We start from the raw sequence: 56,582 nt of genomic DNA, 5'->3' as shown, positions 1-56,582 counted from the left end.
ATGCTTATTTTTAGAATACCACACAATAAAAAGATATTTAAATGAAAAATGTTGACAAACTATTAGCTGGTTTATATCTGCTTTTTAAGCCACCCAATATACATTAGCCGGAAATTCTCCGCCTATAAATTCTTTTACATACACGAAAATCAACAATTAATAAAAACTGAGCCTAAATTAAAAACCTGGTACATTAACACATTTTCTAATCGCGTCCATGATTTTATCTACCGCATCCTTAATCTTGATCTGAACTTCTTCATTATATAGACCAAGTGATGAATAAGCCGCAGCGTAGAAATCAGCGAACATACTCGCAGCTTTCTTTGGAATATAGTCTGATTCGGACCATTCCTCCGAAAGGTAATGAAGAACCTCAATAATTTGAACAACTTTTTCTGACTGTAAACCATATCCCAATCGAAGAGAAATGAGCAGCCCATCGTCTCCCAAAAGCAATTCTTCCAATCTATCTACATTCATTTTTATTACCTCTTTTTAAAAGATTTCGGTTTCAGGTTTACATTCCCCTTTTTCTGCTGCCTAGCTTACACTTAGCAATAACCAGATTCACCTATCTCTGATTTTGTATCTTACTGACAAAGATTACAATCCAATGGAAAAGACACTTTCAGTTGAAAGTGCCTTAAGAACTTAATTTTCAGGGCAAGTTCCTTTAAATACGCTCACTTGTCCTCCCTGCTTGAATGCAAATGTACCTGGTGTACCAAGATGTACATGTTCGTGAAATTGGTGGTATCCGCCGTGATTTGGATCATCAATTGATGTTTGCCCGCTACCAATGTCACATACAGTTTGACCCGGAGTAACTAAGTAATGTTGGTGTGCAGCAAACGCAGGAGTTGCAGATAATGCACTTACAAAAAAAGATAAGAACAAAACTCGTTTTACTTTTTTCATTTTATCACCTCTTTATAATGTAAATACCTTTTGATTGTACTTTATTAAGAGGTGAATGTGCTAAATAAAAGTTCGACATTTTAAAACAAACCTTCTCCATTTAGCTCTTTCTTTTCAAAGTGGCCATCTGAACTAATTTTACTGAAAGTGTTTGCCATAATAATAATGTAATTGGAAAGGATTGAAGAAAACCAAAATAAAAAATGGGGAAGTATGCCTTTTGTGTTTGTATAATGGCCAAAGCATTTGCAGGAGAATCTAGTTCTTCTTTTTTAACCATCTAACGACCCCATAAATAATAAGCAGGAACACCCCCATCTCAATCGCATGGTCGGCCAAGTTAAGAATTCCGCCAGAGCGAATGATAAAATCTGTCACCTGCCCAAACAAAAGTCTATCAATGCCATTTCCGATTGCTCCTCCGACAAGGAATCCAAAGCTACAATCGATGAGAGTCCCATTCATTTCTCCGGTTCTGCGAAAATATAAAACACCTATTACGAACAACACAGCCACAATTCCGAAGAGCCGTGCATTGCCTTGAAATAAGCCTCCTGCCATCCCGCTATTTTCGATATGTGTGAGGTGTATTCCCCACAATGTAAATGCTTCATTAATATCAATGTGGGCCCGAATTAGATATTTAGAAAGCTGGTCCAGCACAATAACCAGGATTGCAATGACATAAAATAGCATCTAATAGTCCTTCTCTCTTGCAGAATAACCTGCATCCTAACCATCATTATAATGGGAAGCTTTTTTCTACACTATTTTGGAGCTCACCTTTTACGCGTAAAACTTCCGATTGTCCTACAATCAGATAATAAAAATTTAAATTAGCAGTTCTTCAGCAGTTGGAAATAATTTATTACCGTTTTGCTCTTCGGGTTTTACAAAACGATTATCCCAAGATTTCGATACAAATAGTTAAGATTTTAAAACTTTTAAAAGGGCCTTCCTTAATGGTAAAGACGTCCTGAAATATTTTTATTAATGTCCTAGATTTAGTGCTTAATATCTAAAAACCATAATATCCTTTTACGTAGATATCGTAAAAGGAGAGATATGATGGATCAATTTGATGTCATTATTATCGGCAGCGGCCATAATGCGTTGATAACGGCTGCCTATTTAACACAGGCTGGAAGAAGTGTATTAGTTTTAGAAAAAAATGACCGTCCAGGAGGATTTTTGCGCACAGAAGAGCTGACACTGCCAGGTTTCAAACATGATGTCTATGCTGCTGCTCATCCACTCTTTACAACCGGACCAGCGTACGCAGAGTTAAGAGAGGACTTAGAAGCACGCGGGCTTCGCTATTTAAATACAGACCTGCCGACTGGCGTTTCGATCGAAGACGGACGAACAGCGGTTCTTCCTTCTTCCTTTGAGGAGCTCATCGCTGAAGCAGAACGGTTGGCTCCTGGTGACGGCACAGCGCTGGCAGGCATGTTTGAACAGTTGAATCCTTATGTAAACGATGTTTTTGGGTTATTTAACATGGATCTTTCCAGTCCAGAAGCTGCACCTATCATCCAGCGTTTACTTCATCAAGAGGGCGGCGTGGGTTATTCACCATTTGCAGCATCGATCGTTTCAACGGCTCGTAATACGGTTAGTTCGCTTCAGTCACCTGTCACGAGGGCGATGCTTGCTTCCTGGGTTACTCACCTTGGCCGTACACCGGATGAGGTGGGAAGTGGAATTTGGGTGCCGCTCACCGTGATGGCATTGATGGGCGGTGGAATGCCAATACCGGAGGGCGGCAGTGAGAAGTTAGCGCAGGCATTAGCTCAGCTGATCACGGATCAAGGCGGAGAAATTCTTACAGAGATTCAGGTCGAGCGGATTTTAGTGGAAAATGGTAGAGCAGTTGGTGTAAGGACCTCAAAGGGGAAAAAATACCGTGCCAAACAGGCGGTCGTGGCCTCAACTACACCTGACCAGCTGTATCTCTCGCTATTAGCCGATACCGAAATATCACCACCACTGCGCGCACAAGCAAAACAGTTTCGATACGGCAGAGGATGTGTACAAATTCATTTAGCTTTGAGTGAGCCGCCAAACTGGCCGGATAAGCGGTTTAACCGTGTCGGTCAGCCACATCTAACAGATGGGCTAGACGGATTTACCTTAGCTATTGCCCAAGGCGCAGCTAATCTGCTTCCGTCAAATCCGACCTTTACCGTAGACTGTTCGACCAATCTTGATCCAACAAGGGCACCGTCAGGAAAGGCCATCATGCGTATTCAAGTGCTGGAAGTACCTATAAGGCCAAACGGGGATGCTGCAAATCTCATCGATGTGGGGAATGGGACATGGTCGCATGATTTGACAGAGCGTTTTACAGAACGCGTGCTAAACGTGGTCAGCAAGCATATACCCAACATCCCAAGCGCAGTCATTGGAAAATACGTAGTCACACCAGACACAATTGCTAAGTATAACCCAAATGCTGGCCCGGGGGATCCGTATGGTGGTGCACATGATTTAGGGCAGAGTTATCTTTTGAGACCACTACCAGGGCAGCCGGGTCATCAGACAGCAATTCCAAATGTGTATATGCTCGGGGCCGCAACTTGGCCTGGACATGGAGTAAATGGTGGATCGGGGTATATAGTGGCTCAGAAACTATTGACCTAATAAGACTTATTAACTTATGGAATACAATTCCTGAGTGAATGGCTCGTTTGATGGATTAAAACGTTTCATCAAATCTGATAAAGGGTCCCGATTTGGGATCTATCTTAAACGTGGGCGATCCTTCAAGAAGGTCGCCTTTTTTTTTACACAAGAAAGATTGTGAAATGTTGTACTTGAACTATCGTGGCAGGTTAGTGCAATAAGAAGGAATACTGTAAACTGTAATTAAAGGAGAATTTATGCAGGTTTAAATAGGAGACAGTCACTTTTTCATTCAGTAGTACAAAATATGAAGATACAGAGGCGACAGAAACATTTACTTTTAAAGAATTAGGTATTGATGAGGATTTGGATGAGGAAGGACTAAAGATAGAAATAGATAAAATTTTCCAGGCTTGAGTTTGGGATAAACTCAATATTTCTTATAGTATCGTTATAAACGAGGACAAACGCAGATAGTACAGATTATATTCTGTAACAAAAGAGAAACTTCTTATTGTGCAAAATGGGCAGAATAGTGTAAGTAAGAAAAGTCACCGTTTACTGAACATCTCCTTAGACTACCTCAATAAAACAACCACTATAGATACTCATATTTGCTAGGTTTAAAACTATTTTTAATGCTATTTCATAATCTGCCGTTACAAAACTTGTCCAAATTGCATTTCTTATTAATGACTAAATAAGAAAGGAGTGCAAATTTAATGCCTTGTATTCGTTCTGATTTACAGCAACCAGTGTGCTTAACAATTATCTACAATGTAAGCACTGGGGCACTGGTAGATTCTTCAGTTGAGTGTGGAGTTTGTAATCTTGAAACGGAGTTTGATTTTACTACTAAAAATCTAGTAATTAGAGTACCATTAACAGTCCACGGAATCCTCACAATTAACGACCACTTCCAAGCAAGTTGCGTTACGGCTAATATTACACAACCTTAATAAAGGTCTAGTTAATATTTTGGGAATGTAGGAGAGTAGAATCTACATTCCTATTTTTTACTATGAGGACCTTTCTTTAATAAGGAATTAAAAAAGTGGCTAATTATTAGCCACTCTAGCCTTGCGTTAATAAATTGATTATATCGGATGCGGTGGAAGAAATGGAATGGGGCGGATAGAGGCTACGGTATCGCTATTCGGTTTCAGATGAATCTGCACTTTTGCGTCATTAGCTGCTAAGTCGGCTGTAATCGAGGCGAATGTGTCTAGGACGTCAGATGTCGTTGAACCAAATGTAATTGGTCCTTTTACAGTCGAAATTAGTGTGTTCCAGCGTGTAACGATTGGGCGGATTGGGTCAGTGGGGGCGAACCGTTCTAGTGCTGCACGGTGCGGGACAGTCGCCGACACGACTCTCGAAGTCTGTGTGACGCCATTAACGCTATAGGTTAGTGTGCCAGTGCTCGGAGTGAATGAGATAAGCGTGGCAAATACGTTCATACTTGTCCTCCTTTATTATAAGATTCTATTTATCTTATGCTTGTACAACAAATCAGTATGGATTTATATCCAAGTAGATGGGGTTTTCCATAAACTAGAAATAATTATTGGGTCGACCATATTTGTATCAGGATACTAATCAACACCAAAGAGTATAAAGGCAAAAATTTGTGAAGGATTGTGTACTTAAACTAACGGGTAGCTTTAATTTAAGAAGGAGACTGCCAAAGTAAGCACTTTAGGACAGGATTTGGAAGTGCAAATTGAAAGGTTGCAAGCTGAAGGCTGCGACAAGATTAGCCGCCAAGTAAAATCTATGTACGGATAATAGACCAGCACAGGTCCCGGTTTCGAAAAAGTTGCCGTAATGGCAGCTTTTTCTTCTTTTACTACCAGGAAATTAACTTCTGTGAAATTCGAAAAATGGCAATACTTAAATTCATCTTTTTAAAAGGGGAGAGCGTCTGATCCTTGGTGTTTATATACTTGTTTAATGGATTAAGAAGCTTCTGTTATTGTAACCGTATAGCCTAAGTTTTCTAGTCTTCGAACCGAATGGCGTACAATAGATACCTGTCTTTTTTTTATCAAAGTAATCTTCGCCTAAGTCTACATACATTTCTTTTCTTGTTAAAAGGTAATATGCGATCCGCAAAATCGACATGTGCAACTACAATAGCTGCTCTTTTGTTTCCTTTTCCAGCACTTTCATTATGTCTAGATACGAGAGCTGCCCAGGAACAAAGATGTGCCGCAGTTCCATTATAATCATTATTATTTCCTCCGGTTGCCTCTTCATTTAATAAATATTTTTCCATACTTGAAATCGACTCTCCCATAATGACTTTCATTAATTTAGCCAGCTGGCAACCCCATAAATAGTGTCGGGATGGAAATAATAATACTTATACCTTCCCGCTTTTCTGAAGGAAACTAACCCTGCATTTTCTAAGACCTTCAAATGCTTGGTAAAAACTAGTAAAGATATATCAAAAGGTTTCTGCTAATTTTTATATGGTTTTCTCACCCATTGAAAGTTCTTGGATGATAGCAACTTTTATTTTAAAAACACCACAGGAACGGTTCGCCTCGTTCAAATCGGGCCAGTCTTGTCCATGGTCTTGAAAGGTAGGAGAAAGAAACATGACAGAAAATGATTGGTCTCGGACTGAGCGGAGAAAAAACATACAAGAACAACAACAAAGTTCTTCAAAACAGGATGAGAACAAGAGGCCAAGAAGAGGATTTTGGAAAAAATTCTTATACATTTGTCTTACACTAGGAATTGTACTGTTCTTGTTTGGAGTGGGCGCTTTTTACTGGATCATTAAAGACGCTCCTAAGTTTGACGAAACGCTATTAAAGGATCCTTTATCTTCCAAATTTTTTGCTAGTGATGGGAAAACCGTCATTGCCGAAATCGGTAAGGAGAAACGGAATGAAATTAATATTAAGCAAATACCTGATGTCTTAAAAAATGCTGTTTTGGCCACAGAGGATGCCCGTTTTTATCAGCATCATGGAATTGATGTTAAACGTACTCTTGTTGCTGTTTGGACGAATATTACAACTGGTTCTTCTCAAGGCGGCAGTACGATTACACAGCAAGTTGTGAAAAATTCTTTTTTATCAATTGAAAAAACCCCTACAAGAAAAGTGCAGGAATGGTATTTAGCCATTCAATTAGAAAAAAAGTTCTCTAAGGATCAAATTCTAGAAATGTATTTTAACAAGAATTTATATGGCAATGATGTATATGGCGTTGCAAAAGCGGCCGAAAGGTTCTTCGGTCTTGGTCCCGATGAGTTAAATAAATTAACACTGGAACAAGCTGCACTCCTTGCCGGAATTCCACAAAGTCCCAATAACTATACACCTACTGTTGAAAGTAATCTTGATGCAGCAGAAAAACGCAGAAATATGGTTCTTTATTATATGAATAGACATGGATATATTTCCAAATCAGAAATGGAGAAAGCACAAAGTACACCAATTGAAGATACATTAAATATTCAACAAGCGGCATCAAATAAATATCAAGCCTTTGTTGATACGGCCATTTCAGAAGTACAAGAAAAAACCGGTGGGAATATTTTTGAAGATGGCTTAGAAATTTATACAACCATTGACCCAAAAATCCAGCAAGTAACGGAAGATGTTCTTTCAACAAATGATTATATCAATTTTCCAGGTAATGATAAGCTGCAAACAGCTGTTATCATTGCCGAGACCCAGACGGGAGCCATTAAAGCCATTGGCGGAGGAAGAAATTATCAAACCGGCAAATTTAACTATGCAACAAGGATTAAACGTCATCCTGGTTCTACGATTAAACCAATTCTTGACTACGGCCCAGCCATTGAAAAATTCAAATGGTCAACTGGACACATAATAAAAGATGAGAAGTATCAATACTCAAATGGAACCCCTATTCGAAATGCAAGTCATACCTATGCAGGAGATAAAACGATTAGAGATCATCTGGCCTGGTCACGTAATATTCCTGCATTAAAAACATATCAGGAAGTTGGAGCAGACTATGCCACTAATTTTGCCAATAGCCTTGGTTTTCCTATTACAGAATCTCAAAAAGCAAATGAATCGAATGCAATAGGCGCCATTGATGCAGCATCTCCTTTAAATATGGCTGGAGCGTATGCAGCTTTCGGGAATGGAGGTTACTATGCAGAACCATTTACTGTTTCCAAAATAATTTATCCCGATGGAACGGAAAAGAACTTAGCTTCAAGTAAAAAGAAAGTAATGGAAGACTCTACTGCCTTCCTCATCACAGATATGCTACGTACAGTGGTGGATTCAGGTACAGGAACCATGGCAAATGTTAGTAGTCTTGATATAGCTGGAAAAACAGGAACAACCAGCTTCGATCAATCAGCAATAGAAAAATACGGTTTACCTAATAATGCGACAAGAGATGCATGGTTTGTAGGATATACACCGCAGTACACAGGTGCTGTTTGGACAGGCTACACAGAAACTACTTCTTCAGATGACTATTTAGGAGGCAAAACCGAGCACTTCTCTAAATTAGCGTTTAAAGAGATTATGTCACGAGCAGCTACCAGCACGGAAGGATTTATACAACCAAGCAGTGTTGGGAAATTAGGCAAGGAATACTATGTACAAGGCGGAGAAAAGCCACCAGCACCTAAGATTGATAAACCAACCAATGCTCAGGCGAAATATGATGAAGCTTCAGATAGCATTCAATTATCATGGAATTATGCTTCTGAAACCAGTTCAGAAACAACCTTTGATGTTTCTTATACAGTGGATGGAAATACAACAAAACTAACATCCACAAAAGAAAGCCAAGCAGTACTTCAAAGCCCAGAGAAAGGAAAATCATATACACTTACAATCGTTGCCATTTCTGAAGAGATAAAAAGTGATCCAGCATCTGTTTCAATAACAGTTGAACAAAAAACAGAAGTGCCAAACAGTCCAACCAATTTGCAAGCTTACTTTGATAAAAACTCTAATAATATTGTTATTAGCTGGGACAACAATAATGCCATTGCTCAAAATGTCAAATTTACCGTTTGGTTTACTGTGAATGGCCGTACGTATAGATTGAGACCCATCTCAGAAACCCATGCAACGTTAAGTAAGCCTAAACCAGGTCAAACTTATGTTATTTCTGTTACAGCATCAAATGATGCAGGTACCAGTGCTCCTGCCGCTACTTCAGTTACAGTTGAATACTAATACTAAAAGTAGTAACGAGAAAACCACAGGGACGGTTCTTAACGGGGGCAATCGGAAGTTTTGCGCGCAAACAGGCACAACTAGTGGTTCTTCGCTAGTTGTGCCTTTTATATCCGGCTGTGGGATACGTTTCAACATTGTTTTTTTTGAAATACAAATCCAACAAAATTGCCGCTCTTTTGCATTGTGAATGGGAAACCAGCGATAGGTCCTATATGAATACTAAGTTTCAGGATGGAAAATTAAAAATTAGTGATAAACTGGAAAAAAGCGAAGAACATCATTACACGCATCTTGTCATGGATTGAATCTGGTCGTTTAAACGCTGTGGAATTCAAAGAAGATGAAGAACTATATGAACTATACAAACTTTACAACCAACTTTTATAAAAAGTCGAGTTCTTTTTCTTCTGTTATAATATATTTACAATTTTAAATGGTTCAAAAGGGAGATAAAAATGACTAGTTTTTTAGAAGTAAAAGAATTGATCCAAAATCGAAGAAGCATCCGTAAATATAAAGACATCGACGTATCCAACGAGGACATCATAGATGTCCTCGATTGTGCACGATACGCACCGAGTGATACAAACTCCCAGACCTGGGAGTTCATTGTCATAAAAGACAGGGAGAAAATCAAAAAGATAGAAGAAATGACGTGGGAGGCGCTTCGCGAGCGGGCGGGCGAAGTGGAGGAAAGAGGGCTTGAAAAAGAATCAAAGCTTTTGCTTCGTTCATTCGGTCCTTACGCCACCGCCTTTTCAGGCGCACCGGTGCTGATTATTTGTTTGGCTACACCATACAATTCAAAGTTCAAAGAAAAAATATTCGAGCCCATCGGACTCGTGGACGAGTCCGTCTGGCGTGAAGAAGGAATTAAATCGAGTTGTTTAGCATCGCAGAATCTGATGCTCGCAGCATACGCGAAGGGTTTGGGAACATGCCCAATGACAGGTCCAGTATTATTAGCCCAAGATAAAATACGGTCATATTTGGGGATAGAGGGTGAGAAAGAAATAAACATGGTAATTGCACTAGGATATCCGGAGGAAACGCCGAAGAGAATAGCACGGAAAGAAGTAAGTGAGATTTCTATCATTATCGAATAAGGTTCGCAGTTGCGAGCCTTATTTTTTTGTTGTTACAAAAATTTTTCATGTTATATTTGGCGCGTGAAGGGGCAGTTTAGTTCAATACGAATTAACACAAAAATTACAAATTTTTATGTTAATTATAGTAAAAGTAGTCTTATAAGGAAAAAAAAACATACAATTTAATTGTGTAATTGTCTACTTCAACAGAATAGAAACCAACTTCTATTTAAATTTTACAAACAGATGGCATTCTATGACGCTTATTATTTATTGATGAAGTTATTAATAAGGAGGAGTAGAAATGGATAAACATATGAAATTTCTTATAGCTGCATTAGCTGGTTGGTTACTTTTTTCAATATCTTCATCAACTTCTGAATTTATAGCAAGTTTTTCAAATATCCCGATTTTTAGACTAATCCCTTTTCCTATAATTGATTTTTTCAGAGAAATTATTAACATAGTAATATTTTTTATAAAGATTATTGGCTTAGCAACTGTGTTTATATTCGGCATACCAGTTGTTATATCATCTTGGAAAGAATTTATTAAGAATAAATAATTGGGAAATGTTATTAGGAAACAAACTGTTAAGAATTCCAAGACTATAATAAAAAGAGAATATCTGCTTTGGACTATTAAGATTGTGAAGTTTTATACTTAAACCATAGGGTGCTTTACTTCAATAAGAAGTAAGGCTTTTTTCTTGTTCAATTAAAGGGTAGTTTAATATAGTTACAAATAAAGGAAATAAGATAGGATATAAAGAAATACTAATGGGTTATATACAATTGGGTTATATTCAATATTTGGGAGGGCGATTACAAATACAAAAAACTACCTAAGGTTTAGAGGACATTTGAAATATATAAGCTGTAATATGGGATTGGTATTCGGGGAGGGTTTTCATTGAAATACTTTTATGGAATATTAGTGGTTTTAGGAGTTGTGTTGCCGTATTCCTAATTTATTCCTTGGATCATACAGAATGGCCTTGATTTATATCAACTAGTAGGAGAAATAACACAAACACGTATTGGATCATTTGCATGGATGGATGTTTTAGTATCAGCAATTGTACTTATCGGGTTCATTCTCTTTGAAAGAATAAGAAATGGTATGAGGTTTTTATAGTTGCCGATTGTCGGTACGCTTGTAGTAGGTGTTTCATTAGGCCTTCCTTTATTTTTATTAATTCGTGAAATACACATGGAGAAGCAATCACAAGGCTGAACTCTGCAAAATTTGTTAAACTAACTGGTGCGATTGCTAAACAACAGTAATCGCCTTTTGTTATTGAAGTAATGTGGCAGGTTAGTTTAACAATAATTTATTTAGTATAATAGATTCATTTAATAAAAATAGGCTGTTCATACCTATACCAGGGAGAAGAAATGACTTCAAAATTTGTTCACCATATATGCATTCAGACAAGTAATTATGAAGAATCCTTAAAATTTTATAAGGAAGTTCTTGGGTTTAAATTAATTAAAGAATCTCCCAATTTCCATAGTCGGCACTATAACTCTTGGTTAAGATTAGGGTCTTTCTATATAGAACTTCAAACTGGAAAAAAAGGAGAGATCCTTAATAGCAAAATTCCTCAAACCCAAGGAATTGTGCACCTTTGCCTATGGGTTGACGACCTACCTAAGGAGGTCGAGAATATAAAGCAATTAGGTATTGACTTTTTATTAAAGAATGATGAAGCAATTTATAAAGTTGAAAATGGGAGCTTATGTAAATTAATAGCTCCTGAAGGTACAATTATCGAGCTTCGAGATAATAGAGGAATATAGATTTAGTAAACTTTAATCACTTCAAATTACATATTAGGAGAAATTAGAAATTATAAATGTTAGTGGTGGAGGGTAACTAAAAAGGGCTATAGCCCAAGACCTCCTTCTTTCACTAATGGGTGCGTTCCTTGAAGATCAGACTACCATTGAGGTGGTCTTTTTTTTATTGAACTAAAGGGGCAGTTTAGTTGAAAAAAATATAGGTGTAAAGGACTTAAAGGAAAAGATGGAGAATTACATATTTTTAGACCTTTAATTTAGTTAGCCAAAAAATTACAAGTGATTTTATGGGAGGAATAGTAGATGGATATGAAATATCCAATTGGAAAATTTCAATTTAATGGTGAGATTACCAACATCATTACAAAGGATTGGATAAATGAGATTGAAGATTTACCAAGATTATTACAAGATGCTGTAAAAGACTTAGATAATGAACAGCTTGATACACCTTATCGTTCAGGAGGGTGGACTGTTCGACAAGTAATACATCACCTTGCGGATAGTCATATGAATGCATACGTTCGCTTTAAATTGGCTCTAACAGAAGAAAAACCTGTAATAAAGCCATATGATGAAACTGAATGGGCGGAACTTTCTGATTATAAATTACCAATTGATATTTCACTATCTCTCCTCGAATCATTGCACAAACGCTGGACAAACCTTTTACGTAGTCTAAGTAGGGCTGATTTGGAAAAGACATTTATCCACCCAGATTCAGGTGAAGTTTCAGTGGGTAAAAATATAGGAATTTACGCTTGGCACGGGCGACATCATCTTGCACATATTACTTCTTTGTGTAAGCGTAAGGGCTGGTAACGTACTTTGTGAAAGATTACACTTAAAGGTGTTGCTACATTAACTTACCTTGACGAAAATAAATAATGAAAGCTAAGCACCGTCCTTTCTCTACATTTTGTAATAAGGGAAGGGTGGTGTTTTATTATGGGAATTACAGCAAACGGACCTTGATGAAAAAAATTGTAACCTTTTATCTTCTTTTGTAGAAAACAACCAACTAATACCTTAATCATGCTAAAGTGAACAAAACATATCTGAGGAGGAAGGGTAGTGCAGTATATTGATAGTTTCGGTTGGGTCCTAAATATAATTCTATTGATTTGTTTTGTTATAGCATTATTGGCGCTAATGAGAAAACCGAAAGAAAATAGAAAGAACACAAAGAAGAAAATGTGAAGGGACGATATTTTATGAGTAATAGTGTTTTGTTAGTTGTTGATGTTCAAACAGCATTGATTAAAGAACATCCATATAATGAGAAAAAAGTAATTGGGAATATCAAAAAACTTATCTCTATTGCAAGAGATTCTAATAAAGAAGTGTTATATGTTCGGCACGATGATGGTATAGGTGAAGAATTAGAATATGGTACTGATGGATGGCAGATTTATAATGAAATAGCACCTAATAAGGATGAAAGGGTTTTTGAAAAAAAATGTAATAGTGCATTTTTCAAAACTGGCTTAAAGGAATATTTGGAGAGTAAAAAAATAGATACTATTATTTTGACAGGACTTCAAACAGAATATTGTATTGATGCAACTTTGAAAAGTGCATTTGATCATGGATATAGTGTAATTATTCCAGAACAAACAAATACAACTTTTGATAATGAGTATCTATCTGGTGAAAAACTTTATGAGTTCTATAATTATAAAATATGGAATAATCGTTTTGCCAAAGTTCTATCTGTTGATGAAGTAAGCAAAATTTTGTTTAGGTAAATTATTTTTAGGGTTAAATAGATTTAATAAAGTCACAATGTCCTTATTTCACTAACGGGGGCAAGAGTTCAAGAAAAGGGATGCTGCGGCAATCACTCTTTTTATTGCATTAACGGGGCAGATTAGTATAAGAATATTACCTTAAATGGCAGTATAACAGAAATGAAGAAGTGCATTATAGTAATGATAATATCATTACTTTAATAAGGGATAAATTTATGTACAGCCAAACAGACAAAATGGGTAGCAAATATCATTCACTTCAAACAGATATATGGCTTCATCACGATTTGTTTAGTCTTGGGTGGTGTAGTATCGTCATTATAAATGTATTATTTTTTATTCTGTTCATTCTCTTAATTGACCGTTATAGGACGTTGTTAATATCTTTTGCTTTTGTGGTTAGTTTTGTAATTGTTGGTTTCGGAAATGAAGTAGGCTCTTATTTTGATTTTTGGAGTTATCCACATCAGTTCCTTATTTTTACACATCGTTTTAATGCAGTAGATTTTGCTGTGGTTCCAGTCATTATGGCTTTGACGTATCAATACTTTTCAAAGTGGAAACCTTATTTTGTTGCTACTGTTATTATGTCAGCAATAATGTGTTTCATTGGGATACCGATTTTTGTTTTCTTTGGATTATATAAATTAGAGAATTGGAACTACTTCTATTCTTTTTTAGTTACAATTTTAATGTTTCTGATATTGAAAATTATTGCTGATTTCGTAAGAGACAAATCTAAAAAACATTCGTAGTAAAAAAAGGGAGTATGTTAAGAAATGTCTGAATAGGGGCAAGAGTTGATTTCAGGGCTGTCAGTGCGACAGCTTTTTTTAAAGTAACGGGTGCTAGAGTTTAAGAAGGATCGTATATGCTGCGGTCCTTTTTCTTATTGAAGTAACGGGGCAGGTTAGTTGAAGAAGGATTTCTTAATTCTTTTATAGAATAACAGTTAATGGTATTAAGTAACGTGTAAATGCTAGGAGAAGAATTATGGAAATATCATTGATTAGACATGGAAAATCACTACTAACTGAAAATGATAAAATAAGTGGTTTCGAATTTAAGAAGTGGGTTGAAAAGTATGATTACAACGGAGTGTTTGAAGAGTCAACATATCCCTCGACAACCCTTGAAAAAATTGCAACTGCAAATGTTGTTATTACAAGTGATTTAAAAAGGGCTGTTGAATCTGCAAGATTATTAAATCCAGTAACGGAAATCATTATTGACCCTTTATTCAGAGAAACGGAGTTACCTTCTAATGCATCTCAATTATTTAATATGAAATTAAAGCCAAGTATCTGGGCAATTGTATTAAGAATACTATGGTTCAGTGGTTATTCAAACGAGTGCGAGTCTTTGAATCAAGCAAAATTTAGGGCAAATAAGGCATCGCAACAGCTAATTGATTATGCTAATGAATATAAATCGGCGGCTTTAGTTGGACACGGTTTTTTTAATATGTTAATTGCTAAAGAGTTACGGAAAAAGGGCTGGAAAGGTACAAGAAAAAGGGATGCAAAGCATTGGAATTGTATGTCATTTTACTTGTTCAACTAAAGGGTGCAAGAGTTTAAGTGGTGATTGCTGCGGCAATCTTTTTTTATCTTATTAAACTATTGGGGCAGTATAGTTAAAGAGTGTTGTTTAACTTGTGTTCAACAATCAGGCCTGACTTGTGAAGTAACAAAAAGCCCAATTTCTCATATTCAATAAATTGGGCTTTTAAATAATGGCATTTTCTGGCGCGAACCCTAATAGGTCATCTTCTATCGTAACTTCAATGCTTTCCTACCCTCGCTTCCTACTGTGTGTTCTTCATCCCTGAAATAGGTGACGATAAAATCTCGAAATGCAATCGCTGCCTGTGATAAATAACGATCTTTCTGCCAGGCTATCCGAAAAATCCTTTCACCTGCAGGATCTTCGATTGGCAGTTTCACTAAGTTCAGCTCCTCTCCACTTTTACAGCCACCGACAATGGAAACACCAAATCCAGAACGAACAAGTTCTACGATACTAGCTGGATCTTCTGTTTCACACACCATCTTCGGACGAAAACCTGCTTTATCACAAAGGTCATCATTCATAATCCGTAAAGGAGAATTTTCTTTGTATCCAACAAAAGGTTCAGCTGATACTTCACTAAGGTTAATTGCTTTGCGGTTTGCATATTTATGTCCGTGCGGCACAGCGAGATAGAGTTTTTCCTTTACCAATGGAATTTCACTGAATCCTTCTTGTTGAATCGGAAACGAAGTTAAATAGAAGTCTACTTCATGGTTTGTTTCTATGTTCTGAAAATCCTCCATAGACGATTGAAACATCCGGAAATTAACCTCTGGATGTTCAGCCAAAAAGTTCTGCAAAGGTTCTCTAACCTGTTCCATATTCATAACTGCCAGGTAAATACGACCTTGTTTTAAGCCTGATAGATCTTCTACTTCTCGACACCCCTCTTCGAGCAAATGGATTGCGGCCTTCACTTTTGCTTCAAATGCCTTTCCAAAAGGATTCAAACGAATTTGCCGTGCTTTACGATCAAACAATGGTACCCCCAAGTCCTCTTCCAAGCGCTGAATCGTTCTACTTAAGGCAGGTTGGGCGATATGAAGTTCTTGTGCGGCTCTAGTCATATGTTCTAATTTAGCCACGGTTAAAAAATACTTAAGTTGTAGAAGTTCCATCCAGTTTTCCCTCCTATTCATTACATTCAGTATATGCACATATAGCAAAACATGTATTTTTGATTATCTATTTGCAATTATATAATGAAGGTAGCTAGCCAACAACAGAACTGCTATACATGGGAGGAGGTAAACAGATACGTGAAGTGATACATGGGGAACAGTACCTACAAACGTGATAAAATCAACAATCGAACTAATTTATAGCAATCTTTATTTGATTCTCTCGCTTTCATATGTAGGCTTGATCTTGATTTTCATCATTAGATTTGGATATAGAACACCATTGAGTTATCAACAAAAATAACATAAAAAAATTTAAGGAGCTGATGAAAATGAAGGCAGTAGCTTTTCATTCACCAGGAACACCGAACGTATTGCAAATAATGGAATTTGATCCTCCTGTTCCGGGGATTGGGCAAGTTCGAGTAAAAGTAAAAGCAGCCGGCGTACAGCCCGCTGACTGTGCGATTCGAGGTCAAGGTTTTAGTCCACCAGGAGTGGAAATCCGGTACCCTCAAATACTAGGAAATGAATTTGCTGGTATCATCGACGTGGTTGGTGATGGGGTTGAGAGCTTTTCTGTTGGCAATGAAGTTATTGGTTGGTCTCTTCTATTTAGCTATGCTGAATATGTGGTCGTCCCAACATCTCAACTCGTTAGAAAGCCTAAAAATATGCCATGGGAAGAAGCTGGTGTACTCACCGCTTCAGGGCAGACTGCTCATACGGCACTGCAGGAACTCGGAATCAGTAAAGGAGACACCGTACTTATAAACGCAGCTGCAGGAGGAGTTGGAACGTTCGCCGTTCAATTAGCACGAGCATGGGGTGCAACTGTGATAGGTACTGCAAGCCCACGTAACCATGACTACCTGCGCTCCTTAGGAGCTATTCCAGTCTCATATGGAGAGGGACTTGTTGAACGAGTACGCGAACTTGCACCTAAAGGGGTCGATGTTGCCCTTGATGCAGCAGGCGAGGAAGCCCTACGAGCCTCTGTAGAACTTGTACACGACAAAAAACGGATCGGTACAATCGTTGCTTTCGATCTTTCAGAAGAGCTTGGAACCATTCCGATCCGTAGTAAGCGAAGCGTATCAAGGTTATCCGAACTCACCAAGATGTACGAACAAGGGCTGCTTCGCATTGTTATTTCACAAATATTTCCATTACACCAAGCTGCAAATGCTCACAGAGCTGTAGAGACCGGTCACGTTCGAGGGAAAATTGTCCTCACTGTGGATTAGAAAGTTAATACGATACGAGGAGGAGTAATATGAAAAAACTAAATATTGGCATTATTTTAGGAAGCACACGTCAAGGTCGTGTAAGCCCACAAGTCGGAAAATGGGTAAAAGAAATAGCTCAGCAACATGAGGACGTTAATTATGAAATTCTCGATATAGTCGACTATAATTTGCCATTTTTAGGAACGGGAACAGGGAAAGAACGAGGGATCATTGCCTGGAAAACAAAGCTTTCCAGCATGGATGGATTCGTCTTTATCGTTCAAGAGTACAATCACAGTATAACCGGAGCATTGAAAAATGCACTCGATTCAGCATATGAAGAATGGAACAATAAAGCAGCAGGAATAGTAAGTTATGGTTCTACAGGCGGGGCTCGTGCCGCTGAGCATTTACGCGGAATCCTAGGGGAATTATCAGTCGCGACAGTTAGCGCCCATCCAACCTTATCCATTTTTACCGATTTCACAAAATCTAAAGTGTTTAAACCTGCTGACTTTCATACTAATTACGTCGCCAAGATGTTAGATCAAATCTTATTATGGAGCCGGGCTCTAAAAACAGTAAGGAAATCGTAGCTACACTGAACATAGAAGAGCATGTTAAAAATATGTCTTTCTTTGTTTCTTTGTAGGCAATTGGGCGCAAGTTTTGAATAACTTAATGCTCCTGCTAGTATAGAATTGGGTCCTTAATAGAATCACAGAAGTATAAAATGATCAAACTTTTTCATAAAAATTTTCTGGCATAAAAAATATATTAAGAGCCTGTTTTGATCAATCTTTTTTTCAAAAGCAGGCTCTGATTTTTGCTAAATTGGGGTTTGAGGGTATATTTTAATCAAACTTCATTTTAAACCTGCATAAACAACAGGATAGTTTGTTTATTATCAAATAATTAAACATGGAGCTTATTATTCAAATAACGGATGCTTGTCTTTAATAACGAGACTTTCAGCAATAGGGCGCGAGAACTTGGATGGGAACCAGTGACCGCGAATTTAATCTTCAGAGGTCTATACGAATAAAAGCAATGTGTCGCTAAAAGGGGCGTTAATCGAAGAAAGATTAACGCTTTTTTTGGTGTGCCAGGCATGGCAACTATCTAGGTGGTGAAAGTCCACTGTGGGGGTACACATCGTCCAACCACTAAGGAAGCGCAAGGTACTTACCGTGAGGTAAGGGCTGGAGGAAGCGTGGAATAAAATCTTGGCTCGACGAACAGAAATCTGATACTAAGGCTCTACAAAGGGATAAGGCTCCCAAACAAGTCAAAGTCCAAAAAGATGTGCGTAACTTTGTAGGGTAAATCAGGCGAGTAAAAGAGGAAAGATAGTTGTCTTACCCTGGGAGGTCTTGCGGATGTACACAGGTACAGTCGAAAAAGGTTTGCCGCAAGAAGTCAGCAGAAGCCATAGTAATGAAGTAATTCATGAAGGGCTGAACAATTTATAGTGTTTCAACGCCACGAATGCATAAGTGACCTACTCCGAATGTGTTAATGGGGAAAGTATGAGCGTATCTCAAAGGATAACCAAAAAGGAGCTATCACTTATTACGTGAGAGGAAAGGAGAAACGAGTGTGAAACTTTTAGAACAGATTCTAAGTAATCAAAATATGAATGAAGCCTACTTGCGTGTCTATAAAAATAAAGGTGCTAGTGGGGTCGATGGAATAACAGTTGATGAACTGAAGCAATATCTGAAAGAGAACAAGGATGAGCTACGTCAGCGCATCAGAACAAGAAAATACCAACCACAAGCTGCCTTAAGAGTGGAAATCCCAAAAGAAAATGGCAAGATGCGCAAGTTGGGAATACCAACAGTAGTGGATAGGGTAGTTCAACAAGCCACTCATCAAGTTCTCAGTCCGATATTTGAAAAGCAATTCAGTGAATTCAGTTACGGCTTTAGACCAAAAAGAAGCTGTGAGATGGCTATTATAAAAAGCTTGGAATTTCTGAATGATGGACATGATTGGGTAGTAGACATTGACCTTGAAAGGTTCTTCGATACAGTGCATCACGATAAACTCATGCGAATTATATCCAACACAATAGATGATGGTGATGTCATCTCGCTAATCAGAAAATACCTAGTCAGCGGAGTCATGGTGAAAGGGAAATATGAAGAAACCCCTGTCGGGACTCCGCAAGGAGGAAACCTTAGCCCGTTATTGAGCAATATAATGTTAAACGAACTCGATAAGGAACTAGAGAAAAGAGGACTACGGTTCGTGAGATACGCAGATGACGCTCTCATCTTTGTAAAGAGTGAAAAAGCAGCAAACAGAGTGATGGAATCAATCGTGAAATTTATAGAAGATAAATTAGGATTAATTGTCAATGTAGAGAAGAGTAAAATCTCTCGTCCAAAAGACTTGAAATTCTTAGGATTTGGTTATTATTACAATTCTAAAAATGGGAAATACCAAGTTAAACCTCATGCCGTATCAATACAAAAATTTCAAAGGAAACTTCGAAAATTAACAAAGCGAAATTGGAGTGTACCACTAGACTTCAGAATTTTAAAACTAAAACAAGTCATACTTGGGTGGGTTAATTACTTTAGAGTCTCGAATATGAAAAAAGCAATGACTGAGATAGATAAGAAGCTTCGCTCCAGAATTAGGGTTATCATCTGGAAGCAATGGAAGGTACCGAAGAAACAAATCAAATCGCTTGTTCAACTGGGGATTCCAGAGGAAGAGGCGAAAGGATTAACTTTCTGTCGGAGAGGTTACCGGTTCATCGGATTATCGAAAGTTGTTCAGAGAGCAATTTCGAACAAAAGACTAAAGCAGAGGGGAATACCCTCTGCTTTAGAACATTATCTAAAAGTTCACACTGTAATATAAATTGAAACGCCGTATACGCGAACCGTACGTACGGTGTTGTGAGAGGGGCGAAAATAAATTACTTTATTTTCCCTCTACTCGATTTAAAGTTATTAAGCTAACGGGCAGGTGAGTCTAACAAGGATTTTCTAAAAAGATACCGAACTATACAATTACGAAACCCAATCCTTATCAAAGGAAGTATAAATGAAAATTGAGGTTGTAATGGAAATCAATTGGCTGGCAGAAGTGAAAAAAGAAAAGATGATCTTTTAAAGGACTTGGAAGGCTTATTGCGTATTGCGAGTGTTAAGGATTTAACAACGAGTACTCCCGAATATCCAATGGGGGAAAAGATTGGCGAAGCATTGGATTATGTTTTGGCATTAGCCAAAAATGAGGGTTTTAAAATGTCTGCCCTATAGGGTACTTTATTTGTCATGATGAAGGAATAAAAGCTGGATGAGCCGAATAAGTCATAGTGATCATGGTTTTTTTGTATTCTCAAAATTAAAGAATGGAGTATTTCATTGAGAATATTTTTTCGTTATATGGCCGACAGTCGAAAATGAAGGTTATTTTATGCGTATGAATGGCTTTTTTCGAAATTGATTGAGGATTATTGTTATCGTCACCCGGAAATTTCGGATTACCCTGCCATGTTGGAGAGAATTAGAAGCTGGAGAGAAAGGTATGTCCAATATGGAAGGGACACACTTGGTTGAAGGATTACACTATACAGTGAAGGGATTGGTTTTATGCAAGTTGTAACCAAAATGTTTTTAGAACAACTCGACATGCATTGCTATGAGAATGAGTGGTTTGCATCCATAAATCAGGCGCTTGATGGAGTCATCGCAGCTGAGGCAGCATGGACAAGTCCGGGCAGCAATTCAATTTGGCAGATTGTCAACCACTTGATATTTTGGAATGAAGACGTGATCCATCGAATTAAGGGCACAGAGAATCCGCATAAACCCGAAGACAATGAAGAAACCTTTGGAAAACCGGGGGATCCAGAAGACGAAATTGGTTGGGCCCAGACAGTGCAGCGCCTTAATGAAGTCATGAATAAATTAAAAACGGTCATTGCGGATCTTGACGATGAAAAGTTAAAAGCTCCGTATGCAGCTAACAGGTACTCTATTGAGCGTTTACTCAGCAATATCATGATGCACGATACGTATCATCTCGGCCAAATTGTTCTGTTGCGAAAGTTGCAATCCTCTTGGAGTGGCGTATGATCCTAACGCAATATAGTACAACGACCTTCCTCGCCTAGCAGATTTATAAGTATTGACGGTGTGAAGCCATTTTCATTCTCTATGGTGAAGCGGTGATTTTACTGCTTCATGGTTGGCTATACAGGTGTGTTAGTTAAATAAATAAGGACACATATTTGCGGCTCTTTCGCATATTTCATTGATCAACAGTCAGGCGCTTTTCTTAAATAAGAAGGCGTCTTTTTGCATGTACAACACATTTAGGGATTGAGTTTAATGAGGTGTAAAAAAAGATTGTAAAGTCCTGTACTTAAAGTAAAGGGGGATGATTCTGACGATGGTACAATCGGAAAGAGAAACATTTTCTCCTGCATAGGGGACTTGGCACCCGGTTTCGTCGAATAACAAAATAAGAGCTGAATTTAAAGTATTACCTGTAATTTATAGAGCCTATCTGATGATAGGTTTTTTTAATAAATCCTTATAGCCATGTCACAAATCCCCCTCCTATTTCGTCCTATGTGTGAAAGATAAAACAGGTTGAAAATGAAAAGGAGGCATATTTGATGGCAAATATTCATTCATCTTCCAAGGTTGGCTTTGGTAGAAAGGTAGCATTCAAGCTTGCTCAATCGAAATTGATGGGTAAATTGGTGGAGAAATACCCCAAATTTATTGATCGAATCAGTATGAAAAGTATGAAATTGGGCAGTGAAAGGAGTGGAGATGTTCCCTGGACTCCATTAAAAAGGCCGATTGAGGAAAGTCGGGTGGCTCTCATTACAACGGGAGGCATCATCCTGAAAAGCCAACCCCCATTTGACTTGAACGATTCCAAGGGGGATTGCTCCTATCGTGTGATTCCCTCAGATACACCCTCAAGTGAAACGGTGATCAGTCATTTATTTTATGATCATAGCGATGTAAAGGTTGATTTGGAAATCATGTTCCCTTTAGCCACTCTACACCGCTTGCAACGGGAAGGTAAAGTAGGGAGTATCGCTCCGCGTCACTTCAGTTTTCAGGGAGGAATTCATGATCCCTCTCCGTTAGTTGAAAAAACAGGACCGGAAGTTGCGCGCAGTCTTGTGAAGGACCAGGTGGATTTGGCCATTCTGACTCCTGCCTGAAGCCACTGTCATCGGTCCGTGGGACTGATTGCACGAGAATTAGAAAAGCAGGGAATAGCGACAATCACAGTAACCCTGTTACCAGAAACGACAAATGCTTTAGGAGTACCCCGATCGATTTATTTCCCCAACAAACTGGGGAGTCCGATCGGTCGTGCCAACAAAAAGGAGGAACAGTACTCTGCTTTGTTACAATGTTTGGATGCATTGGGCAAAGCAAAAAAAGGGGAGATGATCACCGGGACGAGATGAAACAATCTCGTCCCAACGGATAGAATAGCCCTATTGGACCAGAATTTATGGTAAAATATAGAAAATAGTGTAATGCAGGGTGCTCACAAACAAAAGGGTGTGCTTTGAATGCCGGACGGCTCTAAATCTAAACATCTTCCACCTGATGATGAAATGACCAATATGGCTGATATGACCGAAGTTTACTCTTCTTATAAATCGGCTCTTTTTTCGCTTGCTTATCGTATGTTGGGAAGTGTGACGGATGCAGAAGACATCGTGCAAGAAGCTTTTTTGAATTTGAATCAAGTTTCTTTGCATTCGATTCATCATGTGAAAAGTTATTTATGGAAGGTCACAACAAACCTTAGCATTGACTTCCTGCGTTCTGCCCGAAAGAGGAGAGAAGTGTATGTCGGCTCCTGGTTACCGGAACCGATCATTAACGGAAAGGGGGAGGATCCGGCAGACCGGGTGATTGCCAATGAGGAGTTATCCATCGCTTTTTTACATCTACTTGAAAACTTAAATCCGGTGGAAAGAGCGGTGTTCCTTCTGCGGGAAGTTTACTCTTATTCTTACGATGAGATTGCGCAATTAATAGGTAAATCTCCTGATAACAGCCGAAAAATCCAAAGCAGAGCGAAACAAAAAGTCGGCGATTTATCCCCCAAAGAGGGGGGGGATAGGAGTAAAAAAGAAGAAACTGTGCGTGACTTTATGGAGGCAGTTCAAAGCAACAACACCGAAAAACTTTTGTCCATTTTATTAGATGACTTCACTATTTATTCCGACGGAGGAGGTAAAGTGAAAGCAAACTTGCGTCCTATCTTTGGAATTAAACGAGCCGTCGCCGCTTTAAAGGGTGTCAACAGTAGAATCCCATCCAATTTGATTGTCATGGAAGCGGATGTGAACGGACAACCGGGAATGATTATGAAGGCGGACGATCAAATTTTTTATGTATTGGCATTTCAATTCGATGACGATAAACTTTCTGCTTTATACAACATAGTTAATCCAGATAAACTGAAGCATTTGAAAAAAAGCTGAAATGACAGTGGGAGTGAATCTTTATTGGGTTTGCACCTGGGGAGAGGCTTTAATTTTATTCTTCAACTATCGGGCGCTTTCCTTGAATAAGAAGGCGTCTTTTTCTAATCATTAAATTCTTTAGCAACACGTTTAATGGGTTGGAGTTAAATTAAAGGTGTAGATTAGATTGTGAAGGATTCCACTTAAACTAACGGGTGCAAGAGTTCAAGAAAAGGGATGTTGCTGCGATCCCTTTTTTCTTATTGCATTAACGGGCAGTTTAGTTTAATAAGACTAAAATAAAGTGTAGATAATACCTTATATGAAATCTTTGCTAGGAAGTCGTTTAAATGAGGTATTTATATTGGTTAGTAAAGTTAGCGTGGTATTTTGTAATGTCAGTTGTAGCAACAACATACTGGAAAGGTTTCGGTTGGTGGTTTTTAGTTATTTGCGCAATAGTATTGCTTTTAGGTGATGAATTGATAAGGAAAATATTTAAAAAGTAACTATTTTCAACTTTTCACTAACGGGTGCTTTTCCTTGAAGATTTGCTGCCATAAAAATGCAGCCTTTTTGTTATTGTAACGGGGCAGGTTAGTTTAAGTTGCATAGATTGATCATTTGACAAAAAAATTGATATTTAACCCATATATTGAATTCCCCAAATTCTCATAGATGCAATAATAGGAGATAACTTTTCACCTTGTTCAGTAAGAGAATATTCCACCTTCTTTGGTACTGTATTCTCTACGTTGCGCTTCACAATTCCATCTGCTTCGAGTTCCCTTAGTTGTAACGTTAACATCCTTTGTGAAATACCTGGTATTAATCTTTTAAGTTCATTAAACCTGACAGAATTATTAGATAGGACATCGATTATAATTCCTTTCCATTTTCCACCTATAATGTGTAAAGTCATTTCTATAGGACAAGCCTTTTTTACTTCTGTACTACAGGCTCCAAACCCATTTAAACGGTTACCCAATTTAGTCACCTCATTTAAGTTACAAAAATGTGCGTAATTACATTACTAACTAATTTTTAATATAGTAAGTTTATCAAAAAATTCCAAACCAGTCTAAAGGAAGTGCTTTTACATGAACCTGATTCAACTATCTCAACATGTATTTAAATGTGAATTTGAAATCGATGTACCCATCCATATTCCAGTTAACATTTGGTTCATTAAGGATAACGATGATGTTTATCTCATTGATACAGGTATAGAAAAATTAGTAGATGATCAAATTAAGGCAGCCTTAGCAATAGGAAATCCAAAAGCCATTTTACTTACCCATGGTCACAGTGATCATATACAAGGTGCTGCAAAGTGGTTAGAGAACTTTAACATTCCCATTTATGCACATCAGAAGGAACTGATTTATATCAATGGAGAAGCCCCTTATCCGAACAAAAGTATTCTTGAAAAAACAGGGGTAGCAAATATTGTTCAACCATTAACAAAGCAAACACTTCAACACTTGCCTGTACAATACTATTTAACACCCGGGCATTCTCCAGGGCATGTCGTCTACCATCACAAACTTGATAACATCCTATTATCAGGGGACCTTTTTATCACAAGTAAAGATGATTTACATCCACCCATTAGAAAATTTAGCGTTGATATGAATGAGAACATAGATAGTGGAGCAATTATAGATGAAATCAAGCCAACTCTAATCAGCTCTTCTCATGGACAAGATCTTCTCTACCATAAAGATTTATATAAAAAATATGTATTAAGGTATAGAGACTAAAGAAAAGTCACAGATAAACTCAAAAATAAAAACAATCAAACGGTAAGTGTAACCCAAGTAGGGAATTAATCACTACCGAACTAGGAATTTTTTCAAATACCTAATCAATCAATTGTGTTTTTGAAAAACAAGATCTCTTTTTTCTGTTGCATTAAATATTTAAAGGTATATTTTTTAATCAAAGATTTATTAAGTTTGTGATTAAAAAACCCGAATAAATAAAAAGGCAGAACAGTTGGCAAATCTAATATTAGGAAGGGAATGTACTCGATATCGAGATAAGTATAAAGATACCATTTTAAGGAGTGGCAATCGATGAAGGTAGCAAAAAAGGAAAAGATATTAATTCTAACTGGAAATTATGGAGCAGGTCATGTTCAAGTAGCCAATGCTCTACAAGAAGCTATACAAATTCGATTTCCTACTCTAGAATCTGTGATTGTTGATTTTATGGAATGGGTCCACCCCTATTCTAATCAGGTTAGCCGTTTCTTATTTTTGCAAGGAGTGAAAAATTTTCCTGAAATCTATGGCTATATTTATCAAAAAACACGCAAAATGAACACTTTATCAAACATGATGAAGAAGATTTTATCAACTGGAATTGGACGAATGAAAACCTTAATCGATGAAGTTCAGCCAACCGTTGTAGTCAGTACCTTTCCATTAGCGGCCGCTGTAATATCAAAGTTAAAATCCTATGGTTTAATCAATGTGATATCCGTGACAACGATTACTGATCATACCAATCATAGCAGCTGGATTTATCCTAATACAGATCAATATTTCGTCGGCTCTAAAGCAGTTCGTGAAGCACTGATAAAATTAGGTGTGGAAGACGATCAGATTACAGTTACAGGGATTCCGATTCGACAGCAATTTTTTCAAACTTTTAACCGCGAGAAAATTTGCGAGAAGTATGGTTTAGATTGTCATATGCCTACGGTTTTGGTAATGGGAGGCGGTTATGGCCTGATTGGTGATGGGGGTTCCACATTTCAAAGGTTTGAAGAAATACCCAAGCAAGTACAATTATTTATTGTTTGTGGGTATAATGAAAAACTGCAAATGCAATTGAAAGAAATGCTTAAGGATTCCAAACATCTTGTTCATGTGACTGGTTATATACACTATGTTCACGAGATCATGGCCATTTCCGATGTTATGATTACAAAACCGGGAGGAGTCACTACGTTTGAGGCAATTGCCATGAAATTGCCTATGTTGCTTTATAAACCAATTCCTGGTCAAGAGCAGGATAACGCTAAATTTTTAGTTCGTTCCGGTGTAGCAATAGAGGCCAAAAATGAGCATGAATTAACCAATCTTTTAACAAAATTACTGTGCAATGTAAAACTACTTCAAGAGATGAGGGAGAATTCAAAACGATTTCATCCTAAAGAAGCTGCGTTTGCATTGGTTGAAGTCATTGAGGCGATTAATCGTACAAAGGAAAACCAGTATCCTATAAAGGATTTTATGTATTCGCTTAGTTATTAAGTAAATAAAGGAGCGTGCATTAAATGACTAAGATTCTTCTTCTGGTGGTTTTCTTACTGACATTGTACTGGTTAATTCCGTTTATCCTAACGGCCGGTATGGGGATCGGGGTATTAAAGCGGAAAGAATCATCTGAGAAGATTGCTTTTACTTTTGATGACGGACCCCATCCAGTTTATACGCCGCAGCTTTTGGATTTGTTAAAGATAAACAATATCAAAGCAACGTTTTTTGTAGTTGGTTCTAAATCGGAAAAGTACCCGGAGGTGATTGCAAGAATTCATTCAGAGGGACATCTAATTGGAATGCATAATTACGTGCACAAATCCAATTGGGTTATGGCTCCGTGGACGCTTCGAAGGCATTTAAGAATGACGGCTTCCATTATCGAAAAAATTACCGGGGAACGTCCCATTTATTATCGTCCGCCGTGGGGATTAGTAACGATATTTGATTTGCTTCTATTGAAACAATATAAGATCATCCATTGGTCGGTCATGGCGGAAGATTGGCGCAGTCAAGGGGGCAGTGAAAAGGTTAAATCAAGGCTGCTACAGAAAATAAAAAAGGGGGATGTCATCCTTCTGCATGATAGTGGTGAAACTATAGGTGCGGATGAAGATGCTCCACTGAATACCATCCATGCATTAAAAGAAGTCTTTAAAGAACTATCAAGAAAAGGTATGGCCTATTCAAGGATTGACGAATTATAGTCCCAGAACCGTCAATTTGGCTTATACCTAAAAAAGGTATTGTTGCAGGAAATTGTAGGGTGACAGTCCTCCTATGATTCCGGTAAAAAACTTCTCATAACCGGTGCGGTGAACGTTACAACAAACAATGGTAAAGGAGAAGTAGAATTAATATTTATATTTATTGATCATATTCTAAACGTTTTTTGTAATTAGAACTTCGACTTATCTTTTTAAGCATTAGGAGGAAAAATGTTATTATCCTATCCTATATTAGCTTCTCTTTTGGGTATGCTAATTGCTCAATTTGTAAAAATCCCAATTCATTTTTTAACATCAAGGGAATTAAAATGGAAATTGATGTTTAGTACAGGTGGTATGCCCAGTTCTCATACAGCTACAATTATCGCTTTGACTACGGCGGTTGGAATAACTTCGGGTATTTATTCAAATGATTTTGCAATAGCCCTTGTGGTTTCCCTAATCGTGATGCACGATGCTACTGGGGTTCGAAGGCATGCTGGTTATCATGCAGAAGTCTTAAATAAATTACTAGTTGATTTCAATCGTTTAATTGAAGCTCTTAAAGATCCCAATTTAGAGAAAACAGAGTACAGAGCAAAATTAAAAGAATTGTTAGGACATAAACCCGCTGAAGTGTTCTTTGGAGTCATTACAGGAATTTTAGTTGCTGTTTTAACATTTTATTTCTATCCATTTAAATAATTAAGATATAAAAAAATGACCTCATAAGTTCGGTCATTTTTTTATATCTTGCTCTTGTTTATAGAGAATAATGAGATTAAGATTTTTATTTCATAAACAGTAACTAAATCGCGCTAAAAGTTCATCAATTTCAAAAGGTTTTGTTACAAAGTCATTTGCTCCATTGTTTTTTCATTTTAAGGATCTTTTAATGTTTTATTCAGAAAACAGTAAGGTTAAATGGCTATACTTAAGTTGCCCAGTTTTTAATGGGTGTTTCGTTTTTAATTTTGATTTTTTACTTTCATTTCTAGATGAAGGGGGATTGAGGGGTTTAGATGAATTACAAATTATTTCAAGCTATTAATCAAAATGCAGGACATCACCACTTTTTAGATGGTCTGATGGTCTTCGTAACTAAAGATGCCTTGCTTATTTATGCGTTGGTTTTACTTCTCATGTGGTTTATTGGGAAGGAAAAATATAAATATACAGTTGTATTTGCTGCAATTACTGGAGGATTGGGGTTAATTATTAATTTTATCTTAGGTCATATCTATTATGAACCACGTCCATTTGTAACGCATCAAGTTAATTTATTGATTCAGCATGCAAAAGATTCGGGATTCCCTAGCGATCATTCAACAGGTGCATTTTCTCTTGCACTTGCGGTATTATGGCGAAAGCATCGTAAAATTGGATTTGGAATGCTCTTATTTGGTATTTTAACAGGAATTTCTCGTGTATATGTAGGGCATCATTATCCTTTTGATGTACTAGCAAGCGTTATTGTAGCACTAATTACAAGTAGATTTGTATATGCATTTAGTTCTGTATTTAGACCAATTGCACGGATAATTATTAGTACCTACAACCGAATTCCACTAGTCCCTAAAACTGAACAACAAAGTGTTTCAAAATAATACAATTAGAAAAACATCGGTTTTTTCGATGTTTTTTTGATGTAGGCGGATTTTTTCTTTAATCATCCTAAAAAAGACATGTTCAATTTATTCAGTAAATCAATGCTTTTATTCACTTTAGAATTGAAAATTGCTTCTATAGCTTTACCAGCATCTTTCTGTGTTAGTTCGGAAGTTTGAGCCACTAACGGGGGCTATTGTTTAGGATTAAACATTGCAAAAAGTATGATGAAATTGCATAAAGGTGAAATTAATATTATAAGCAAAGAAGGAACCGGGAAGACAGTGGAATTGTTTTTACCGATTAGGGGCGGAAATATTATAGATTAAACTTTAGAGGTGAGTTATGGAATCTGAAAGTCAATCGAAAAAACAATTTTTCGGATTAAATTCGGTGATTTTTGTCCTTGGAATGGTGAGTCTAATGACAGACCTTTCTAGTCAGATGATTGTCCCAATACTCCCACTATATTTAACATCGGTATTACATGTACAAGTCGGGACTGTGGGTATTATCGAAGGGATTGCTGAGAGCACAGCAAGTGTTTTAAAGTTTTTCTCTGGATGGATCTCTGACCGATTTGGTAAAAGAAAATGGTTAATGGTCGTAGGCTATGGTCTCTCCAATCTGATAAAACCTTTTTTCGCACTATCTTCAACATGGGGCCAAGTTCTCTTTATTCGGTTTGCAGACCGTTTCGGTAAAGGAATTCGTACATCCCCACGTGATGCTATTCTTGCCGACACCACTTCAAAAGAAGAACGTGGAAAAGCATTTGGATTTAGAAGGTCAATGGACACATTGGGTGCAGCACTTGGACCTTTTGTCGCATACTTAATTCTTACCCAATGGAATGGGAGTTATCAGGCTGTATTTTGGTTATCTGCAATACCTGGATTAATTGCAACCTTGCTACTTGTATTCTTCTTAAAAGATAGAAGAAATCCTATCAAAACTAAAAGCAAAATGATACCTAAGATTAGCTTTAAGGGGCTAAGTTCACATTTTGTCTGGTTCACACTTATAACTACGCTCTTTACCATAGGGAACTTCTCCGATGCTTTCCTTATCTTACGAGCGAAAGATGTTGGTATGGCAGCCGAGTATATACCGTTGACTTATTTTGCATATAACATAGTTACAAGTATCTTCTCGACACCATTTGGTATGATTTCTGACCGAATCGGTCGCCGACCAGTTTTAATTACAGGTTATATAATGTTTGCGCTCATTTATCTAGGCTTTGGCCTAGTACACACTGTCTTTGGTATTTGGATATTATTCTTTATTTATGGGTTGTACTATGCGACTACTGAAGGTATTCAAAAGGCTTATGTTGCAGATTTGGTTCCACAAGGACAACGAGGAATAGCAATGGGAACATTTAACGCATTAACTGGTATAGCTGCATTGCCTGCAAGCGTTTTGGCAGGGTTTTTATGGCAATCATTTGGAGCTTTTACAGCTTTCGGTGTCAGTAGTTTACTCGCAATTATTTCTGCATTGCTTATGTTAATTCTCCGTATATAACTGATGTAAATAAGGAATAGCCCTCAAATTGAGACTATTCCTTATTCTTGTTTCAATTGGTATTTTCGTTCCTTATATCTTTGATAAAAACCAATAGCTAAGGTAAGCCAAAAGGCACTAATAAAATAACCCGCTATTATATCACTAGGATAATGAACTCCCAGATAAATCCGACTAATTCCTATGACGACAATCATAAATACACTAATAATAATTAATACGGTTCTTCCTAGGTGTGTAGAAATATGTCGCCAGAGTAAAAATGTTAGAACACCATATAACGCAAACGCCATTGTTGCATGGCCGCTAGGAAAGCTGTAATTGCTCGCTTCGGCTAAGCGATGTAAATCTGGACGTGCCCTATGAAACAACTGCTTTAATGTTATAAATAGAATATTAGCACCTAAGATAACAGCAATAAATAAAACAAGTTCCGAACGGTGCTTAAAGACTTTATAGAGGATTATAATGGACAGAAGCGAAATTATCACAGCTGGTATCGTACCACCAATAAACGTGAATACTTTCATGATATTTGTTAACCATGGAGCTTCCAAACCTTGCACATAATAAATGATGATTCTGTCGAAATTAATAATTGTATGTTTACTAACAAGAAGAGCCATGATGGTAAAGCACAAAAGTGAGACAAAACTTATTATAAATGCAGTGAAAAGTTCCTTTTTTAAATTCATAAACAGACCTCAATTCATATTAATCGTTATCTGTGAGCAATAATAGTTTAAGTTGTTATGATAACTCACATACATAAATATACCCTTTTAAGGTGGGATAAAAAAATGGAACAGCATATAGATTACCTTATTGCACATTTTGGTTACTTCGGAATCATCATTGTGCTAATTGGGGGAATTGTTGGCATCCCAGTACCTGACGAGGTTCTTCTAACCTATGTTGGTTATAAAGTGTTTCAAGGTACATTATCATACATACCTTCTTTACTAAGTGCTTTTGTGGGGGCAATGGGGGGAATTTCTCTTAGCTACTATATTGGATATAAATTCGGATTGCCTTTAATAAGAAAGTTTGGTCCAAAAATTCATATAACTGAAAAAAAGATCAATCGAACCCAAAAATTATTCCTCAAAGTTGGACCTGTTCTTATATTGATTGGCTATTTTATTCCTGGAGTTCGCCATCTTACTGCCTATGTTGCCGCATTAAATAGTTTTTCGTTTAAAAAATTTGCTGTTTTTGCTTATACTGGTGCCTTTCTATGGGGTTTTACTTTTGTCACTTTAGGAAGAAAACTAGGGGAAAATTGGGCTATAGTTGATTTCTATGTGTCAAAATACAGTATGTATTTAATTGTGTTTATAATTTTCCTCTCAAGCATTCTTTTTCTATTTTGGAGGAAAAAAATCAATTAAGAAAAGTGTCATAATGATTCCTGTATAACAGTTAACTCCAGCTAAGTTAGGTTAGTGTTTGATGAATCGCAAATCGAAGCCAGTCGATTAGAAGAAGTCATTAAAATTTATTTCAGGGGAACTTTTTTATACACCTTGACATACTATAGGGGGGTATAGTACATTATAAGCATGGAGGTGAGGTTAGATGGCAGAAAAAATGAATGATGCTTGTCATCTGTCTAATGAAAGAAAGAGCCATCATTCCGATAAAGTAAAGCAAAATTTGGCTACTCGTTTAAATCGAATTGAAGGTCAAATTCGTGGAATAAAAGGTTTAATCGAAAAAGATACCTATTGTGATGATGTTATTACGCAAATTTCAGCTACACAATCTGCATTAAACAGTGTGGCAAAAATTCTTCTAGAGGGACATTTAAAAACTTGTGTATTGGAACGAATAAATGAGGGTGATACAGAAGTTTTAGATGAAGTTCTTTTAACTATAGAAAAATTAATGAAAAAATAAATAGGAGTGATTATGAATGGAAAACATTACTTTGAAGGTTAATGGAATGTCTTGTGGTCATTGTGTAAATTCAATTGAAGGTAGTGTTGGAAAACTTGATGGTGTTCATTCTGTTAAGGTTCATTTAGCAGAAGGAACAGTCGATGTTATATTTAACCCTGCTGAAGTTTCCTTAAGCAAGATCAAAGAAACAATTGATGACCAGGGCTACGATGTTGAATAGGATGTAAAGATAACGTGCCAGAAAAGCACGTTATCTTTAACATTAAAATATACCCCCTACCAGTATAAAAGAGGTGAATAGTAATGAGTAATGAAGTAAAAGAAACAACCTTGCAGATAACTGGAATGACCTGTGCAGCATGTGCCATAAGAATTGAAAAGGGACTTAAAAAAATGGAGGGCGTAAAAGACGCTAATGTTAATTTAGCCCTTGAAAAGTCCACCATCAAATATGATCCAGAAGTAGTATCTGACCAGGATTTCCAAAAGAAAATTCAGTCTTTAGGCTATGATGTTGTAATGGAAAAAGTGGAATTTGATATAACAGGAATGACCTGTGCAGCTTGTGCGAATAAAATTGAAAAACGATTAAACAAATTAGAGGGCGTTGAAAAAGCAACTGTCAATTTAGCGTTAGAAACAGCCGTTGTCGAGTATAACCCAGAGCAGGTCTCTGTCTCTGAAATGAAGGAGACTATTAATAAGCTCGGGTATACCCTTGAACAGAAGAAAGAAAATGCAGGAGAACAAGTTGACCATCGTCAAAAAGAAATTGAAAAGCAGCAAGGAAAGTTTATTTTCTCTGCTATTTTATCATTCCCGTTATTATGGGCGATGGTTAGCCACTTTGAATTTACACAGTTTATTTGGCTGCCAGATATGTTAATGAATCCTTGGGTTCAATTAGCTTTGGCAACACCAGTACAATTCATCGTTGGTAAACAGTTTTATGTGGGAGCCTATAAGGCGTTAAGAAATAAGAGTGCAAATATGGATGTGCTTGTTGCACTCGGTACATCAGCTGCCTATTTCTATAGTTTATATTTAAGTATTAGCTCAATTGGATCCGGCGCTCACATGGTAGAACTCTACTATGAAACAAGTGCTGTTTTGATTACCTTAATTCTATTAGGGAAACTGTTTGAGGCAAAAGCTAAAGGGCGTTCGTCTGAGGCGATTAAAAAGTTAATGGGGCTGCAGGCGAAAAATGCAACAGTCGTTCGCGATGGTCAAGAGATGATGATCCCAATCGAGGAAGTTTTAGAAGGGGATATTGTTTATGTGAAACCAGGTGAAAAGGTACCGGTTGATGGCGAGATTGTGGAAGGTCAATCGGCGGTTGACGAATCGATGTTAACGGGTGAAAGTATTCCGATTGATAAAACAATGGGAGATCTCGTTATTGGTTCTACGATTAATAAAAATGGTTTCTTGAAAATTAAAGCAACAAAAGTGGGTAAAGATACAGCTTTAGCTCAAATTATTAAGGTGGTTGAAGAAGCACAAGGTTCTAAAGCACCTATTCAGCGCTTAGCAGACGTGATATCAGGAATATTTGTGCCAATCGTAGTAGGAATCGCCATTATTACGTTCCTTGTATGGTATTTCGCTGTAAATCCTGGCGATTTTGCGGATGCACTTGAGAAATTTATTGCTGTATTAGTGATCGCTTGTCCTTGTGCATTGGGTCTGGCAACACCAACTTCGATTATGGCTGGCTCAGGCCGTGCAGCTGAATTTGGGATTTTATTTAAAGGTGGAGAACACCTTGAAACGACTCATCGCTTAGATACGATTATCCTTGATAAAACAGGTACAGTTACCAACGGAAAACCTTCTTTAACAGATGTTATTTTAGCAGAAGGTATCGATGAAAATGAATTTCTCACTCTTGTTGGTGCAGCTGAAAGAAACTCGGAACATCCACTTGCAGAGGCAATTGTTGAGGGTATAAAGAAAAGAGGAATTAACCTTGGTTCATCTGATACTTTCGAAGCTATTCCTGGTTTCGGGATACAGTCAACGGTGAATGGTAAACAATTATTCATTGGTACGCGTAGACTTATGGCAAAACAAAATATCAAAGTACAAGATGAATTAGCAAAAATGGAGAAGCTGGAGAAGCAAGGAAAAACAGCCATGTTAGTAGCTATCAATGGGCGCTATGCAGGTATTGTTGCCGTTGCGGATACCATAAAGGATACCTCTAAGGAAGCCATTTCCCGTTTGCATAGCATGGGATTAGACGTAGTCATGATTACAGGTGATAATACTCAAACAGCAAAAGCCATTGCGGATCAAGTAGGAATTAAGAATGTCATAGCGGAAGTATTACCTGAAGGCAAGGCAGAAGAAGTGAAAAAGCTTCAACAAGCTGGTAAAAAAGTAGCCATGGTAGGAGATGGAATTAATGATGCTCCTGCACTTGCGACAGCGGATATCGGGATGGCAATCGGTACAGGAACTGACGTTGCTATGGAAGCAGCAGATATTACTCTTATTCGCGGGGATTTAACGAGTATTGCGGACGCGATTTTCATGAGTAAAAAGACAATCACAAATATTAAGCAAAATCTTTTTTGGGCACTTGCTTATAACGTCATAGGAATTCCAATCGCAGCATCAGGTTTCTTGGCACCATGGTTAGCCGGTGCAGCAATGGCATTTAGTTCTGTATCGGTTGTTCTCAACGCACTCAGACTTCAGAGAATTAGGTTAAAAGCTTAATGTAGAAAAGGAGAATGCTTATATGAAAAAAAGTATCATGATTTGGGCGGTTTCAGCTATCGTATACCTTGGAGTCGTCATTGCTGGTTACAGTGTGTATGCAAGTTATAATTCAAAATCAGAGGAACACAATAATCATGCAACTGCTGAACAGGGGGAAAAAAGCGATCATCAACATAGTCATCAAGAGCAAGGGAATCACAGTACAAGCGCTACTAGCGAGGTTACACCAAAAGTATCCTATGCAAATGGAGAAATCACCATTGAATTAAAAGATAAAAATAATCATGCTCCGGAACTGGAAGTTTCTCATGAAAAATATATGCATTTGATTGTCGTAAGCTCAGACTTAAAAGAGTACCATCATTTACATCCAGAACAAAAGGGCGAAGGAACCTATCAAGTGAAGGCGAATTTAGCAGATAATTCTTATAAGGCTTTCGTTGATATCCAGCCAAAAGGACTTCCATATGCGATTATCCCTATTGAGTTGCAGGTTGGTGAAGCGCATCATGCGCACGGCGGTAACGAACTCATTCCGGATACGGATTTCACCAAGACGATCAATGGCCAAACGGTTGAATTAACCACTCGTTCATTCGAGGTGAACAAAGAGGTTACCCTTAACTTTGATGTAAAGGGTGGTGAGAAACCTGAAGAGTATTTAGGTGCATTAGGTCATGTTGTCATCTTAGATGAAGCAGGAGAGAAATTTATCCATGTCCATCCAGTATCAAATGATCAAACTGTATTTGAAACACAATTTGATAAGCCGGGTATTTATAAGCTTTGGGCTGAATTCAAGTTTCACGGACAGGTCAATACCTATCCATTTGTGATCGAAGTAAAATAATAAAATTTAAATGGGTGATCATGATGGCAAAAGTTCAACTAGAGCTTTATACGAGACCTACCTGAACGGATTGTCAGGCAGGGAAAGAGTTTCTTTCCAACAATAACGTATCGTATATTGAATACGATTTAACGAAACTACCATCTAAGGAAGAGGACTTAATCAAAATAACGGGTACAAGAATTGTTCCAACATTTGTATTTAAACATAAAACCTTGTTGGGGTTGATGAGTAAACCGAAAGTCCTGATTGGATTCGAACAAAATATAGATGAAATAGGCAAGATTTTGAACATAAAAACCTGAAATCACCTGTGAGTTTATTTAGAGGCAGGTGTATCATTTCATCATACTAATACCCTACCGACGTACCGTAAATAAATAGATATAAGGGGAGAAAGCAATATGGATAAGGGTGCAAAAAAAATGAAGATCGCCGTAAATGGGGGAATTGGATTTGGGGCTAAACTGAATTCAAAACAGCTTATGACGCTTGCAAAATATATGAATGAAGATGAGGAACTTGAATTAACAACGTTCCAACAACTGTATATAGAAATCCTGGAAGAAAAAAAGGAAGAAATCATAGAAGAATTCCGACGTGTCGGCCTGGCATGTTATCCGGTTGGTAACTTTGTAAAGAGCTTAAAAACCTGTAATTTTTGCAAAGGGGAAATAGAAGAAGGGATGCCGGTGGCAAAAGAGTTAAATCGCCGGATAGCAGGAAAACCTGTACCATTTACCCTAAAGGTTGCTTATACAGGCTGTCCTATCGGTACCGCTGAACCCATGCTAAGTGATATAGGTGTCATGAAAGTCAGAGAACATTACAATTTGTATGTCGGAGGAAATGCAAAAGGGAAAGACGCTGAGGTTGGGGCCTTGCTAGTGGAGAATCTAACTCCGGAAGAATTATACGATGCCGTAGAAAAGATCATTGCTTTATATTCAGAAATGGGTAAAAAGCGGGAGACATTCTATAAATTTTTAAAACGGATAGGTAAAGATCAATTGATAGTTTCGTAACATGCCAAGGAGGAATAATACTCTTTTCGTTGAATTTTCTTATTAAACTTTAATTGGTAAGGTGTGTGGCAACATCATTTTTAAATCAGAAAAATGACGGAAGGGGACGTTTATGAACTTTAAATCTCCACAAATTAATCTATATGTTGATAATTTAGAGAAATCAAAGGATTTTATTAGAACCTAGGCTTTACACAAACCTTTGTGGCGGAAATTGATGGTAAGCCAGTACATTATGAATTACTATTGGATGGTTTCAAGTTAGGAATAGCCTCTAAAGAATCTGCAAAAGAAATTCACGGGTTAAACCCTGGTCAAAATAGGGGATGCGAAATTGTTGTATGGACAGAAGACACCGATTCAGCCATCCAGTATTTAATTGAAAATGGTGCTACTATGTTATCTCATCCCCATAATTTTTTAAATGATTTAAGGTCGGGTTGGGTACAAGACCCTGATGGAAACCCAATACAAATCGTTTGTAAAAGAAAAAATAAGTTTCTACAACTAACAATGTAGAGCCCAAATAAAAAGTGATGGTTCAAGACCATCACTTTTTTTGTTATGTAGTAAGAGTACTTATTTACCAGCTACAGCATCCTTTAATTGCTTTCCAGGCTTAAATGCTGGTACTTTGCCAGCTGGGATTTCAATTTCTTCACCAGTCTGTGGGTTGCGTCCCGTACGAGCAGCACGTTCACGAACTTCAAAGTTACCGAAACCGATTAATTGAACTTTGTCTCCATCCTTTAATGCTTGCATAATAGAATTGAAAATTGCATCTACAGCTTTACCAGCATCTTTCTGTGTTAGTTCGGAAGCTTGAGCTACTTGACTCACAAGATCTGTTTTATTCATTGATAACACTCCTTTAAAATACACTGAACCCTTAATGGGCGTACATCATTTTTACCATATCGTACATAAGTTCGCAAGATATAAATATTTTGTATCTTGTTACTTTTTGCTAGAACTTACTTTAACTAACGGGGCAGGTTAGTGGAAGAAGAAATATGAAAATCAATCTCTTATTTATGTCTCATTAGACACCAATTTAGACGTATAAGGAGGTTGTGAAAATGTCTGAACGTTTGAAGAAAATTAAACAAAAATTAAATCACGAAATTGATTATAAAGATATTGTTTGGCTTATTGAACAGGTTGAAAAACTTCAAAATAACTGGGATACATTATATCAATTTCTCGAAAACACCACAAAGTTAGAAGATGATTGCGTTATGTTAATTGATTTAATGGATGACATCAAAAATGGATTAGTTAAGTAACGTCTAAGTTCGGTTCAATTGTGCAATAACTCGGTTGGTTCTTGTTCAATTAACAGGTGCAAGAGTTAAAGATGGAGCTACCATATTGGTGGCTTTTTCTTATTCGACTAACGGGGCAGGTTACTTTAATAAGAAGTATCAAAACGGGTTTGTCTTTGTGCAATATAGGATTCCGATAAAGAGATCGCAGCGGCGGTCTTTTTTCTTATTGATGTAAAGGGCAGATTAGCTGAATAAGGAATAATTAATAACCGCTAATACAAAGAATTTTGAATTTTTTTTAATGAATTCAGATTAATGTAATAAAATGGAAGTACAAAAGGGGATGGAGATGTTGTTCTTTAATAAAGAAGAAATATATATTGGGTACTCTATGGAAGAATTATCAAAGGTAAGAGGTATTTTAAAAAATAAGGGTATTAAATATACCTACAAAGTAATTGACCGTTCTGGACAATGGTTAGGACGGGGTACGACGAGAGGAAACTTTGGAAGCATCGGAATGAACAGTAACTACGAAAAACAATATGTCGTTTCTGTTAAGAAAAAGGACTCGGAGAATGCAAAATATTGGGTTAATAGTGTTTTGCACAAATAATAGACCATTTCTTATTAAACTAAAGGGGGCTTTACTTCAAGAAGGGGTAAAGCCTTATTACTTCTTGTACTAAAGGGGCAGGTTAGCATAATAAGGAATGGATAAATGTATTCCATAATTGGAAATATATTATAAATCGTTTCTGAAGGTGGATTAGATGAACAATTATACAAATGATAATACTGCCAGACGGTATAAAGCTCATGTTAGTATTTTAGGAACAACCCAATTGCATTTAAGAAATCCTTATATCATTGCATGGTGGTCCGCTGCATTTCCTGGATTCGGACATTTGTTATTATCTAAATATCTTAGAGGATATGCATTATTTATTTGGGAAGTGGTTGTTAATATTAAAGCTCATGTTAATTCTTCCATGATTTATTCCTTTCAAGGGAATATTGACATGGCAAAAGAGGTATTAGATACAAGATGGCTTCTTATGTATATCCCTGTTTACCTTTTCGGTATTTGGGACAGTTACCGGACAACAGTTGATTTGAATAAGGTCTATCTTTTAACCGAGCGAGAAGAACACCGTTTTAATTCATTTTCATTAGGGGCCTTAGAGATTAACTACTTAGATAAGCGAAATCCCATTCTTGCCGTTATGTGGTCGGCTTTTATCCCTGGGCTAGGGCAGCTTTATATACATAGGATTTTAACTGCTTTCTTTGTCATCATATGGTTAGTAATATTTTATTATTTTTCTCATGCTCAAGAAGCTGTTGTACTTTTATTTTTAGGGAAAATAAAGGAAGCAACTGACGTGTTAAATCCAGAGTGGCTTCTTTTTATCCCTTCACACTATGGGTTTGCAGCTTATGATTCTTATATGAATACGGTTGAGAATAACAAACTATTTGAAAAAGATTTAAGGAATCATTTAACCGAGAATTATCAATCGGATAGTTTCAAAATACTAAAAGGACAAAAAGTGAAGTGATACATGTGCAGTTATTTTCAACATTTGAAACCACAGGATTTTTAGAAATAGCAATTTCAACGTTAGAAAAAAAAGGGATTAAAAAAAATAGTATATTTGCTGTCCCTCTGGATAATAGAGCTGAAGAACGTAAAATTTTTGATACCATTCATCGCTCAGACGGAACAAGCCTGATTGACATTGGAATGGGGATGGGCACTGCATTTTCAGTTATTGGAGCAAGTATTGGGTTTAAATTAGCTTGGGGACCAATTTATTGTGGACTGATAGGTGCGTTTGTTGGATTTGTTCTGGGATTTGCTATTCGGCTTTTTATGGAATTGGTAATAAAGAAAAAGAAAAGAGTTTTAAAAGGAAAACATTCTGAAGTAATCTTAATTGTTGATTGTGAAGAATCACAAGCTGAATTAGTAGAAGACATACTTTGGAGCCATTTTGCATTAGGAGTAGCAAAAGTAAAATGATTCATTATTTGATAAACATTTCTTTAAAACCAAAGATTGTGAAGAATTGCACTTAAACTAACGGGGGCGATTGTTCAATTAGAGCAATCGTATTTTTATTAACGAGGCAGAATTATTTCACAAGAAATACTAGAAAATAAAGTGTTATCCTTGATAGAAGTAGAAAACTAAAGGAAAGAAAAATGACTACAAAATTTGTACACCATATTTGTATCCAAACAAATAATTACGAAGAATCCTTAAAATTTTATAGGGATATTCTTGGTTTTGAATTAATCGAAGAATTTCCTAATTTCCATAATCGTTATTATAACTCTTGGTTAAAATTGGGTACATTCTATATAGAGCTTCAAACTGGTAAAGTAGGTGAGAATCTTAATAGATTAAACCCAAACACACAGGGGATCATTCATTTTTGTCTTTGGGTAGATGATTTAGTTAAAGAAGTCCAAACTATTAAACAATTGGGTTATGATTTTATACTGAAAAATGGAGAAGAAATTTATCAAGTGGAAAATGGCTGTTTGTGTAAATTAATTGCACCTGAAGGTACAATAGTTGAACTAAGGGATAACAGAGGAATATAACCAATTATACAAATAGTTTCTATTCAAGAAATTGATTGGAAATTAAAAATTCCCTGGTACCAAATAGTTTGTGAAGAAAGGACATCGCATATAGTCATATGACTATATGCGATGTCCTTTTTAATCTATTAAATCTAAGTTTGGCTGCCAGTGATAATGGTTATTTATATAATTAAATTCTTTTTCCTACAAAAAAACGAGAGTATTAGGCTCTTAGTTCGTTCAATTATTTAATTCTTCATATTACTTAAACAAATGATCAACGATCTGGAAAAACTGACTCCCCCCTTGGTACCTATCGATGAATTGAGGAGCTCTGCCTTGTCTAATTAGGTAAAAATCTTGACTAAGTATGAATGCTTAACCCCAAGCATAAACGCTAATTGCTTTATTGTGATCTTTCTTGTGCGGGTAATAGAGCCATAAGAATTAAACTGTGAAGGGTAGATTCAAAGGCTAACGAATTACTCAAGAAAAAACACATCCTCAAAGATAAATAGATTATAAAAATGCCAACATTGTTCTGATCGTAACAAAGGACAAAATAAGGAACAAAATGATGGAAAAGAAACTAGAAACTTTTTGAGATTTTGGAGAGACGGTAATCCCCCAATGGATAAGAAACGACCACAATCCATTTGAAAAATGAAACACGGCACTAATAACACCAACTAAGTAAAAAATGAACATAGCTGGATTTGTTAAAATTTCATTCATCATATCATAATTCAGTTCTGTACGTCCTAAAGCGTATTGTATTCTCGTTTCCCATACATGCCAAACAATAAAGAAAAATGTAATGATCCCTGTGATTCGTTGCAGAAAAAATAAATAGTTGCGACCATACCTATAGGATACAATGTTGTTTTTTGACTCAAAGGCAATGTAAATTCCTAATATGGCATGATACAGAATTGGAATATAAATCAGAAAAAATTCTAAAGCCAATAAAAATGGCATGCTCTCCACTAGTTGAACGGTTCTGTTAAAGGCCTCTGGTCCTTTCGTCGCTTGAAAATTAATTAAAAAATGAATGAACAAATAGCCGCCTATTGGTACAAACCCTACTAATGAATGTAGCTTTCTATACCCAAAGCTGTTTAACATCCCCATTTCCATCTCTCCATTCGTTTTAAGTAAGATAATTGTTATCTTACTTATATTCATTATTTTGAAATTATGCGACGGGCAGTAGCATGGAGTGTTGACCGTTTTTATTTTTATTAATAACCACGGTACCGAAATTAGGATTTGCGTCCTTTTTTCATGACAGGGACATATTCTTGAATTATAAAAGCCAGCATTATGTCAATTTTTTTACATATAATCCCATATTGGTATTTGAATTTAGGGAGGAAATAGCAGAATGATTGGAAAACAAATACAAAAGGATGTCATTGTTGTTGGGGGAGGACCAGCGGGCATGATGCTGGGCTTATTATTGGCTAAGGTTGGTGTTCAAGTAATAGTCTTGGAGAGCCACGATAATTTTGAACGTGAATACCGTGGTGAGGTGCTTCAGCCCCGTTTTATTCAATTGCTTAATCAATTAAAATTACGTGACTATATCGAACAATTGCCTCATTCTAAGCTAAAGAAAGGTGCTTTTTATCATTATGATAAAAAGAAAGGTGACATTGATTTTACCTCCATGATTGCAGAAGCACCTTATGCTCTCTGGATTCCTCAGCCTATTTTACTTCAAGCACTATACAAAAAAGCAAAGGAATATCCAACGTTTGATATGATGTTTCATGCCCCGGTAAAAAAACTGCTCGAGAAGGATGGAACAGTGACGGGAGTGGTTGTTGAGCAGGAGAATAAAGAGCTGCTTGAAATCCAGGCAAAAATAGTAGTCGGAGCTGATGGGCGGTTTTCCACGATTCGTCGTTTAGGTGGTTTTGAATTGGAATATCAACATTATCCTGGTGATCTAATCTGGTTCAGTGTAAAACGGCCTTCTCATTGGGGAGAAGAATTACGATTTAAAATCACAGAGGGACACAGCTATATAACACTGCCGAAATACCCTGATTTACTTCAAGTAGGCATTGCTTTACCACGGGGTGAATGGAAAGAAACACAGCGTCAAGGCATAGAAAATTTTCGTCAAGAACTTATGCATGCTAACAAAGGATTCCATCAATTTGCTGAATCTCTGGTTGACTTTAAACCATTCGTACCGCTTCAAACTAAAAATCATATGGTTAAAACGTGGGCAAAGAATGGCTGCTTGCTGATCGGTGATGCTGCTCATTGTTCCTCTCCAGTAGGAGCAATAGGAGTTTCTTTAGCAGTAACGACAGCAGTTGTGGCGGCTGATGTTATTTGGGATGCGCTGCAAAAACGTGATGTCTCCGCTAAAGTTCTCTGTAGAGTTCAGGAAATTCGAAGTGAAGAGATTGAGGAAATTCACCAAATTCAAGAGCGAATGGGAAATTTGTTTTTTACTTCGTCAAAATTTGTAAAAGGGATCCGACCATACATTGTATCTGCTACTTTCAAAACTCCCCTTTTTTCGATGATCCAGAAGAAGCTATTTGTCATGAAAAAACCTGTAGCCATTAATCCTGAATTTGTATTCGATAAATAACAAGATAACGCTTATCTTTCTTTATTGTAATAACGGCTTTTTGTTCCGCAATCGGGCGCTTTTCTTGAATAAGAAGGCGTCTTTTTTTTACGCCCCAACACATTTAGGAGATCTTGTTAAGATAAAGAAAAGATTGTGAAGATTTCTACTTAAAGGGTACATTAGTTGGAAATCAGCAGCTGCCAGTAAGGCGGCTATTTTATCGTATAAACGGGGCCCTTAAGTTACACAGAGGGGGGCAAATAAATCACTGCTATTATTATTATAAATAATATAATGCCCTGAGAGACATAATAAAATTGAGAATTCCCGTAAAATAAGGTGGAGTTATTATGTCTTCAAAAAATCAGTGGCTATTGAATATTGCACTGATAATAATCTCTTGGATTACAGTGCCTCTGTTGGGGGTTCATAATATCAAAAGATTTTTACCTGCCTCAATCCTTGCTGTACTATTGTGTGGCTTAGATGCTAAGATCGGAAAACAACGCAGGTGGTGGGCTTTTTATAATAAGCCCCAATCATTAATACGAAATGAATTTCCTTTTCTCATTGGTCCGATGTTAGTAATATCATTATGGATATTAAAATGGTCTTATGGAAATTTTAAAAAGTTTATTATGTTAAATGCTATTGGGGATGTAATTTTTGTATTTCCGATAACAAGGTTATTTACAAAAATAAAATTATATAGACTTGTTAAATTTAACGAATTCCAGTTCTTTTTATATTTCTTTTACAAGGCTTTTCTCTTGTATGGATTTCAAGGCCTATTTGAAAAATACAAAAAACTTTCCAGTGAATGAATGCCCGGTTTTGGGAATGAAAGATGAAGAGGAGGTTTTAAAAAATAACCGCTTCTGAATTAACCATTATTATTATTGGGTGTTGTTCAATACTGATATTTTCATTTATTTTATGTAAGCTTTTTGAAAAGTTTTATACAACAAGATAAGCTCTGGCGGTCGCTCATTAATTGAGCGATTTTTTTAATTTATTTCGGGGGTCGCTTAGTATAGTAAGCTGTCAAAAATGACAGCTTTTCTTTTTGTGCTAACGGGCAGGTTAGTTAAACAAGGATATGCTCAAATATGGTAAAATTTCTATAAAATTACAAGGTTAGAGAAAATAATCACTAAGGAGGAACGTTTATGAATGCCAAACAGTGGAGAGTGCGAATATTTTTGTTTAACGACGTAGAGGTTTTGGATTTTGCAGGTCCTTTTGAAGTTTTTTCTGTCGCAGCATTAGAGAATGGTCAAAAACCATTTGTAGTTGAAACGGTATCAGAAAAAGGAACAATGATATATGCTCGTAATGGATTGAAGGTTCAACCAGATTTCAGTTTTGATACTATGCCAAAATTTGATATATTGGTTATTCCTGGAGGTCCAGGTGCTAGGGAACGAGAAATAAATAATGATAAAGTAATAACCTGGATTGAAAGTCAAATGAAAAATGTACAATTAATGACTTCTGTTTGTACGGGTGCCCTTCTGTTAGCAAAAGCAGGTTTACTTAAAGATAAAATGGCAACAACCCATTGGGCAAGCTATGAAAGATTAGAAAAAGAATTTCCAGAAGTTGAAGTTCAGAGGGATGTTAAATTTGTAGATGAAGGTAATGTTATTACATCAGGTGGAATCTCAGCAGGTATAAATATGACTTTTCATATTGTGAAACGATTGGTGGGTCCTCAAGTTGCACAAGAAACCGCTAAGCGAATGGAATACGATATTATTATTTAAAAAAATGTCCGTTTTGGCGAACCTGTTTATGAGCTAAATGAATACATTTAGCTCAAGCTGAAACAAAGGTATATTTTCTAAAAATTCAGCATTTACCATACTTCTTTGTGGTAAAATATGTAATGTGTGTAGGGATAGGTGTGAGTGAAAACTTAACTTCATGGTTATTTTTCATAATCCTAACGCACGTTCAAATGAAAATATTAAATTATGTTAGGTGGGGGAATATCAATGGATTTGTATTACGAAGTTAATGGTATTGGTCAACCTGTGGTCCTCCTCACTGGTGGGGCTGATGTACGAAATTGGACATTTGTCGCACCTCTTTTAGAGAAACATTATAAGGTCGTTGCTTTTGACGGACGTGGGACCGGGAAATCACCGTCTCCTATAGAAGATGTCAACCCTGTTGAAGATTTGTTGTCACTGTTTGATCATCTAGAAATTAATCAGGCAACGCTCATCGGTCACTCAATGGGCGGCCAAATTGCCACTGAATTCGCTCTGAATTATCCTGAGAGGGTATCTAAACTAATTTTGCTTGCGCCAGGATTATCTGGGTTTAGCTATTCGAAGGAATTTGGAGAGAGAATGAAGAAGGTTCATGAAGCTGCCCCCGATATCGATAAGATGATTGAGCTTTTACTCTGTGATCCATCTAATCGTGTTGTAGCGGTGAGTCCGCACCGGGATTTGATGGTTCAAATGCTTCGGCACCATATGAACCGAATGTTTGAATGGCCACCGGTTAAATTAATTTGGCCGCAACCACCGGCTATCGAAAGATTAGGAGAATTATCGGTCAACACATTATTGATTATCGGTAAGGAGGAATCACCCGATAACCTTCTAGTTGCCAATTACTTTCGAATGCACTCAGATGCGAGAATCATAGAAATTCCGGGTGCTGACCATATGGCTAATCTCACCCACCCCGAGAAGCTGTATAGTCTAATTACTGATTTTATGGAGGAATGAAAAGCCTATTATGCTAATGGCTTTGGAAGAGAATGAACGCTTTCTAGATAATATAATGACCTTCGATGAACCCACTTTTTCCATATTGATTAACAATACTTTGGAGTACACATTATTAAACTATCAGCAGTTAACGCAACAATGAAATAAATAATGAAAAGACAGACCAAATAACAAAATTTTGATCTGTCTTTTTTATTGCCAAATCAAGGTTTCTGTTGCAAAGAAGAAAAAAATCGGCATATAAAAGTTTAGAATGGATTTGTTTTATTACTGTTTGTTTAATGTAAAAGGTAAAATACTAAAGAAAACGTAGAGGATGCTAAAACCTCTGCGTTTTGTGTGTGATTTTGTTGTCTAAATTTATGCGATTTACCCTGATATTAACCTTGTTAATTCAGTTTTTCCAAAGTTTATAGAATTGCTTAAAGCAAACATGGATGGACTCATACAAGAAAGTAAAATAAAGTATATGAAAAAGTGGCTGCGGGAAAATGAGCAGAAGCAACAAAGAGGTAGAGATCATAGATAAACAACTGGTGTAAAAGTGGGGATATTCGTAAATACCACCTTCAAAAATTTAGTAGCCTCTCAGGCGCTTTCTGATGAAATGGTAACAATGCTGCTGGATGAAAGATACAGTAAATATACATTTGATATCAATTATCCTTTTTTAAAAAAGATTGATTGGAGAACATCATTATCTGAACAAAGAAAAATTAATGGCTATAACCCTCCTATTTTTTTTAAGCTAATCCGCAACGGTAAAAGTTGAGTTATTACTTCTGTAATGTTTTAAAATGCTGGATTAGTAGGTCCCGAAACATACTAGCTGCCAAGGATAAATAACGCTTTTCCGACCATGACAAATAATAGGTACGCTGGCAAACCGGTTCTTGAATGTGTAAATGATGAAATAAATTCTCTCTTTCTAATAAAGTTTCTAACCAAAATGCGATTCCAAGACCTGAGTGAACTAATTCCTTTATTGTTTTTGACTCATCCGTTTCACAGACAATATTCGGTGTAAAACCTGCTTTTTGACACAGTTCATCAGTAGTTTCCCGAAATGAATGGCCCTTCTTAAAGTGGATAAAAGGTTCATTAGCGACTTCACTCAGCTTGATACTCTGTTGATTTGCAAGTCGATGTGTGATGGGGACTGCTAGTAATATTTCTTCTGTCTGTATAGGTATGTTGCAAAATCCTTTTCGTTCAATGGGTTTGCATGAAATACTGAAATCAATTTCACCGTTTTCGAGTAGACGCTCCTTCTTTTCCAACGTGGAAACTTGTGAAATCCTAAAATGGACATCGGGATAAGAGGTTCGAAAAGAGTTTATTACATTAAAAAAATAAGGTAAAAAGGTTGTGTCGATAGAAACGATTCCTCGTTCCAATCCTGCCATATCGGCAATTTTTCGTCGTCCCTCTTCCAAGGCATTTAGTGCGGTTTCTACTTTTTCCAGGAAAACCTCCCCATATTCATTCAGTGAAATCTGTCTCCCTCGCCGATCAAATAGTGGTACCCCAACATCTTTTTCTAACCTCGCGATAGTCTGGCTAAGAGCGGGTTGTGTAATATATAATTCCTGTGCTGCCTTTGTTAAATGTTTCAGTTGTGCAACCTTTTGAAAATACTTTAGCTGAAGCAGATCCATTATTACCTCTTCTCCTTTCATAAGCTCAATCTTATGATTATATAAACAAATATACATTTTTCATTATACGTAATGAATCATACAATGTTGATAGAATAGCATTCATTATTTAAACAGCAGTGAAGGAGGATAGGTAAAATGAATTTATCAGTTGCACAAGAAACTCAACTCATTCGTTTACTTTGCTTCATTGTTCCTTTTGCTGTAATCAATAGTTACATGTTGAATGTGGCTTTACCTGATATATCGGTTCAGTTTGGAATAACTCCTTCCACCACCAGTTGGGTGGTAACCGTATCGGGAATCATATCAGCTCTTGGCACACTATTATATGGAAAGTTAGCGGATCGTTTCGGGATAAAAAATTTGGCTACCTTTGGAGTACTCATGTTTTTCATCGGTTCCATCTTTTGTTTACTTGCTCCCAGTTACCTTCTGTTGATTATGGGGCGAGTTATACAAGGAATCGGTGTTTCGTCTATTCCTTCTTTAGCAATGGTCATCCCTGCTCGTTATATTAATGCTGAGCGTCGAGGAAAAGCACTAGGGATGGTCGCATCCACCATGGCGTTTTCAGGGGTGATTGGTCCGATATTGGGCGGGATTCTAACGGGATACTTTCACTGGAGATATTTATTTCTTTTCTCCATGTGCGTCATACTGGCGCTGCCCTTTATTCGCAAATGGTTACCTAATGAGGTTCATAAACAGGATGGGACGATTGATATTTCAAGTGCAGGATTAATAGCAGTCTTCATTATTTGTTTGATGGAAGCCATTACCTTATTGAATCTTTGGTTGCTTATAGTAAGTTTATGTTTCTTTGTTTTCTTCCTCATTCGACAAAAGCATTCAGCCCATCCATTTATTCCCCTGCGTCTTTTTCGGAATGTTTCCTATCGTCATGGTATATTCATGGGTGCATTAAATACCTCTACCAATTTTGGTGTATTCCTGATCACCCCTTTGCTTTTCAACCAAGTTTATGGATTAAAGGGACATTGGATTGGATTATTATTGGTTCCAGCAGCATTCATCTCCGCTCTATTAGGTAAATATGGGGGGGCTCTGGCTGACCAAAAAGGTAGTCGCTATGTTTTAACGGTATCGATCATGGTCTTAAGTGTCGGGTTTCTTTTGCTATCGACATCTGTTGGGTATGCATCTTGGAGTATCTCCATTTGCCTGATTCTCACAGAAGTTGGATATATTTTCATGCAGCCTTCACTAGCCAATTGGGTATCTAGAAACCTGCCACAGGAGCATTCAGGAATTGGTATGGGTGTATATAGTTTGTCGAATTTTTTATCCATTGCCGTATGTGGAGCTGTCATTACCACGGTAGTGGAAATTGATAAATTGCCTCCACTAAACCCACTTGCTGCTTCTGGACAATCTGGAATTTACAGTAATATATACTTCGGTTTTTTTGTGCTAACATTGTTGAATTTGCTTTTTTTGTACAAATTTATGTATCGGCCTGAACGTAAGCTAATTGATACATTCAAACAAACGAAAATTTAATTTGTGAAAGGATGGATCAGTGATGTCAACTCAGTTAATGAATGCGATTCGTGTCCACCATTACGGTGGTCCAGAAGTGCTAAAGCTAGAACGAATTCCTCTTCCAAGACCTGAAGCCGGAGAGGTATTAATTCGTGTTCATGCAGCTGGAGTTCTTCCGTATGATTGGAAATATCGTCAAGGGTTGTTTAAAGATAGTCGCCCCGCAAGTTTTCCGTATATCCCAGGATCGTCATTCTCAGGAACCGTGGAGAAAGTTGGACCTGATGTACATGAATTCTGCAAAGGACAGGAGGTCTTCGGCAGAAGCCAATATGGAACCTATGCTGAATTTACAGTGGCACCGGCAGCAGGACTTATGCTTAAACCTTCAGCATTGAGCTTTGATGAATCCGTTACAATACCAGGAAGTGCGGTAACCGCATGGTTGACTCTATTTCGAGATGGGGAATTAAAAAAAGGTGAAAAGGTACTGATTCATGGGGCAGCCGGTGGGTTCGGCATGATTGCGGTCCAATTGGCCAAATGGAAGGGGGCATTTGTAATTGGAACCTGTTCAGCGAAAAATGTGGATTTTCTGTACTCATTAGGTGTTGACACTGTCATTGATTATACTTCCAAATCATTTGACAAAATTGTCCAGGATGTGGATCTAGTTGTTGATACTATAGGTGGAGAAACATTAGATCGTTCCTGGACCGTTGTAAAAATGGGAGGAAAACTTCTGTCGATGGTAGAGCAGCCATCAGTTGAAAAGGTGCAAAGGTTTGGATTAAAGCCTGTTAAACCGTATTCCTTACCTCATCTAGAGGAAATTGAAACCATTTCTAAGATCATTTCTCAAATGATAGTTGGGAAACAGGTAAAAGTTTGTATTTTTAAAAAATTCCCCTTAGAAAAAGTGCAAGAAGCTCATAAACTAAGCCAACGAGGACACGGGCGCGGGCGTATTATACTAAACGTATAGTTATGACAAACATTCGGTAAAACGAAAAAAATATTGCAACATTTGAACTGGTTAAAGACCGTGATTAAAGTAGTACAGTGATTGTACGCCTCCTAAACCTCCGCCAAGGGACCCTAATAATATCCCGATTGCTAGAAGCCATATCAAGAAAAAACATCCCATTTATGAGAGTTTAAAAATGATATAGAATACACAAAACATCGTTAGTAGAAAAACGAACATGAAATAGATGGCCAGGCCTCGTCTAAATGCAGAAAGTGAAATGCCAGAAGCTTGCGCATAATGAGAGGCTGTTAAGCCGGACAAAATGCCCATGATCACAAACCACGGCTCATAAAACAAAAGAGACCATAACGCCAGGCTGTGGACATCAAGTGAAATCCAGCCAGTGAATTGAATGGTAATGACATCTGCCAGAAGAAGGGCTTTTGTAATGATCCCACTGATTCCATGTGCAAGTAAATAAGCAGTACAGGAAAGGGTAGGAATTAAGATGATGAGACGGTGGATGTTTTTTCCTCCAATAAACGGCACCCATGCCGGGACTACTCGTCCCCATGGCTTGACAAGGGCAATTAAAATGAACCCACAGGTCATGATCAAGACGCCCGCAAGGTAACTTGCCATGTACATCGCTTTAGGATCCTCCAGCTGCCCGGGGAGACCTATCGTCCCGCCTGCAGCTTGATAAAATCGGACGAAAACGGCATACATGATTGCCCAAAAGCAACCGAGGTATGCCGGCCATACCGCTTTCTTCGTCCATTGTTCAAAGGCAGTTAACCTTTCCGTTGGAGCTATTACATTGTTTGATTTTTCATTCATGGCCACACAGTCCTCCTTTTTAACTTCTTCTACAGCGGGAACAACGGCCGCGCCGACGATAATAGTAGGCAATCGTAGCTAGCCCAAGAGCCACTCCCCATGGCACCCAAAAAATCATCGGTCCCATAGCTCCCCAGCCTTGACTGAGTAAAATATTGTCCATCGACTGGGGATGAAGTGCTGTGGCGATGATACCAAATGTAAAAACAAAGCCTGCCGCGGTTACAGCTATGGCAACAATAGAAGCAGGAATCACGGCCAGCATGATGGGGACCCTTTTGCCGCCAATGAATGGGAACCAGCGAGGAAAGACTTCACCCCATTTTTGAATCAAACCAAGTGTAAGGAGACCTCCGATGATACATACAGATCCAAACACCCATTCCGTCAGACGTGCCATCGGATTAGCAGTCGAGAAATCCTTAAGGAATTGCGGATCTACCCCTAAGGGGATATCGAGTGCCCACGAGAAGCGTACAAGGGCATAAGGAATGGGGGCCAACACGGCGATCATGGTCAACCATCTTCCCCAACGAATCCATGGAGATGTTTCTCCGTCATCGGTACGTCCGCAATATTCACATGCATGACGGGCTTTTCTTTGGTAAACAACAGCGGCCATTATCCAAAAAAGGGCGCCTATAATACAAATGATTTGATTCAACATTTGCCAGTTAAAGTCGAATTTAAATAAAAAAGCGTAAGCCATAGCGGCAATTAACCTGGTATCAGGAATAAACAGGAGCAGCGCAAGTGAGAACCCCCATGAATAGGCAAAAGCAAACCTCCGAGAAAAAGAATTATATTGTGGTCTTTGCATGACAAGACCTATTCCAATGCCCATGAGACATAAGGTGACAAAAATAATACCGCCAACTTGTGCCGGAAGATAGGTCACCATGGCGGCGAACAATCCCATACCGTCATTTCCAAAAGGATATCCAGATCCACCTAATAACCAGTATAGATGTAATCCTCCATACAGTACCGACCATATCATGGCGGCATAACCGATCCATGAGGGCCAGCCGTTCCTGTTTGTTTTTGCCTCTTTTTTCATTAAAGTCGATGTGACATTCAACGTAATCATCCTTTCTTTTTTTTCCAAAATAAATAACCTCACTTTCATCCTAATCACTAAAGGTTAAAATGAAGGTGAGGTTTCGTTTAAATTTTGTTTAAGTCGTCTTTTTTTCGTACAGATAGATGTGCGTGCCCTTTGGTGAACTAGTTATGTTCCATCCTAATTGCATTTCCTGAAGCATGAGTGACACGATGGAGAGGCCGATGCCGGCACCCTTTTTGTCTGTTGTTACATCCAAGCCAGGGCCTCTGTCTTCAATCAGAATAGCTGTTTTCCCTTCGTAATCGACGATGCTGACACCGACATACCGCCCCGACTTAGCGTGTCTGATCACGTTTTGGTAGAGATTATCTAGGATGCGCATGAACCAATGGGGATCGATATTCCAGATCAAAGCCTTTTCGGGCAGACGAACATCTATTTCAAAGCCTTCTTTCTCAAATACCGGATACCATCCTGCCATTGATTCTCGGATGAACCGAATGATGTCCGTTTCTTTTCTTTGTAATGTGTATTTTCCGGCTGATAATAGCGTGTAGGAAAGGAGATTTTCCAGCAGATGGCTTAAGAGATCTACCTTGTTTTCGATTAAATGAAGTGATTCTTTCCCTTTGGATGATAAAGGTTCTTTTTGTAATGAATAGGCATGCCCGCGAATGGCTGTGAGCGGTGTTCGTAAATCATGGGATATATTGGCAATCAGCTGTTTGCGCAGAGTTTCTTCTTCTTGTTCATGCTGCCTGCTTTTGATCAGTTCATCGATCATATGATTAAACGCTTTGCCCAATTCACTAATTTCGTCTTTTTTGTTGATAACAATCTTTTCAGGAATCCCGTTTTCCCGCGTTTCCGTCATGGCGGTTTGTAGATGAACGAGCCGTTTCCGTATCTTGAAGAAAAATAACCAAGAGACCAATAGAAAAAGACCAAATACGAGAAAAGCATAGATTGCCAAGAGCTTGTCATCGATCAAGGAAAGAGTCGGAAGTTTGGAAACGGAGGGCGGTATTTGGAAAACCATAAATCCGTTGCTCTGGTCTTTGCCGATAAAAGACACAAAAGTAATGGGATCTTCTTCGCTATGATTTATAAACCCAATACTGTTCTCTAAGGTCCATTGAGCCGGAATATTCTTTTGTCCGGAAAGTACCAGTTTGGTTTTGCCCGACCCGTCCACCCAGAATATCGATGCGAGCGGATACTGTTCCTTTACTGTGTGAAGCTTCTGATTTACCTGCGCTGGAGTGGCTCCATCCAGCTTTGCTGCCTCATGATGCCACATTTTCTTTAATTTGTTCGTATCCATATACTGAGCTCTCTGTGAAAAATCCTTGTCCAGAAAATAGGAGGGGATGTAATAGGCAGGTAAAACAAACGGCCATATGATAAGTGCTACCATAATGATCAGTAAATATTTTGCCAACAGTGAATGTCGAAATTTCATTGCTTCACCCGATATCCGATTCCCCGGATCGTTTCAATAATTTGCGGCTGGCTCGGATTTTCCTCTATTTTTTCGCGTAAATGGCGAATATGGACCATCAACGTTTTATCTCCAGCTATATAGGGGCTTTCCCAAACAGCTTCAAAGATTTGTTCTTTTGTGAGAATTTGGTTTGGATGACGAAGCAAATATGTAAAAATCTGAAACTGCTTTGCGGTTAGGACAATTTCATGATTCGATCTTGTATCGACAATGCGGTTTTGGTCTAAATAAATGCAAAGATGTGATAGTTGAATCAGAGGTAGTGCCATCTTCTCATGCCGTCTTAACAGCACTTCCACACGTGCCGCCAATTCATCGGGATGAAAGGGTTTTGTTACATAATCGTCGGCAAAATGAAGACCTTGCAATTTATCGTCAATAGAGGTTCTAGCAGAAAGGAGAAGAATCGGTGTCTCTGGATATTCCTTTTTTAACCGCAGGCCGATCGAGAATCCGTCCAATCCGGGAAGCATGATATCAAGGATGACTAGGTCGATGTCCTCCATATAATGGGCCGAATTATCTCCCGAGGTAAGCCAGGTCATATGATAGCCTCTTCTTGTTAAATCTTCGCTGACCCAGGCGCCGATTTCCTGATCGTCTTCTATGTATAATAGTTTATTTTTCATGTTCCCCACCTAATGGATTTTTTTCTTTTTAAAAACTGTATGTCCAGCTTTTTCGTCGATTTTATCTATAAGGTATCCATTCCACTCTTAAGTTGGATAATCCTTCTTCATTTTTAATAATGCCAAATGGGCATTTGCAGACATTGCTTGGAAGATAGTTGTACTTTCAGCAACTATTTTTATGACGGAAAAAAATATGAATAAAAAGGTGTCCTCTTTTATTACGTATAAAATTGTATATAATTTGTAAACTAAATTTATCCAGATTAAGATTAAGGAATTGATGATATGATCCAAGATAAGGTGCTGTTAATTGGTTTATTAGGTGTTCTGTCAACAATAGCTGGAGAGATTGCTTCTAGGATACTTGTTTATAGTGGAATTGGTAAGTATAGTATTTATGAATTATCAAGCCTTATTGTTACATTTAACAGGCCTGTATTTACCATAGGGTTAATTGTAGATTTTTTAGTTAGTGGTGTTTTTGCAATCTTACTTTACTTTATATTTAAAAAGTTGGGCTCATGCCATTTAGTTATTAAAACTGCTATGGGCAGTTTACTGGCCTGGTTAGTATGTGAACTTTTATTCACAGCAATAATAGAAGGTAAGTATATACCTATTAGACCCATAAATGATTATTATTCGCATATTTTTAGCACCTTTATTTTTGGGATTACATTAGGGCTGTTGATGAAAAAATTTATATTCAAGGAGTTAAATTCTTGATAAATTTAACCATTTAAAAACTCCTCAGGTATTACTTTAAGAAGGCATCTTTTGGTTATGTTCCAGGTTCCTTGCAAAAGATTTCAAAAAATGTTATTCTAAGTATGAATTATTTTTGTTCGGTGTAAAGGATAGTATTAGTATAACTTTTCGTCTTGATGATCACTGAGAGCAAGGATAGTAATACATTGTGTGTGTGAACACACTAGGAGGCAACAAACATGGAAAAAGGTAAAGTAAAATGGTTTAATGGCGAAAAAGGCTTCGGATTCATCGAACGTGAAGGTGGAGAAGATGTATTCGTTCATTTCTCAGCTATCCAAGGCGAAGGTTACAAAACATTAGAAGAAGGTCAAGAAGTGACTTTTGATGTTGAGCAAGGTCAACGTGGAGCACAAGCAGCTAACGTTCGCAAGGCTTAATTATAATGGCAAACTTGGACAGACTCTATTTTAGAGTCTGTTTTTTATTTGTCTTAGAAAAACAAATAACCCCACTCGGGTAACGAGCAGGGTACTTGAAAACAGTAAATCAAATGGTAAACCAAGTGTAGCATATAAATGGTGGATTACCTAATTTCTTTTTATTTTTTTACAAAGAGACTAACCAGATAGGTAACATGACTAGATAATAATGGGGTGATTGTATGAGTAAAGCTAAAGGAAAAGGTGGAACAGGGCGAGGAACAGGCAAGAAAGGTTGGAATCGTTGGCAAGCCAGCACAAACAAAAAAAAGAGTGCAAAACCGTATATAAGTAAAGGTACAATAAAAACGGCTGTTGAAAATGACCCTACGGGCAATAGTTAAAGTCACTGATCCCAAATAAAGCGAATACTGAATAAACGCAATTAAACAGCTAGAAAGAGGTCGTAAAAATGAGCAAGGTATATGTCATCCATGAAAATAGTGAGTGGACCGTCCATTTGACAAAAAGGTTAGAGGAACTTGGTGTCCCTTATGAAGAATGGCATTTAGACGAAGGGACGCTAGATTTATCAACAGAGCCACCAAAAGGAATCTTCTATAGCAGAATGAGTGCATCCTCTCATACACGTGACCACCGTTTTGCAGCGGAATTTACT

At 37.4% G+C, this 56,582-nt stretch carries 60 protein-coding genes and 3 pseudogenes (1 of these 63 cut by a window edge); 47 read left to right on the top strand and 16 right to left on the bottom strand.

The features are described 5' to 3' along the window. Positions 1-177: 177 nt before the first annotated feature. The 4 genes from ACFPA1_RS21220 to lspA all read right to left on the bottom strand — a co-directional run bounded on the left by ACFPA1_RS21220 (position 178) and on the right by lspA (position 1,617). Complete coding sequence (locus tag ACFPA1_RS21220) at positions 178-483, bottom strand: hypothetical protein (protein ID WP_378585329.1); 306 nt, start codon at positions 481-483, stop codon at positions 178-180. A 171-nt stretch (positions 484-654) separates the two neighbouring features. Beyond that, entirely contained in the window at positions 655-921 is a 267-nt protein-coding gene (locus ACFPA1_RS21215) for a hypothetical protein (protein ID WP_378585326.1), read from the bottom strand. 100 nt (positions 922-1,021) lie between these two features. Then, on the bottom strand, positions 1,022-1,201 hold the full coding sequence (locus ACFPA1_RS21210; protein ID WP_378585323.1) for a hypothetical protein: 180 nt from the start codon (positions 1,199-1,201) through the stop codon (positions 1,022-1,024). Then, the gene (gene lspA / locus ACFPA1_RS21205) at positions 1,180-1,617 is read right to left on the bottom strand and encodes a signal peptidase II (RefSeq protein WP_213146193.1); all 438 of its coding nucleotides are present in this window, start codon (positions 1,615-1,617) and stop codon (positions 1,180-1,182) included. Before lspA ends, ACFPA1_RS21210 begins: the two co-directional genes overlap by 22 nt. Positions 1,618-1,986: 369 nt before the next feature. Here lspA and ACFPA1_RS21200 point away from each other — a divergent pair, with 369 nt between their 5' ends. Continuing rightward, the gene (locus ACFPA1_RS21200; protein WP_378585319.1) at positions 1,987-3,564 is read left to right on the top strand and encodes a phytoene desaturase family protein; all 1,578 of its coding nucleotides are present in this window, start codon (positions 1,987-1,989) and stop codon (positions 3,562-3,564) included. Positions 3,565-4,643: 1,079 nt separating this feature from the next. Here ACFPA1_RS21200 and ACFPA1_RS21195 read toward each other — a convergent pair. Both ACFPA1_RS21195 and ACFPA1_RS21190 read right to left on the bottom strand, forming a co-directional pair. Continuing rightward, the gene (locus ACFPA1_RS21195; RefSeq protein ID WP_241113729.1) at positions 4,644-5,006 is read right to left on the bottom strand and encodes a hypothetical protein; all 363 of its coding nucleotides are present in this window, start codon (positions 5,004-5,006) and stop codon (positions 4,644-4,646) included. A gap of 587 nt (positions 5,007-5,593) precedes the next feature. Further along, positions 5,594-5,857 carry a hypothetical protein gene (locus ACFPA1_RS21190; RefSeq protein WP_213146195.1) on the bottom strand — a complete coding sequence of 88 codons (264 nt, stop codon included), beginning with the start codon at positions 5,855-5,857 and terminating at the stop codon, positions 5,594-5,596. Positions 5,858-6,149: 292 nt separating this feature from the next. Between ACFPA1_RS21190 and ACFPA1_RS21185 the strand changes: the two genes are divergently transcribed. The 9 genes and pseudogenes from ACFPA1_RS21185 (at position 6,150) to ACFPA1_RS21145 (ending at position 14,942) form a co-directional block, all read left to right on the top strand. Next, the gene (locus tag ACFPA1_RS21185; RefSeq protein ID WP_378585316.1) at positions 6,150-8,735 is read left to right on the top strand and encodes a PBP1A family penicillin-binding protein; all 2,586 of its coding nucleotides are present in this window, start codon (positions 6,150-6,152) and stop codon (positions 8,733-8,735) included. A 458-nt stretch (positions 8,736-9,193) separates the two neighbouring features. Next, positions 9,194-9,844, top strand: a complete 651-nt coding sequence (locus tag ACFPA1_RS21180) for a nitroreductase family protein (RefSeq protein ID WP_378585313.1) — start codon at positions 9,194-9,196, stop codon at positions 9,842-9,844. Positions 9,845-10,130: 286 nt separating this feature from the next. Continuing rightward, on the top strand, positions 10,131-10,391 hold the full coding sequence (locus ACFPA1_RS21175) for a hypothetical protein (protein ID WP_378585311.1): 261 nt from the start codon (positions 10,131-10,133) through the stop codon (positions 10,389-10,391). Positions 10,392-10,798: 407 nt separating this feature from the next. Further along, positions 10,799-11,062 (top strand): annotated as a pseudogene (locus ACFPA1_RS21170) (DUF2834 domain-containing protein). Between the two features lie 161 nt (positions 11,063-11,223). Next, positions 11,224-11,628 carry a VOC family protein gene (locus ACFPA1_RS21165; RefSeq protein WP_378585308.1) on the top strand — a complete coding sequence of 135 codons (405 nt, stop codon included), beginning with the start codon at positions 11,224-11,226 and terminating at the stop codon, positions 11,626-11,628. A gap of 303 nt (positions 11,629-11,931) precedes the next feature. Next, a complete protein-coding gene (locus ACFPA1_RS21160; RefSeq protein WP_378585305.1) occupies positions 11,932-12,450 on the top strand; it encodes a YfiT family bacillithiol transferase in 519 nt (172 codons plus the stop codon). A gap of 392 nt (positions 12,451-12,842) precedes the next feature. Next, positions 12,843-13,376, top strand: a complete 534-nt coding sequence (locus tag ACFPA1_RS21155) for a cysteine hydrolase family protein (RefSeq protein WP_378585302.1) — start codon at positions 12,843-12,845, stop codon at positions 13,374-13,376. A gap of 218 nt (positions 13,377-13,594) precedes the next feature. Further along, complete coding sequence (locus tag ACFPA1_RS21150; protein ID WP_378585300.1) at positions 13,595-14,134, top strand: CBO0543 family protein; 540 nt, start codon at positions 13,595-13,597, stop codon at positions 14,132-14,134. 238 nt (positions 14,135-14,372) lie between these two features. After that, positions 14,373-14,942, top strand: a complete 570-nt coding sequence (locus ACFPA1_RS21145) for a histidine phosphatase family protein (RefSeq protein WP_378585297.1) — start codon at positions 14,373-14,375, stop codon at positions 14,940-14,942. Between the two features lie 209 nt (positions 14,943-15,151). Here the strand turns inward: ACFPA1_RS21145 and ACFPA1_RS21140 are convergent, their stop codons facing one another. Continuing rightward, entirely contained in the window at positions 15,152-16,069 is a 918-nt protein-coding gene (locus ACFPA1_RS21140) for a LysR family transcriptional regulator (RefSeq protein WP_378585295.1), read from the bottom strand. Positions 16,070-16,404: 335 nt separating this feature from the next. Between ACFPA1_RS21140 and ACFPA1_RS21135 the strand changes: the two genes are divergently transcribed. The 7 genes from ACFPA1_RS21135 (at position 16,405) to ACFPA1_RS21105 (ending at position 23,791) form a co-directional block, all read left to right on the top strand. Beyond that, positions 16,405-17,319, top strand: a complete 915-nt coding sequence (locus ACFPA1_RS21135; RefSeq protein ID WP_378585293.1) for an NADP-dependent oxidoreductase — start codon at positions 16,405-16,407, stop codon at positions 17,317-17,319. A gap of 29 nt (positions 17,320-17,348) precedes the next feature. Continuing rightward, a complete protein-coding gene (locus tag ACFPA1_RS21130) occupies positions 17,349-17,897 on the top strand; it encodes an NADPH-dependent FMN reductase (RefSeq protein ID WP_378585290.1) in 549 nt (182 codons plus the stop codon). Positions 17,898-18,900: 1,003 nt separating this feature from the next. After that, complete coding sequence (ltrA, locus tag ACFPA1_RS21125; RefSeq protein ID WP_378585287.1) at positions 18,901-20,175, top strand: group II intron reverse transcriptase/maturase; 1,275 nt, start codon at positions 18,901-18,903, stop codon at positions 20,173-20,175. Between the two features lie 215 nt (positions 20,176-20,390). Beyond that, complete coding sequence (locus ACFPA1_RS21120; protein WP_378585285.1) at positions 20,391-20,579, top strand: hypothetical protein; 189 nt, start codon at positions 20,391-20,393, stop codon at positions 20,577-20,579. Between the two features lie 333 nt (positions 20,580-20,912). Continuing rightward, positions 20,913-21,398 (top strand): DinB family protein, encoded by a 486-nt coding sequence (locus ACFPA1_RS21115; protein WP_378585282.1) that lies wholly within the window; start codon positions 20,913-20,915, stop codon positions 21,396-21,398. A 545-nt stretch (positions 21,399-21,943) separates the two neighbouring features. After that, positions 21,944-22,507: a glycine/sarcosine/betaine reductase selenoprotein B family protein gene (locus ACFPA1_RS21110; RefSeq protein ID WP_378585279.1), complete on the top strand. Its 564-nt coding sequence runs from the start codon at positions 21,944-21,946 to the stop codon at positions 22,505-22,507. Positions 22,508-22,867: 360 nt separating this feature from the next. Beyond that, complete coding sequence (locus ACFPA1_RS21105; protein WP_378585276.1) at positions 22,868-23,791, top strand: RNA polymerase sigma-70 factor; 924 nt, start codon at positions 22,868-22,870, stop codon at positions 23,789-23,791. A gap of 625 nt (positions 23,792-24,416) precedes the next feature. Here ACFPA1_RS21105 and ACFPA1_RS21100 read toward each other — a convergent pair. Next, complete coding sequence (locus ACFPA1_RS21100) at positions 24,417-24,761, bottom strand: winged helix-turn-helix transcriptional regulator (protein WP_378585273.1); 345 nt, start codon at positions 24,759-24,761, stop codon at positions 24,417-24,419. Positions 24,762-24,873: 112 nt separating this feature from the next. On the opposite strand from ACFPA1_RS21100, the gene ACFPA1_RS21095 reads away from it, so the two are divergent. From ACFPA1_RS21095 to ACFPA1_RS21065, 7 genes and pseudogenes are all read left to right on the top strand, one after another. Further along, positions 24,874-25,536 carry an MBL fold metallo-hydrolase gene (locus ACFPA1_RS21095; protein ID WP_378585270.1) on the top strand — a complete coding sequence of 221 codons (663 nt, stop codon included), beginning with the start codon at positions 24,874-24,876 and terminating at the stop codon, positions 25,534-25,536. Between the two features lie 315 nt (positions 25,537-25,851). Beyond that, positions 25,852-27,036 carry an MGDG synthase family glycosyltransferase gene (locus ACFPA1_RS21090; RefSeq protein WP_378585267.1) on the top strand — a complete coding sequence of 395 codons (1,185 nt, stop codon included), beginning with the start codon at positions 25,852-25,854 and terminating at the stop codon, positions 27,034-27,036. Between the two features lie 23 nt (positions 27,037-27,059). Continuing rightward, on the top strand, positions 27,060-27,749 hold the full coding sequence (locus ACFPA1_RS21085; RefSeq protein ID WP_378585264.1) for a polysaccharide deacetylase family protein: 690 nt from the start codon (positions 27,060-27,062) through the stop codon (positions 27,747-27,749). A gap of 231 nt (positions 27,750-27,980) precedes the next feature. Then, positions 27,981-28,454 carry a divergent PAP2 family protein gene (locus tag ACFPA1_RS21080; RefSeq protein WP_378585262.1) on the top strand — a complete coding sequence of 158 codons (474 nt, stop codon included), beginning with the start codon at positions 27,981-27,983 and terminating at the stop codon, positions 28,452-28,454. A gap of 317 nt (positions 28,455-28,771) precedes the next feature. Then, positions 28,772-29,356: an undecaprenyl-diphosphatase gene (locus ACFPA1_RS21075; protein WP_378585259.1), complete on the top strand. Its 585-nt coding sequence runs from the start codon at positions 28,772-28,774 to the stop codon at positions 29,354-29,356. 198 nt (positions 29,357-29,554) lie between these two features. Then, positions 29,555-29,686, top strand: a pseudogene (locus ACFPA1_RS21070) (hypothetical protein); the annotation flags it as partial. 16 nt (positions 29,687-29,702) lie between these two features. Then, positions 29,703-30,887: an MFS transporter gene (locus ACFPA1_RS21065; protein WP_378585257.1), complete on the top strand. Its 1,185-nt coding sequence runs from the start codon at positions 29,703-29,705 to the stop codon at positions 30,885-30,887. 41 nt (positions 30,888-30,928) lie between these two features. Here ACFPA1_RS21065 and ACFPA1_RS21060 read toward each other — a convergent pair whose 3' ends face one another. Further along, entirely contained in the window at positions 30,929-31,582 is a 654-nt protein-coding gene (locus ACFPA1_RS21060) for a phosphatase PAP2 family protein (protein ID WP_378585254.1), read from the bottom strand. Positions 31,583-31,687: 105 nt separating this feature from the next. Between ACFPA1_RS21060 and ACFPA1_RS21055 the strand changes: the two genes are divergently transcribed. From ACFPA1_RS21055 to ACFPA1_RS21020, 8 genes and pseudogenes are all read left to right on the top strand, one after another. After that, complete coding sequence (locus ACFPA1_RS21055; protein WP_378585251.1) at positions 31,688-32,278, top strand: DedA family protein; 591 nt, start codon at positions 31,688-31,690, stop codon at positions 32,276-32,278. Positions 32,279-32,465: 187 nt separating this feature from the next. After that, positions 32,466-32,786: a metal-sensitive transcriptional regulator gene (locus ACFPA1_RS21050; RefSeq protein WP_378585249.1), complete on the top strand. Its 321-nt coding sequence runs from the start codon at positions 32,466-32,468 to the stop codon at positions 32,784-32,786. Between the two features lie 16 nt (positions 32,787-32,802). Further along, complete coding sequence (gene copZ / locus ACFPA1_RS21045) at positions 32,803-33,009, top strand: copper chaperone CopZ (protein ID WP_378585248.1); 207 nt, start codon at positions 32,803-32,805, stop codon at positions 33,007-33,009. A gap of 83 nt (positions 33,010-33,092) precedes the next feature. Beyond that, positions 33,093-35,516 carry a heavy metal translocating P-type ATPase gene (locus ACFPA1_RS21040; protein ID WP_378585245.1) on the top strand — a complete coding sequence of 808 codons (2,424 nt, stop codon included), beginning with the start codon at positions 33,093-33,095 and terminating at the stop codon, positions 35,514-35,516. Between the two features lie 22 nt (positions 35,517-35,538). Further along, positions 35,539-36,369, top strand: a complete 831-nt coding sequence (locus ACFPA1_RS21035) for a hypothetical protein (RefSeq protein WP_378585243.1) — start codon at positions 35,539-35,541, stop codon at positions 36,367-36,369. An 80-nt stretch (positions 36,370-36,449) separates the two neighbouring features. Continuing rightward, a pseudogene (locus ACFPA1_RS21030) lies at positions 36,450-36,674 on the top strand (glutaredoxin family protein); the annotation flags it as partial. A gap of 99 nt (positions 36,675-36,773) precedes the next feature. Further along, a complete protein-coding gene (locus tag ACFPA1_RS21025; RefSeq protein WP_378585240.1) occupies positions 36,774-37,394 on the top strand; it encodes a nitrite reductase in 621 nt (206 codons plus the stop codon). A gap of 204 nt (positions 37,395-37,598) precedes the next feature. Next, positions 37,599-37,913, top strand: a complete 315-nt coding sequence (locus ACFPA1_RS21020) for a VOC family protein (RefSeq protein ID WP_378585238.1) — start codon at positions 37,599-37,601, stop codon at positions 37,911-37,913. A 60-nt stretch (positions 37,914-37,973) separates the two neighbouring features. Here the strand turns inward: ACFPA1_RS21020 and ACFPA1_RS21015 are convergent, their stop codons facing one another. Further along, positions 37,974-38,252 carry an HU family DNA-binding protein gene (locus ACFPA1_RS21015; RefSeq protein WP_213146199.1) on the bottom strand — a complete coding sequence of 93 codons (279 nt, stop codon included), beginning with the start codon at positions 38,250-38,252 and terminating at the stop codon, positions 37,974-37,976. Positions 38,253-38,473: 221 nt separating this feature from the next. On the opposite strand from ACFPA1_RS21015, the gene ACFPA1_RS21010 reads away from it, so the two are divergent. The 5 genes from ACFPA1_RS21010 to ACFPA1_RS20990 all read left to right on the top strand — a co-directional run bounded on the left by ACFPA1_RS21010 (position 38,474) and on the right by ACFPA1_RS20990 (position 41,275). Next, a complete protein-coding gene (locus tag ACFPA1_RS21010; RefSeq protein WP_378585235.1) occupies positions 38,474-38,680 on the top strand; it encodes a hypothetical protein in 207 nt (68 codons plus the stop codon). 331 nt (positions 38,681-39,011) lie between these two features. Further along, positions 39,012-39,278 carry a hypothetical protein gene (locus ACFPA1_RS21005; RefSeq protein WP_378585232.1) on the top strand — a complete coding sequence of 89 codons (267 nt, stop codon included), beginning with the start codon at positions 39,012-39,014 and terminating at the stop codon, positions 39,276-39,278. Positions 39,279-39,435: 157 nt separating this feature from the next. Then, positions 39,436-40,224: a hypothetical protein gene (locus tag ACFPA1_RS21000; RefSeq protein ID WP_378585229.1), complete on the top strand. Its 789-nt coding sequence runs from the start codon at positions 39,436-39,438 to the stop codon at positions 40,222-40,224. Positions 40,225-40,229: 5 nt separating this feature from the next. Next, on the top strand, positions 40,230-40,688 hold the full coding sequence (locus tag ACFPA1_RS20995; protein ID WP_213146730.1) for a hypothetical protein: 459 nt from the start codon (positions 40,230-40,232) through the stop codon (positions 40,686-40,688). 182 nt (positions 40,689-40,870) lie between these two features. Continuing rightward, positions 40,871-41,275 (top strand): VOC family protein, encoded by a 405-nt coding sequence (locus tag ACFPA1_RS20990; RefSeq protein ID WP_378585226.1) that lies wholly within the window; start codon positions 40,871-40,873, stop codon positions 41,273-41,275. A gap of 501 nt (positions 41,276-41,776) precedes the next feature. On the opposite strand, the gene ACFPA1_RS20985 is transcribed toward ACFPA1_RS20990, so the two are convergent. Further along, the gene (locus ACFPA1_RS20985) at positions 41,777-42,388 is read right to left on the bottom strand and encodes a succinate dehydrogenase cytochrome b558 subunit (RefSeq protein ID WP_378585224.1); all 612 of its coding nucleotides are present in this window, start codon (positions 42,386-42,388) and stop codon (positions 41,777-41,779) included. A 253-nt stretch (positions 42,389-42,641) separates the two neighbouring features. Here ACFPA1_RS20985 and ACFPA1_RS20980 point away from each other — a divergent pair, with 253 nt between their 5' ends. The 4 genes from ACFPA1_RS20980 to ACFPA1_RS20965 all read left to right on the top strand — a co-directional run bounded on the left by ACFPA1_RS20980 (position 42,642) and on the right by ACFPA1_RS20965 (position 46,594). Next, complete coding sequence (locus tag ACFPA1_RS20980) at positions 42,642-43,868, top strand: FAD-dependent monooxygenase (protein WP_378585221.1); 1,227 nt, start codon at positions 42,642-42,644, stop codon at positions 43,866-43,868. A gap of 332 nt (positions 43,869-44,200) precedes the next feature. After that, entirely contained in the window at positions 44,201-44,674 is a 474-nt protein-coding gene (locus ACFPA1_RS20975) for a hypothetical protein (protein WP_378585219.1), read from the top strand. Between the two features lie 345 nt (positions 44,675-45,019). Further along, the gene (locus tag ACFPA1_RS20970; RefSeq protein ID WP_378585217.1) at positions 45,020-45,616 is read left to right on the top strand and encodes a DJ-1/PfpI family protein; all 597 of its coding nucleotides are present in this window, start codon (positions 45,020-45,022) and stop codon (positions 45,614-45,616) included. Positions 45,617-45,847: 231 nt separating this feature from the next. Then, positions 45,848-46,594, top strand: a complete 747-nt coding sequence (locus ACFPA1_RS20965; protein WP_378585215.1) for an alpha/beta fold hydrolase — start codon at positions 45,848-45,850, stop codon at positions 46,592-46,594. A gap of 779 nt (positions 46,595-47,373) precedes the next feature. Here ACFPA1_RS20965 and ACFPA1_RS20960 read toward each other — a convergent pair. Further along, positions 47,374-48,276 carry a LysR family transcriptional regulator gene (locus ACFPA1_RS20960; RefSeq protein ID WP_378585212.1) on the bottom strand — a complete coding sequence of 301 codons (903 nt, stop codon included), beginning with the start codon at positions 48,274-48,276 and terminating at the stop codon, positions 47,374-47,376. Between the two features lie 117 nt (positions 48,277-48,393). Between ACFPA1_RS20960 and ACFPA1_RS20955 the strand changes: the two genes are divergently transcribed. Beyond that, positions 48,394-49,779 carry an MFS transporter gene (locus tag ACFPA1_RS20955; RefSeq protein WP_378585210.1) on the top strand — a complete coding sequence of 462 codons (1,386 nt, stop codon included), beginning with the start codon at positions 48,394-48,396 and terminating at the stop codon, positions 49,777-49,779. Between the two features lie 22 nt (positions 49,780-49,801). Next, a complete protein-coding gene (locus ACFPA1_RS20950; protein ID WP_378585208.1) occupies positions 49,802-50,746 on the top strand; it encodes an NADP-dependent oxidoreductase in 945 nt (314 codons plus the stop codon). 162 nt (positions 50,747-50,908) lie between these two features. Here the strand turns inward: ACFPA1_RS20950 and ACFPA1_RS20945 are convergent, their stop codons facing one another. The 4 genes from ACFPA1_RS20945 to ACFPA1_RS20930 form a co-directional block, all read right to left on the bottom strand. Next, the gene (locus tag ACFPA1_RS20945; RefSeq protein ID WP_378585205.1) at positions 50,909-51,571 is read right to left on the bottom strand and encodes a DUF3995 domain-containing protein; all 663 of its coding nucleotides are present in this window, start codon (positions 51,569-51,571) and stop codon (positions 50,909-50,911) included. A 19-nt stretch (positions 51,572-51,590) separates the two neighbouring features. Continuing rightward, positions 51,591-52,661, bottom strand: a complete 1,071-nt coding sequence (locus ACFPA1_RS20940) for a hypothetical protein (RefSeq protein ID WP_378585335.1) — start codon at positions 52,659-52,661, stop codon at positions 51,591-51,593. An 88-nt stretch (positions 52,662-52,749) separates the two neighbouring features. Beyond that, positions 52,750-54,099, bottom strand: coding sequence for a sensor histidine kinase (locus tag ACFPA1_RS20935; protein WP_378585202.1), 1,350 nt, complete (start codon positions 54,097-54,099; stop codon positions 52,750-52,752). Further along, a complete protein-coding gene (locus tag ACFPA1_RS20930; RefSeq protein WP_378585199.1) occupies positions 54,096-54,770 on the bottom strand; it encodes a response regulator transcription factor in 675 nt (224 codons plus the stop codon). The genes ACFPA1_RS20935 and ACFPA1_RS20930 overlap by 4 nt, the downstream gene beginning before the upstream one ends. 288 nt (positions 54,771-55,058) lie before the next feature. Between ACFPA1_RS20930 and ACFPA1_RS20925 the strand changes: the two genes are divergently transcribed. The 4 genes from ACFPA1_RS20925 to ACFPA1_RS20910 form a co-directional block, all read left to right on the top strand. Beyond that, a complete protein-coding gene (locus tag ACFPA1_RS20925) occupies positions 55,059-55,499 on the top strand; it encodes a hypothetical protein (RefSeq protein WP_378585196.1) in 441 nt (146 codons plus the stop codon). A 221-nt stretch (positions 55,500-55,720) separates the two neighbouring features. Next, on the top strand, positions 55,721-55,921 hold the full coding sequence (locus ACFPA1_RS20920) for a cold-shock protein (RefSeq protein WP_027322326.1): 201 nt from the start codon (positions 55,721-55,723) through the stop codon (positions 55,919-55,921). Between the two features lie 224 nt (positions 55,922-56,145). Next, entirely contained in the window at positions 56,146-56,307 is a 162-nt protein-coding gene (locus ACFPA1_RS20915; protein ID WP_213146210.1) for a DUF3934 family protein, read from the top strand. Positions 56,308-56,375: 68 nt separating this feature from the next. Further along, positions 56,376-56,582, top strand: partial view of an ATP-grasp domain-containing protein gene (locus ACFPA1_RS20910; RefSeq protein ID WP_378585193.1) — the 5' end (the start) only. Its footprint extends 741 nt past the window's final position; 207 of the gene's 948 nt are visible here — the first part of the coding sequence; the start codon lies at positions 56,376-56,378; its stop codon lies off the right edge, out of view.

The organism is Neobacillus sp. GCM10023253 (genome assembly GCF_042653105.1).
Classification (GTDB): Bacteria; Bacillota; Bacilli; order Bacillales; family Cytobacillaceae; genus Neobacillus; species Neobacillus citreus.
Note: the sequence above shows the minus strand (reverse complement) of the source record. Positions and strands in the feature narration are given on the sequence as shown.

Excerpts from the sequence above, each read along its gene's own strand:
- ACFPA1_RS20965 (WP_378585215.1), top strand. The coding sequence starts at position 45,848 with ATGGATTTGTATTACGAAGTTAATGGTATTGGTCAACCTGTGGTCCTC.
- ACFPA1_RS21190 (WP_213146195.1), bottom strand. The coding sequence starts at position 5,857 with ATGAAAGTCATTATGGGAGAGTCGATTTCAAGTATGGAAAAATATTTA.
- ACFPA1_RS21145 (WP_378585297.1), top strand. The coding sequence starts at position 14,373 with ATGGAAATATCATTGATTAGACATGGAAAATCACTACTAACTGAAAAT.
- ACFPA1_RS20955 (WP_378585210.1), top strand. The coding sequence starts at position 48,394 with ATGAATTTATCAGTTGCACAAGAAACTCAACTCATTCGTTTACTTTGC.
- ACFPA1_RS20985 (WP_378585224.1), bottom strand. The coding sequence starts at position 42,388 with ATGGGGATGTTAAACAGCTTTGGGTATAGAAAGCTACATTCATTAGTA.
- ACFPA1_RS20920 (WP_027322326.1), top strand. The coding sequence starts at position 55,721 with ATGGAAAAAGGTAAAGTAAAATGGTTTAATGGCGAAAAAGGCTTCGGA.
- ACFPA1_RS20950 (WP_378585208.1), top strand. The coding sequence starts at position 49,802 with ATGTCAACTCAGTTAATGAATGCGATTCGTGTCCACCATTACGGTGGT.
- ACFPA1_RS20960 (WP_378585212.1), bottom strand. The coding sequence starts at position 48,276 with ATGAAAGGAGAAGAGGTAATAATGGATCTGCTTCAGCTAAAGTATTTT.
- ACFPA1_RS21075 (WP_378585259.1), top strand. The coding sequence starts at position 28,772 with ATGAATTACAAATTATTTCAAGCTATTAATCAAAATGCAGGACATCAC.
- ACFPA1_RS21210 (WP_378585323.1), bottom strand. The coding sequence starts at position 1,201 with ATGGTTAAAAAAGAAGAACTAGATTCTCCTGCAAATGCTTTGGCCATT.
- ACFPA1_RS21220 (WP_378585329.1), bottom strand. The coding sequence starts at position 483 with ATGAATGTAGATAGATTGGAAGAATTGCTTTTGGGAGACGATGGGCTG.
- ACFPA1_RS20930 (WP_378585199.1), bottom strand. The coding sequence starts at position 54,770 with ATGAAAAATAAACTATTATACATAGAAGACGATCAGGAAATCGGCGCC.
- ACFPA1_RS20945 (WP_378585205.1), bottom strand. The coding sequence starts at position 51,571 with ATGAATGAAAAATCAAACAATGTAATAGCTCCAACGGAAAGGTTAACT.
- ACFPA1_RS20925 (WP_378585196.1), top strand. The coding sequence starts at position 55,059 with ATGATCCAAGATAAGGTGCTGTTAATTGGTTTATTAGGTGTTCTGTCA.
- ACFPA1_RS21160 (WP_378585305.1), top strand. The coding sequence starts at position 11,932 with ATGGATATGAAATATCCAATTGGAAAATTTCAATTTAATGGTGAGATT.
- ACFPA1_RS21005 (WP_378585232.1), top strand. The coding sequence starts at position 39,012 with ATGTTGTTCTTTAATAAAGAAGAAATATATATTGGGTACTCTATGGAA.
- ACFPA1_RS21130 (WP_378585290.1), top strand. The coding sequence starts at position 17,349 with ATGAAAAAACTAAATATTGGCATTATTTTAGGAAGCACACGTCAAGGT.
- ACFPA1_RS21090 (WP_378585267.1), top strand. The coding sequence starts at position 25,852 with ATGAAGGTAGCAAAAAAGGAAAAGATATTAATTCTAACTGGAAATTAT.
- ACFPA1_RS21140 (WP_378585295.1), bottom strand. The coding sequence starts at position 16,069 with ATGGAACTTCTACAACTTAAGTATTTTTTAACCGTGGCTAAATTAGAA.
- ACFPA1_RS21150 (WP_378585300.1), top strand. The coding sequence starts at position 13,595 with ATGTACAGCCAAACAGACAAAATGGGTAGCAAATATCATTCACTTCAA.
- ACFPA1_RS21000 (WP_378585229.1), top strand. The coding sequence starts at position 39,436 with ATGAACAATTATACAAATGATAATACTGCCAGACGGTATAAAGCTCAT.
- ACFPA1_RS21085 (WP_378585264.1), top strand. The coding sequence starts at position 27,060 with ATGACTAAGATTCTTCTTCTGGTGGTTTTCTTACTGACATTGTACTGG.
- ACFPA1_RS21135 (WP_378585293.1), top strand. The coding sequence starts at position 16,405 with ATGAAGGCAGTAGCTTTTCATTCACCAGGAACACCGAACGTATTGCAA.
- ACFPA1_RS21175 (WP_378585311.1), top strand. The coding sequence starts at position 10,131 with ATGGATAAACATATGAAATTTCTTATAGCTGCATTAGCTGGTTGGTTA.
- lspA (WP_213146193.1), bottom strand. The coding sequence starts at position 1,617 with ATGCTATTTTATGTCATTGCAATCCTGGTTATTGTGCTGGACCAGCTT.
- ACFPA1_RS20915 (WP_213146210.1), top strand. The coding sequence starts at position 56,146 with ATGAGTAAAGCTAAAGGAAAAGGTGGAACAGGGCGAGGAACAGGCAAG.
- ACFPA1_RS21165 (WP_378585308.1), top strand. The coding sequence starts at position 11,224 with ATGACTTCAAAATTTGTTCACCATATATGCATTCAGACAAGTAATTAT.
- ACFPA1_RS21200 (WP_378585319.1), top strand. The coding sequence starts at position 1,987 with ATGATGGATCAATTTGATGTCATTATTATCGGCAGCGGCCATAATGCG.
- ACFPA1_RS21080 (WP_378585262.1), top strand. The coding sequence starts at position 27,981 with ATGTTATTATCCTATCCTATATTAGCTTCTCTTTTGGGTATGCTAATT.
- ACFPA1_RS21040 (WP_378585245.1), top strand. The coding sequence starts at position 33,093 with ATGAGTAATGAAGTAAAAGAAACAACCTTGCAGATAACTGGAATGACC.
- ACFPA1_RS20975 (WP_378585219.1), top strand. The coding sequence starts at position 44,201 with ATGTCTTCAAAAAATCAGTGGCTATTGAATATTGCACTGATAATAATC.
- ACFPA1_RS21185 (WP_378585316.1), top strand. The coding sequence starts at position 6,150 with ATGACAGAAAATGATTGGTCTCGGACTGAGCGGAGAAAAAACATACAA.
- ACFPA1_RS21050 (WP_378585249.1), top strand. The coding sequence starts at position 32,466 with ATGGCAGAAAAAATGAATGATGCTTGTCATCTGTCTAATGAAAGAAAG.
- ACFPA1_RS21215 (WP_378585326.1), bottom strand. The coding sequence starts at position 921 with ATGAAAAAAGTAAAACGAGTTTTGTTCTTATCTTTTTTTGTAAGTGCA.
- ACFPA1_RS21065 (WP_378585257.1), top strand. The coding sequence starts at position 29,703 with ATGGAATCTGAAAGTCAATCGAAAAAACAATTTTTCGGATTAAATTCG.
- ACFPA1_RS20970 (WP_378585217.1), top strand. The coding sequence starts at position 45,020 with ATGAATGCCAAACAGTGGAGAGTGCGAATATTTTTGTTTAACGACGTA.
- ACFPA1_RS21110 (WP_378585279.1), top strand. The coding sequence starts at position 21,944 with ATGGCAAATATTCATTCATCTTCCAAGGTTGGCTTTGGTAGAAAGGTA.
- ACFPA1_RS20980 (WP_378585221.1), top strand. The coding sequence starts at position 42,642 with ATGATTGGAAAACAAATACAAAAGGATGTCATTGTTGTTGGGGGAGGA.
- ACFPA1_RS21010 (WP_378585235.1), top strand. The coding sequence starts at position 38,474 with ATGTCTGAACGTTTGAAGAAAATTAAACAAAAATTAAATCACGAAATT.
- ACFPA1_RS21155 (WP_378585302.1), top strand. The coding sequence starts at position 12,843 with ATGAGTAATAGTGTTTTGTTAGTTGTTGATGTTCAAACAGCATTGATT.
- copZ (WP_378585248.1), top strand. The coding sequence starts at position 32,803 with ATGGAAAACATTACTTTGAAGGTTAATGGAATGTCTTGTGGTCATTGT.
- ACFPA1_RS21015 (WP_213146199.1), bottom strand. The coding sequence starts at position 38,252 with ATGAATAAAACAGATCTTGTGAGTCAAGTAGCTCAAGCTTCCGAACTA.
- ACFPA1_RS21195 (WP_241113729.1), bottom strand. The coding sequence starts at position 5,006 with ATGAACGTATTTGCCACGCTTATCTCATTCACTCCGAGCACTGGCACA.
- ACFPA1_RS20940 (WP_378585335.1), bottom strand. The coding sequence starts at position 52,661 with ATGATTACGTTGAATGTCACATCGACTTTAATGAAAAAAGAGGCAAAA.
- ACFPA1_RS21180 (WP_378585313.1), top strand. The coding sequence starts at position 9,194 with ATGACTAGTTTTTTAGAAGTAAAAGAATTGATCCAAAATCGAAGAAGC.
- ACFPA1_RS21105 (WP_378585276.1), top strand. The coding sequence starts at position 22,868 with ATGCCGGACGGCTCTAAATCTAAACATCTTCCACCTGATGATGAAATG.
- ACFPA1_RS21055 (WP_378585251.1), top strand. The coding sequence starts at position 31,688 with ATGGAACAGCATATAGATTACCTTATTGCACATTTTGGTTACTTCGGA.
- ACFPA1_RS21025 (WP_378585240.1), top strand. The coding sequence starts at position 36,774 with ATGGATAAGGGTGCAAAAAAAATGAAGATCGCCGTAAATGGGGGAATT.
- ACFPA1_RS21095 (WP_378585270.1), top strand. The coding sequence starts at position 24,874 with ATGAACCTGATTCAACTATCTCAACATGTATTTAAATGTGAATTTGAA.
- ACFPA1_RS21035 (WP_378585243.1), top strand. The coding sequence starts at position 35,539 with ATGAAAAAAAGTATCATGATTTGGGCGGTTTCAGCTATCGTATACCTT.
- ACFPA1_RS20990 (WP_378585226.1), top strand. The coding sequence starts at position 40,871 with ATGACTACAAAATTTGTACACCATATTTGTATCCAAACAAATAATTAC.
- ACFPA1_RS21060 (WP_378585254.1), bottom strand. The coding sequence starts at position 31,582 with ATGAATTTAAAAAAGGAACTTTTCACTGCATTTATAATAAGTTTTGTC.
- ACFPA1_RS21115 (WP_378585282.1), top strand. The coding sequence starts at position 20,913 with ATGCAAGTTGTAACCAAAATGTTTTTAGAACAACTCGACATGCATTGC.
- ACFPA1_RS20935 (WP_378585202.1), bottom strand. The coding sequence starts at position 54,099 with ATGAAATTTCGACATTCACTGTTGGCAAAATATTTACTGATCATTATG.